Origin of the sequence: Limnobacter sp. 130 (assembly GCF_902506325.1) — a bacterium.
Classification (GTDB): Bacteria; Pseudomonadota; Gammaproteobacteria; order Burkholderiales; family Burkholderiaceae_B; genus Limnobacter.
In genome coordinates this window covers 800488-858158 of the sequence record NZ_LR732328.1, presented here as the reverse complement: position 1 = coordinate 858158, position 57671 = coordinate 800488, and the positions used below count along the sequence as shown (strand labels likewise).

Annotated in this window: 49 protein-coding genes (1 of these 49 running past the window's edge); 19 read left to right on the top strand and 30 right to left on the bottom strand. The window is 49.5% G+C overall.

What is annotated here, in order from left to right:
* Positions 1-100 precede the first annotated feature (100 nt).
* The 8 genes from FRIGORI9N_RS04105 to FRIGORI9N_RS04070 all read left to right on the top strand — a co-directional run bounded on the left by FRIGORI9N_RS04105 (position 101) and on the right by FRIGORI9N_RS04070 (position 10585).
* Positions 101-1669: a class I SAM-dependent DNA methyltransferase gene (locus tag FRIGORI9N_RS04105; RefSeq protein ID WP_159568602.1), complete on the top strand. Its 1569-nt coding sequence runs from the start codon at positions 101-103 to the stop codon at positions 1667-1669.
* A complete protein-coding gene (locus tag FRIGORI9N_RS04100; RefSeq protein WP_159568601.1) occupies positions 1666-2925 on the top strand; it encodes a restriction endonuclease subunit S in 1260 nt (419 codons plus the stop codon). Before FRIGORI9N_RS04105 ends, FRIGORI9N_RS04100 begins: the two co-directional genes overlap by 4 nt.
* Positions 2922-6122: a type I restriction endonuclease subunit R gene (locus tag FRIGORI9N_RS04095; RefSeq protein WP_159568600.1), complete on the top strand. Its 3201-nt coding sequence runs from the start codon at positions 2922-2924 to the stop codon at positions 6120-6122. The genes FRIGORI9N_RS04100 and FRIGORI9N_RS04095 overlap by 4 nt, the downstream gene beginning before the upstream one ends.
* 793 nt (positions 6123-6915) lie before the next feature.
* Positions 6916-7311: a group I intron-associated PD-(D/E)XK endonuclease gene (locus FRIGORI9N_RS04090; protein ID WP_146106720.1), complete on the top strand. Its 396-nt coding sequence runs from the start codon at positions 6916-6918 to the stop codon at positions 7309-7311.
* A gap of 435 nt (positions 7312-7746) precedes the next feature.
* Positions 7747-7974: a hypothetical protein gene (locus FRIGORI9N_RS04085; RefSeq protein WP_008248771.1), complete on the top strand. Its 228-nt coding sequence runs from the start codon at positions 7747-7749 to the stop codon at positions 7972-7974.
* A complete protein-coding gene (locus FRIGORI9N_RS04080; protein ID WP_159568599.1) occupies positions 7967-9232 on the top strand; it encodes a tyrosine-type recombinase/integrase in 1266 nt (421 codons plus the stop codon). The genes FRIGORI9N_RS04085 and FRIGORI9N_RS04080 overlap by 8 nt, the downstream gene beginning before the upstream one ends.
* A complete protein-coding gene (locus FRIGORI9N_RS04075; RefSeq protein ID WP_159568598.1) occupies positions 9225-10055 on the top strand; it encodes a hypothetical protein in 831 nt (276 codons plus the stop codon). The genes FRIGORI9N_RS04080 and FRIGORI9N_RS04075 overlap by 8 nt, the downstream gene beginning before the upstream one ends.
* 188 nt (positions 10056-10243) lie before the next feature.
* On the top strand, positions 10244-10585 hold the full coding sequence (locus FRIGORI9N_RS04070; RefSeq protein ID WP_159568597.1) for a hypothetical protein: 342 nt from the start codon (positions 10244-10246) through the stop codon (positions 10583-10585).
* 6 nt (positions 10586-10591) lie between these two features.
* Here FRIGORI9N_RS04070 and FRIGORI9N_RS04065 read toward each other — a convergent pair whose 3' ends face one another.
* Genes FRIGORI9N_RS04065 through FRIGORI9N_RS04055 form a run of 3 tightly spaced genes read right to left on the bottom strand, consistent with a single transcriptional unit; the run spans position 10592 to position 16040 of the window.
* The gene (locus tag FRIGORI9N_RS04065; protein ID WP_159568596.1) at positions 10592-11389 is read right to left on the bottom strand and encodes a hypothetical protein; all 798 of its coding nucleotides are present in this window, start codon (positions 11387-11389) and stop codon (positions 10592-10594) included.
* Positions 11386-14085, bottom strand: a complete 2700-nt coding sequence (locus tag FRIGORI9N_RS04060; RefSeq protein WP_159568595.1) for a site-specific integrase — start codon at positions 14083-14085, stop codon at positions 11386-11388. Before FRIGORI9N_RS04060 ends, FRIGORI9N_RS04065 begins: the two co-directional genes overlap by 4 nt.
* A gap of 8 nt (positions 14086-14093) precedes the next feature.
* Complete coding sequence (locus FRIGORI9N_RS04055) at positions 14094-16040, bottom strand: hypothetical protein (protein ID WP_159568594.1); 1947 nt, start codon at positions 16038-16040, stop codon at positions 14094-14096.
* Positions 16041-16300: 260 nt separating this feature from the next.
* Between FRIGORI9N_RS04055 and FRIGORI9N_RS04050 the strand changes: the two genes are divergently transcribed.
* Complete coding sequence (locus FRIGORI9N_RS04050; protein WP_159568593.1) at positions 16301-16579, top strand: hypothetical protein; 279 nt, start codon at positions 16301-16303, stop codon at positions 16577-16579.
* Positions 16580-17713: 1134 nt separating this feature from the next.
* Here the strand turns inward: FRIGORI9N_RS04050 and FRIGORI9N_RS04040 are convergent.
* The 10 genes from FRIGORI9N_RS04040 to FRIGORI9N_RS03995 form a co-directional block, all read right to left on the bottom strand.
* The gene (locus FRIGORI9N_RS04040) at positions 17714-18148 is read right to left on the bottom strand and encodes a group 1 truncated hemoglobin (RefSeq protein WP_371717147.1); all 435 of its coding nucleotides are present in this window, start codon (positions 18146-18148) and stop codon (positions 17714-17716) included.
* A 14-nt stretch (positions 18149-18162) separates the two neighbouring features.
* Entirely contained in the window at positions 18163-19080 is a 918-nt protein-coding gene (locus FRIGORI9N_RS04035) for a DUF3034 family protein (RefSeq protein ID WP_236550797.1), read from the bottom strand.
* A gap of 60 nt (positions 19081-19140) precedes the next feature.
* Entirely contained in the window at positions 19141-19704 is a 564-nt protein-coding gene (locus FRIGORI9N_RS04030; protein ID WP_236550796.1) for a phosphoribosyl-AMP cyclohydrolase, read from the bottom strand.
* 134 nt (positions 19705-19838) lie between these two features.
* On the bottom strand, positions 19839-20564 hold the full coding sequence (locus tag FRIGORI9N_RS04025) for a response regulator transcription factor (protein WP_159568588.1): 726 nt from the start codon (positions 20562-20564) through the stop codon (positions 19839-19841).
* Positions 20561-22192 (bottom strand): HAMP domain-containing sensor histidine kinase, encoded by a 1632-nt coding sequence (locus FRIGORI9N_RS04020; protein ID WP_159568587.1) that lies wholly within the window; start codon positions 22190-22192, stop codon positions 20561-20563. Before FRIGORI9N_RS04020 ends, FRIGORI9N_RS04025 begins: the two co-directional genes overlap by 4 nt.
* Before the next feature lie 88 nt (positions 22193-22280).
* Positions 22281-23390 (bottom strand): OprO/OprP family phosphate-selective porin, encoded by a 1110-nt coding sequence (locus FRIGORI9N_RS04015; protein WP_236550795.1) that lies wholly within the window; start codon positions 23388-23390, stop codon positions 22281-22283.
* 224 nt (positions 23391-23614) lie between these two features.
* A complete protein-coding gene (locus tag FRIGORI9N_RS04010) occupies positions 23615-23926 on the bottom strand; it encodes a hypothetical protein (protein WP_008248853.1) in 312 nt (103 codons plus the stop codon).
* Positions 23927-24139: 213 nt separating this feature from the next.
* Positions 24140-24505, bottom strand: a complete 366-nt coding sequence (locus tag FRIGORI9N_RS04005; RefSeq protein WP_008248855.1) for a hypothetical protein — start codon at positions 24503-24505, stop codon at positions 24140-24142.
* A gap of 267 nt (positions 24506-24772) precedes the next feature.
* Positions 24773-25750 carry a TerC family protein gene (locus FRIGORI9N_RS04000; protein ID WP_159568586.1) on the bottom strand — a complete coding sequence of 326 codons (978 nt, stop codon included), beginning with the start codon at positions 25748-25750 and terminating at the stop codon, positions 24773-24775.
* A gap of 610 nt (positions 25751-26360) precedes the next feature.
* A protein-coding gene (locus FRIGORI9N_RS03995) for an IS3 family transposase (RefSeq protein WP_371717158.1) occupies positions 26361-27508 on the bottom strand; the annotation gives its coding sequence in 2 pieces (ribosomal slippage) (positions 26361-27253 and positions 27253-27508; 1149 coding nt in all).
* 759 nt (positions 27509-28267) lie between these two features.
* Between FRIGORI9N_RS03995 and FRIGORI9N_RS03990 the strand changes: the two genes are divergently transcribed.
* Complete coding sequence (locus tag FRIGORI9N_RS03990) at positions 28268-29233, top strand: DUF6236 family protein (protein WP_159568585.1); 966 nt, start codon at positions 28268-28270, stop codon at positions 29231-29233.
* Positions 29234-29316: 83 nt separating this feature from the next.
* Here FRIGORI9N_RS03990 and FRIGORI9N_RS03985 read toward each other — a convergent pair whose 3' ends face one another.
* The 12 genes from FRIGORI9N_RS03985 to FRIGORI9N_RS03930 all read right to left on the bottom strand — a co-directional run bounded on the left by FRIGORI9N_RS03985 (position 29317) and on the right by FRIGORI9N_RS03930 (position 42364).
* Complete coding sequence (locus FRIGORI9N_RS03985; protein ID WP_159568584.1) at positions 29317-30120, bottom strand: site-specific integrase; 804 nt, start codon at positions 30118-30120, stop codon at positions 29317-29319.
* Between the two features lie 1027 nt (positions 30121-31147).
* Positions 31148-31945, bottom strand: coding sequence for a hypothetical protein (locus tag FRIGORI9N_RS03980; RefSeq protein WP_159568583.1), 798 nt, complete (start codon positions 31943-31945; stop codon positions 31148-31150).
* A gap of 130 nt (positions 31946-32075) precedes the next feature.
* Positions 32076-33671, bottom strand: coding sequence for an AAA family ATPase (locus FRIGORI9N_RS03975; RefSeq protein ID WP_159568582.1), 1596 nt, complete (start codon positions 33669-33671; stop codon positions 32076-32078).
* A gap of 789 nt (positions 33672-34460) precedes the next feature.
* Positions 34461-34853, bottom strand: coding sequence for a Na+/H+ antiporter subunit G (locus FRIGORI9N_RS03970; RefSeq protein WP_159568581.1), 393 nt, complete (start codon positions 34851-34853; stop codon positions 34461-34463).
* The gene (locus tag FRIGORI9N_RS03965) at positions 34850-35128 is read right to left on the bottom strand and encodes a K+/H+ antiporter subunit F (protein ID WP_159568580.1); all 279 of its coding nucleotides are present in this window, start codon (positions 35126-35128) and stop codon (positions 34850-34852) included. The genes FRIGORI9N_RS03970 and FRIGORI9N_RS03965 overlap by 4 nt, the downstream gene beginning before the upstream one ends.
* Positions 35125-35616 (bottom strand): Na+/H+ antiporter subunit E, encoded by a 492-nt coding sequence (locus tag FRIGORI9N_RS03960; RefSeq protein ID WP_159568579.1) that lies wholly within the window; start codon positions 35614-35616, stop codon positions 35125-35127. Before FRIGORI9N_RS03960 ends, FRIGORI9N_RS03965 begins: the two co-directional genes overlap by 4 nt.
* A complete protein-coding gene (locus tag FRIGORI9N_RS03955; protein WP_159568578.1) occupies positions 35613-37310 on the bottom strand; it encodes a monovalent cation/H+ antiporter subunit D in 1698 nt (565 codons plus the stop codon). The genes FRIGORI9N_RS03960 and FRIGORI9N_RS03955 overlap by 4 nt, the downstream gene beginning before the upstream one ends.
* A complete protein-coding gene (locus FRIGORI9N_RS03950) occupies positions 37307-37651 on the bottom strand; it encodes a Na+/H+ antiporter subunit C (RefSeq protein WP_159568577.1) in 345 nt (114 codons plus the stop codon). The genes FRIGORI9N_RS03955 and FRIGORI9N_RS03950 overlap by 4 nt, the downstream gene beginning before the upstream one ends.
* A complete protein-coding gene (locus tag FRIGORI9N_RS03945) occupies positions 37651-40590 on the bottom strand; it encodes a monovalent cation/H+ antiporter subunit A (RefSeq protein WP_159568576.1) in 2940 nt (979 codons plus the stop codon). Before FRIGORI9N_RS03945 ends, FRIGORI9N_RS03950 begins: the two co-directional genes overlap by 1 nt.
* Positions 40591-40760: 170 nt before the next feature.
* Positions 40761-40985: a DUF411 domain-containing protein gene (locus tag FRIGORI9N_RS15550; RefSeq protein ID WP_201301403.1), complete on the bottom strand. Its 225-nt coding sequence runs from the start codon at positions 40983-40985 to the stop codon at positions 40761-40763.
* A 553-nt stretch (positions 40986-41538) separates the two neighbouring features.
* Positions 41539-41799, bottom strand: a complete 261-nt coding sequence (locus tag FRIGORI9N_RS03935) for a DUF1778 domain-containing protein (RefSeq protein ID WP_256366098.1) — start codon at positions 41797-41799, stop codon at positions 41539-41541.
* Positions 41800-42160: 361 nt separating this feature from the next.
* Positions 42161-42364 (bottom strand): MbcA/ParS/Xre antitoxin family protein, encoded by a 204-nt coding sequence (locus FRIGORI9N_RS03930; RefSeq protein ID WP_159568574.1) that lies wholly within the window; start codon positions 42362-42364, stop codon positions 42161-42163.
* A gap of 815 nt (positions 42365-43179) precedes the next feature.
* Between FRIGORI9N_RS03930 and FRIGORI9N_RS03925 the strand changes: the two genes are divergently transcribed.
* Positions 43180-43788 carry a 2-hydroxychromene-2-carboxylate isomerase gene (locus FRIGORI9N_RS03925; RefSeq protein ID WP_159568573.1) on the top strand — a complete coding sequence of 203 codons (609 nt, stop codon included), beginning with the start codon at positions 43180-43182 and terminating at the stop codon, positions 43786-43788.
* A 213-nt stretch (positions 43789-44001) separates the two neighbouring features.
* Here the strand turns inward: FRIGORI9N_RS03925 and FRIGORI9N_RS03920 are convergent, their stop codons facing one another.
* Positions 44002-44508, bottom strand: coding sequence for a thioredoxin fold domain-containing protein (locus FRIGORI9N_RS03920; RefSeq protein WP_159568572.1), 507 nt, complete (start codon positions 44506-44508; stop codon positions 44002-44004).
* A gap of 47 nt (positions 44509-44555) precedes the next feature.
* Positions 44556-45092, bottom strand: a complete 537-nt coding sequence (locus FRIGORI9N_RS03915; RefSeq protein WP_159568571.1) for a hypothetical protein — start codon at positions 45090-45092, stop codon at positions 44556-44558.
* 44 nt (positions 45093-45136) lie between these two features.
* Here FRIGORI9N_RS03915 and senA point away from each other — a divergent pair, with 44 nt between their 5' ends.
* Together senA and FRIGORI9N_RS03905 are read left to right on the top strand one after the other, a co-directional pair.
* Positions 45137-46432: a selenoneine synthase SenA gene (gene senA / locus FRIGORI9N_RS03910; protein WP_159568570.1), complete on the top strand. Its 1296-nt coding sequence runs from the start codon at positions 45137-45139 to the stop codon at positions 46430-46432.
* 6 nt (positions 46433-46438) lie between these two features.
* Positions 46439-47188 (top strand): putative 4-mercaptohistidine N1-methyltransferase, encoded by a 750-nt coding sequence (locus FRIGORI9N_RS03905; protein ID WP_159568569.1) that lies wholly within the window; start codon positions 46439-46441, stop codon positions 47186-47188.
* A gap of 10 nt (positions 47189-47198) precedes the next feature.
* On the opposite strand, the gene FRIGORI9N_RS03900 is transcribed toward FRIGORI9N_RS03905, so the two are convergent.
* The 3 genes from FRIGORI9N_RS03900 to FRIGORI9N_RS03890 all read right to left on the bottom strand — a co-directional run bounded on the left by FRIGORI9N_RS03900 (position 47199) and on the right by FRIGORI9N_RS03890 (position 51262).
* Complete coding sequence (locus FRIGORI9N_RS03900) at positions 47199-49313, bottom strand: molybdopterin oxidoreductase family protein (RefSeq protein ID WP_201301402.1); 2115 nt, start codon at positions 49311-49313, stop codon at positions 47199-47201.
* A gap of 10 nt (positions 49314-49323) precedes the next feature.
* The gene (locus FRIGORI9N_RS03895) at positions 49324-50667 is read right to left on the bottom strand and encodes a DUF4105 domain-containing protein (RefSeq protein WP_159568568.1); all 1344 of its coding nucleotides are present in this window, start codon (positions 50665-50667) and stop codon (positions 49324-49326) included.
* Between the two features lie 205 nt (positions 50668-50872).
* The gene (locus tag FRIGORI9N_RS03890; RefSeq protein ID WP_159568567.1) at positions 50873-51262 is read right to left on the bottom strand and encodes a PEGA domain-containing protein; all 390 of its coding nucleotides are present in this window, start codon (positions 51260-51262) and stop codon (positions 50873-50875) included.
* Positions 51263-51452: 190 nt separating this feature from the next.
* On the opposite strand from FRIGORI9N_RS03890, the gene FRIGORI9N_RS03885 reads away from it, so the two are divergent.
* The 6 genes from FRIGORI9N_RS03885 to FRIGORI9N_RS03860 form a co-directional block, all read left to right on the top strand.
* Entirely contained in the window at positions 51453-52454 is a 1002-nt protein-coding gene (locus FRIGORI9N_RS03885; RefSeq protein WP_236550794.1) for an NAD(P)-dependent alcohol dehydrogenase, read from the top strand.
* A 375-nt stretch (positions 52455-52829) separates the two neighbouring features.
* Positions 52830-53306 (top strand): hypothetical protein, encoded by a 477-nt coding sequence (locus tag FRIGORI9N_RS03880; RefSeq protein ID WP_159568565.1) that lies wholly within the window; start codon positions 52830-52832, stop codon positions 53304-53306.
* Positions 53307-53453: 147 nt separating this feature from the next.
* Positions 53454-54161: a TcpQ domain-containing protein gene (locus FRIGORI9N_RS03875; RefSeq protein ID WP_159568564.1), complete on the top strand. Its 708-nt coding sequence runs from the start codon at positions 53454-53456 to the stop codon at positions 54159-54161.
* A 3-nt stretch (positions 54162-54164) separates the two neighbouring features.
* Positions 54165-55928: a type II secretion system protein GspD gene (locus FRIGORI9N_RS03870; protein ID WP_159568563.1), complete on the top strand. Its 1764-nt coding sequence runs from the start codon at positions 54165-54167 to the stop codon at positions 55926-55928.
* Positions 55929-55944: 16 nt separating this feature from the next.
* On the top strand, positions 55945-57234 hold the full coding sequence (gene pilO2 / locus FRIGORI9N_RS03865) for a type 4b pilus protein PilO2 (protein ID WP_159568562.1): 1290 nt from the start codon (positions 55945-55947) through the stop codon (positions 57232-57234).
* A protein-coding gene (locus FRIGORI9N_RS03860; protein WP_159568561.1) for a hypothetical protein crosses the window boundary here: on the top strand, positions 57224-57671 show its 5' portion. It continues 128 nt past the right edge of the window; 448 of the gene's 576 nt are visible here — the first part of the coding sequence; it begins with the start codon at positions 57224-57226; its stop codon lies beyond the right edge, outside the window. Before pilO2 ends, FRIGORI9N_RS03860 begins: the two co-directional genes overlap by 11 nt.

The window sequence follows — 57671 nt, the reverse complement described above, 5'->3', positions numbered from 1 at the left end:
CAAAGGGTGACATCTGCCGCTTCAGATTTGGTGCTTCATGGCATTCCAGGAAAAGTGAAATCGAGAAGTAGATTAAAAAAACAGGAAGCAGGAAACGCTCATGAACAACGAACAAATCAAGCAGCTGGAAACAGAACTTTGGGGCGCAGCAGATGATTTGCGTGCCAATTCCAAGCTAACCGCAGCAGAATACAAAGACCCTGTGCTGGGTTTAATCCTGCTGCGCTACGCGCAAAATCGCTACGATGAAGCCAAGATCGCGATTGAGGCATCCATGCCCGATGGACCGCGTGGCAAACGCGCTGCCACCCAAGCCGATTTTCTTGCTGCCGGTGCGATGATGCTGCCGGAGAAATCGCAGTATGGTTATCTCGCCAATCTGCCAGAGGGCGAAGACATCAACGAGGCCGTCAACGAGGCCATGCGATTGATCGAGGCGAATTACCCCGATCTCGCCGGTATCCTGCCAAAAAACTATCAAGAGCTGGATGCAGATTTGCTGCGCGAGCTGATCCGCGTGTTCAACAAGGATTCGGTGAAGAAGCTGAAAGGTGATGTGTTCGGGCGGATATATGAATTCTTCCTGATGAAATTTTCCATGAGCGGCGCAGGTGCACAGGAAGGCGGCGAGTTCTTCACCCCGCCATCACTCGTGCAGCTGATCGTCAATTTCATTGAGCCAGACCACGGCATCATCCATGACCCGGCTTGCGGTTCTGGCGGCATGTTCGTCCAGACCGGCCATTTCGTGCAAGACCATAGCAAACGCGCCGTGAACGAAGCCATCAAAGTCTATGGTACCGAGCTAAAGTCCAACAACACCCGCCTCGCCAAGATGAACCTTGCAATTCACGGCATCGAAGGAAAAATCATCGAGAGCAACAGTTTCTATTCCGACCCGCACGACCTCGCTGGCAAATGCGATTTCGTGATGGCTAACCCACCTTTCAACGTCAACAAGGTGGATAAAAACAAAGACTTCGTGAAGACCGACAAGCGCCTGTTTAGCGATGTGGGGCTGCCGAAAGCCGATAACGGCAACTATCTGTGGATTCAGTATTTCTACCATTACCTGAATGAAAAAGGCCGCGCTGGGTTCGTTATGGCATCCTCTGCCACCGATGCAGGCGCGAGTGAAAAGCTAATCCGCCAGCGGCTGATAGAAACAGGTGCGGTAGATTGTATTGTGGCCGTAGGCAATAACTTCTTCTACACCCGCTCGCTGCCATGTCACCTGTGGTTCCTTGATCGTGGCAAGCGGCCAGAGAACAAACGCAAAATTCTGATGATTGATGCACGGAACACCTTCCACCAGATCAATACCACGTTGCGTGATTTTTCGCCGGAGCAGATGGAAGGCCTGACTGCCATTGTTAAGGCCTATCGTGGCGAGGATGTCAGCAAAACATTTACAAGCAACCCGTGGCTCACAGAGCATTTCTCTAGCGGCAGCTATGCGGATGTCGAAGGCTTGTGCAAAATTGTGGATGTGACCGAGGTCGAGGAAAACGACTGGAGCCTCACGCCGGGGCGTTATGTTGGCTATTCCATCGAACTGGATGAAGGCTTCGATTACACCGCACGCCTTGGCGAAATTCACAGCGAGCTTGCCACGCTGAACAACGAGGCCTCCGCCCTGATGCAGCAAATCCTCAAGGGGGCTGCATGAGTTGGGAAACAAAGAAGCTAAACGAAGTTGCGAATGTTTTTAGCGGGTACGCTTTCAAAAGCTCTGACATGGATAAGCAAGCAGGCATCCCACTCATAAAAATCAAAAATATTCATGACAAAAAAGTCGATAAAAATTGTGAAACCTTCTTAAATCCATCTGCATACAAGAAGAATTATCAGAAATTTTTTCTTCAAAAAGATGATTTTCTTGTTGCAATGACAGGACAAGGAAGCGTTGGGCGCATTGGGAAAATGCGATCTTTTACGGAAGGTTTTCTGGTAAATCAACGCGTTGGGATTGTCAGGGTAAACAAAGCGATTGCTGATCCTGAGTTCATATATCAAAGCCTCGCAACAGATGACACAGAGGGCATGTACTTTAACCTTGCCATGGGCGCTGGTCAGCCAAACCTAAGCCCCAAAGATATTGGATCGGCTAATGTTCCTTTTCCACCACTACCCATCCAGCAGAAGATCGCGGGAATTTTGGCTGCTTATGATGATTTGATCGAGAATAACCTGAAGCGGATTAAGCTGCTCGAAGAAAAGGCACAGATTACCTATGAAGAGTGGTTTGTGCGCCTGCGTTTCCCCGGTCATGAATCCACCACCATCGATCCCGAAACCAGCCTGCCGGAGGGGTGGGAAACAAAAGCTATTTCCTCGATATGCGATGTGAATAAAAATTCTATCACCGCTCGTAATCCGCCAGAAGAAATTCGCTATATCGACATTTCTTCAGCCGAAACAGGCTACTACACAACCCCTCAAGAAATGTCTTTCGCAGAAGCTCCAAGCCGCGCAAGAAGGCGCGTAGCATTTGGGGATACTATTTTTTCCACCGTGCGGCCAAACCGTCGAATTTTCAGTTTAGTGCTGGAGAATGATCCGCTGCTTGTGGCTTCCACGGGCTTTGCGGTGCTGACACCACATCGGGCGCAGAACTTCCCATTCATTTACATCACCATTGCACAACAGAGCTTTACTGATGCAGCTGTGGCTGTGGCTGGTGGTGCCGCATACCCTGCTGTGAATCAGACAGATTTTGAACGCATTAAAATTACCGTGCCGACGCAAGAACTAATGAACAAGTTTTCAGATGCGTTCGTGCCGAACTTTAGAATTAAAGGTCAGTTGCAGAGAGAGAATGTATTGCTACGCGAAGCACGCGATATTCTGCTGCCGCGCCTGATGACCGGCGTGATCGAAGTGGAAAGCTATGACCCCGCCCAACTGCTGAAGGAAGCTGCATGAGTTACGAATACTCCGAAGATGGGCTGGTAGAAGCCGCAACGCAGGAAGTGCTGGAGGCTTTGGGCTGGAAAGTTGTTACTGCGTGGAAGAAAGAAAGTTTCGGCGATGATGGACTGCTGGGGCGTACCAATAAATCGGAAGTGATTCTGAAGCGCCATCTCCGTGCTGCGCTTACGAAGCTGAACCCCAACCTTCCGGAATTGGCCTATACCCACGCTATCGACCAGATCACCGAAAAAGCAGCCGATAAAACCCTTGGGCAAATCAACAAGGAAAAGCATGCGCTGCTTACCAAGGGCGTGCAGGTGTCTTTCCGCAATGCCAGGGGCGAAATGGAATCCAAGCGCCTGCGCGTGTTTGATTATGAAAAGCCATTGGAAAATGAATTCCTCGCCGTGCGCCAGTTTGAGGTGGTGGGCGAACTCTACAACCGCCGCCCGGATGTGGTGGGGTTTGTAAATGGCATTCCGTTGGTGTTCTTTGAACTGAAAGCCCACCACACCGACCTTGCCGCTGCCTACAACGATAACCTGCGCGATTACAAAGACACCATCCCGACCATTTTCCACTGCAACGGCTTTATTATCCTGAGCAATGGCACGGATGCGAAGCTGGGAACTGTTACCAGCCCGTATAAGTTCTTCCTCGACTGGAAGCGCATCGAGGAAGAGGAAGAAGGCGTGGTGAGCTTAGACACCATGCTGCGCGGCACCTGCGACCGCGTACGGCTGCTGGATTTGTTCGAGAACTTCCTGCTATTCGATGGTGAAGGCGGCGATGTGGTCAAGATTATGGCCAAAAACCACCAGTTCATCGGCGTGAATAAGGTCGTGGCGCAGGCTCGCAATATCGAAGAACTGAAGGGAAAGCTGGGTGTGTTCTGGCACACCCAAGGTTCGGGTAAGTCCTACTCGATGGTGTTTCTGTGCCAGAAAATCCACCGTAAGTTCGGCGGTTCCTACACGTTCCTGATCGTGGTTGACCGCACCGAACTGGAAAATCAGCTCTATGACACCTTCACCGGCTGCGGTGCAGTGACGGAGGAAAATATCCGCGCTAAAGGCCGTGATGATCTGCGCCGGTTACTGTCAGAAAACCACCGCTATGTGTTCACGCTGATTCATAAGTTCTCCATCGACCCTAAACTGGAAAGTGAATATCCGCTGATTACCGACCGCAGCAATATCATCGTTATTTCGGATGAAGCGCACCGCACCCAAGGCGGAAAATTCGCGCAGAACATGCGCTTCAACGGCATCCCCAATGCCTCGTATCTTGGCTTTACCGGCACGCCGATCATTAAGGAAGAACTGGAACTCACCAAGAATATCTTCGGTGAATATGTTTCCGTGTACGATTTCAAACGGGCGATTGAGGATGGAGCCACGCTGCCGCTGCGCTACCTGAACCGTGGCGAAAAGCTGGGCATTGAAAACCCGAACCTGGATGAGCGCATGGCGGAAATAATCGAGAGTGAAGACCTCGACGACGACCAACGCGCCAAGCTGCAACGCGAGTTTGCGCGGGATTATCCTATCCTGACGTCGGAAGCGCGGCTAGATGCGATTGCCAAGGATTTGGTGTGGCATTTCAACGAGCGTGGCTATCAGGGCAAGGCAATGTTTGTTGCGCTAGATAAGCCAACAGCTGTGCGGATGTATAACCTGGTGATGAAGCATTGGCCGGACTATGTAGCCGAACTGCAAAAGCGCATTACGCAGTGCCAAGACCAGCAGGAGGAATTGAAGTTCCGCCACCACCTAAAGCGTGTGGAAGAAACCGAAGTTTGCGTGGTGGTTAGCAGCGAGCAGAACGAAGTAGCCAAGTTCCGCGCTATTGGTCTGGAGATTGAGCCGCACCGCAAGAAAATGGTTGAGCGCGATCTAGAAATAGAATTCAAGGATGATGAAAATCCGTTCCGTCTCGCCTTTGTATGTGCCATGTGGATCACAGGTTTCGATGCGCCATGCGTTTCCACTGTGTATCTTGATAAGCCAATCAAAGGCCACACGCTAATGCAGACCATCGCCCGTGCAAACAGGGTGTATGACGACGAAAAAGAGAATGGCCTGATTGTTGATTACGGCAATGTGTACCGCAAACTAGAAGAAGCCTATGCCGTTTATGGTGAGGGCGAGAATAAAGGTGGAAAGAATACCGGCGGTGAAGATAGCGAAGCCCCGATAAGCCCTGCGGAGCGCCTAGAGGGGCTTGCGGTAGAACTGGCAGCTACTATTGGAGCTGTAAAACAATGTTTGCTGAATTTAGAGTTTGAACTGGACGGGCTGGTCAATGCTAAAAGCCCAATGGAAAAGCTAGGGCTTATCCAAAAAGCCATGAACTGCGTCTGTTTAAATGAAAAAACACGCACTGAGTTTGAATTCTCAGCACGAGACGTGTTCCGCAAATACAAAGCCCTTTACCCCGAAGAGCAGATTAAGCCCTTCGTCAAAGAACATAATGCGATTGAAGCAATCTATGCGCAGCTAAATCAGAAGGTCAAAGGAGCTGACATCACCGCTGTCATCCGCCGCCTCCAACAGGAAGTGGATATGAGTATTACGGTGGCAGGCTCATCCGGCAGCGATGATGATTTCGTGGATTTGAGCAAGCTCGACTTCGACAAACTGCGTCAGGCTTTCCAGAAATCGGACAATAAGAATCTGGTGGTGTTCGACCTCCAGGAAGCTATCGAGCTCAAGCTGGAAAGCATGGTGCAGCAGAATCCTCTGCGGCTAGAATTTTACGAAAAATACAAAGCAATCATTGATGATTACAACAATGGGAAAGACCTGCAGGCGGTGCAGAAGGCCTTCGATGAACTTCAGGGCTTTATGCAGGAGCTTTCCGAAGAAGAATCCCGCGCCCTTGCTGAAGGATTAGATCAGGAAACACTGGCCATCTTTGACCTGCTTCGTAAGCCTGAGCTCTCCAAAAAAGAGGAAGAAGAGGTCAAGCAAGTTGCGATCAAAACGCTTTCTACGCTTAAAGAAGAGAAGCTGAGAGTCGAACGCTGGCGAGAGAGTACGCAAGTTGCAGCGCAGGTAAAAACCATCATTTTTGATAATTTACAATGGCTTCCACAGAAGGCCTATGCCGATCGAGAGGTTAATGAACGCTCAGACCGAGTTTATCAGCATATCTACAGCACCTATCCTGGCTATAGCTCACCCCGGGCACAGGAGAGCAGAATATGAGCCTACTAGGGTCATATCCTGGTGGGTTTTATTACACTGGCATGCAGGCAAACTGGCGCAGTTAACTCGATCGAACATTGGATTCATAATTTCAATCAATTACAGCAGCGCTATTGACTATTTGCTCGAACCTCTCGGCGATGGCGAGCACTGCTTCAAGCTCCGCAACCTCCCCGAAAACCATTCCCGACCTAGCCGTATTGTCCTTGGTGATTGCATCCTGCATCGCGGGTCTGGGCGCCAGCGTGAACGTGCCGGAGATCGCAGTAGTGAGCGCTAAATCCGAACTATCAAACAACAGCCGCGTATTATGGGCGTAATTTACCGCTAACGCGTAGTCGGTTTGTTAATCGTATACCGACCCGGCCTGCATTAGCTGATGTACGCCGTAGCAATGGCGCGAAACACGTTGCCCGCCATGACGCGATTTATCTCGACGGTTGTGACCTTGCTCAAGGTCAGATTTAGGTCGGACAGTTCATATTCCACGTAGGACGGCACCGTAGAAGAGACATACAAATCCCCTTGCAAGCGATACTTGAGAGGCTGAATTGAGTTACTTGCGTGACATACCCCCTCTTGCTGGGGGTTTCGTTGGGATGGTTTGTCCAGTAATATTTGGGTTAATTGCGGTTTTTTCAAACCTGATCCCAAGCCTTTGTTGAAGTGATTCTTGTTGGAACACTTCGTAGACGAAAGTCATGGTTGGCGTGTGTACTTTTAAGGCGCATTGCAATTGCTTTTTGGTGGACCTTTTTTGGGTCTGAATCATGCAATTTCAGTGAGCTTTTAAATGCCTAAACTCCACATCTTGCCCCCTGAAGGCACTCTGCAGTATCAGCGTAATGTTTCCTTTGAAGATCAAGTCGGTTCTTGGCTGTTGAAAAGCGGTTGGCAGGTCTTTTATCCAAAATCGGATCATGGTCACAAGACTGATTTGGTGGTTTCGAACGGCCCTAACTTTTACCGCATTCAAGTCAAAACATTGGTGAAGCCTGATTGCAACCAGGTGGTGCAAAACAAATGGCAAGGATCTTTAGTGGACTATGTCATTTACTTTGTTCATGACAAGGGTTTTGGGTATGTGGTGCGGGCTTTTGAGAACTCACAGATGGTTTTGAGTCGAACCAGTCATGTTCGGTTTAATGCGAGTGACGTTGACTTCTGCCGGGCGTTTCAGAAGATCTGATGGGACTGGGCTCTTGTTGAGCGTAGTTGGGTTGTCTGAGGGTTTAAGGAATGTTGAGCTACCCGGATGGGCTGGGCTTTCGCACCACGCGAATAGCCTTAGCCCTTTACGCCGGTCTCGCTCCATTCGGGCGTCAATCCCTTGTCCCGAGTGCAAGGGGACAACACCCAGCGGTAATGTCCAATGTCCTGCTTTGCAGGGTTTGTAATGAATGACTTTGGACGGCGCAATCCAACGCTGAAATAGCCCCGTCCCCCCCTTTGTCAAAAGTTGTGTGTTCGTTTAGAACTCAGGAGTTTCTTTTTCTATCAACACGTTAGAAACCTGCAAAAAGTTAAAAATTTCTTCGATTTTGGCACTTGCGCGAATGAAGACTTTTGCTAACTTGAATTTACCCCGCTGATCTTTTGCGGGATTTTTCAAGAGAGGAAAAGTATGAGTACAGAGTATCTAACCACCGCCGAACTCGCCGGGCGGCTCAAATACGACGAGCGAACCATCCGTGAAAAACTCATGGATTCTGTGTTGCTGGAAGGCGTGCATTATCTGCGTCCGTTTGGGCGTCGCAAGATTCTTTTCATCTGGCAAGCCATTGAAGAGGATTTGAGCAAGGGCACAAAATTCTCCGTGCCCATGGCCAACGGAGGTGTTCTCCATGGCTAGTATTCGCACCCGGAAGCAGACCGGAAAACTGTACTTGGACTTTTACTTTGATGGTGCGCGTTACAGGGAGCAAACCGCCCTGCCCGACACACCAGAGAACCGCACCAAGCTCGGTAAGCTTGCAGACAAACTTGAGCGTGAAATTGCCAGAGGTAAATTTAACTACGCCGAGTTCTTTGGTAAACCCGCCAAGGAGCCCCGTGTAAAGGCCTCTGATGCGTATCCGCGAGCTTGTAGTCATCAGCCTGGCACTGGCGTGCAAGCGGCCCGTCAGGCGAACGCAGCTGCGGCGCAGACGCCCACCTTCGTGGAGTTCTTGGAAATTTGGCGAAATGAAAACTTCGTGCAGTTTCGAAAGAGCTACCAAAGAACCGTGGATGACATCTTCAAGGCTCACCTGGTGCCCAAGTTTGGGAATACGAGGGTCGGAGACATTCGACGGGAAGACCTTTTAACCTTTCGCTCAGTCCTCGCCAAAGCACCGGGGCGTAAAGGTTTAACGATGTCTCCCAAGCGCGTGAACGCGATCATGGCTCTGATGAGTCAGATCATGAGTGAAGCCTCCGACCGGTATCACTTTACCAATCCCTACCAAAACATCAAGTCACTTCGCTTGCGCAAACCCGATGTGGAGCCTTTTACTCTGCAAGAGGTGAACTTGATTCTGAACACGGTTCGTGAAGACATGCGCAATTACTACATTGTGCGTTTTTTCACGGGCATGCGGACGGGCGAAATTGATGGGCTGAAATGGAAGTACGTTGATTTAGAACGTCGCCAAATTCTGATCCGCTCCACCATTGTGGCGGGTATTGAGGAAGAAGACGGCAAGACCTACGACTCCATTCGGGACATTGAAATCTCAGAAGTCGTGTGCCAAGCCTTGAAACGCCAACGGCTTGTGACGTTCCGTAAGAGTGAGTACGTCTTTTGCAACAGCGTGGGTCAACCTTTGGACCACAACAACGTGACCAAGCGGGTTTGGTATCCCCTACTTCGCCACCTTGGGCTTGCACGCAGACGTCCGTACGTGACCCGCCACACTGCGGCCACCCTGTGGCTGGCTGCAGGAGAAAACCCCCTTTGGATTGCCAGACAGCTGGGGCACAGCTCAACTGAAATGCTCTACAAAGTCTACGGTCGGTTCGTTCCCAACCTGACACGCCTTGATGGCTCGGCTTTTGATCGACTGCTGGCCACTAACACCAACATTGGTGAACTGGGCAACGCTTTGCAACTGGAGGCGAAAAATGGGTAAGTCCAGCTTTTTTGGTGAAACAACCACCGCAGTGCAAGGGATTGTCACGGGATCATGGGTAAGTGAGTTTGAACACGATGGCCAAGTTAGCTATTGCTTGCAAACTGAAATCTACGATTCTTGGCACGTTCATTATTTTCATGTGTACACCTTGGTACCCGCAAAAAGGATAGAAGTGGGACGATTTGTTCTGATTCACCCTTTGGGCAAGAAACGGCACGTTGGTCAAGTGTGCGACACCGAGGCGATTTTCAATGAAACCCACTTCGGTATCGAACACAATCCTTTCGATTTCTTACCGGCGAGGACCAAGGAGCAGCAAAAGGCAAAGGGAGTGTTGGTCTGGTCCTACTCCCATATTCCAGCAGAGTTGAAAGAGGTCGTCACACGGGTCATTCATTTAAGACCGGATCTTTTTGTATCCTCTCTCGCGAATGCGGGCTTGCTTCAGTTAATCAGCGAAACCAGTGAAAAACACTCGAAACGGGTGCCTTCTCGGGTGGGGTCAGAAGATGACGAGATTTCAGTGGAATGGCGGTTAATCCACTGCGCACCAATCGCGGCCTTTTTGCATACGTTTTGCAAAGCCAACCGAAACTTTTGCACTGGGTGGCCTGAAGGTGTTCGAGTTTCATTTTCGGGGTTTTTAGAATTTAGCAACCTTAGGCCTGACGACGAGAGATTGTTAAAGGGCGCGCAAGAGCTGTTGTTGTCGATTGGTCAAATCCTCGAGGCGCATGGTTTTCAGAAGGTTCCAGACTTCATTCGGACCAATGAAAAGTACTTTCTCATGGCCGCCCTTGACCGACGCAGTGAATACTGATCACAAAAGCGCTAGCAGTGCTAGATGTTCCACACGGGAAACACATTTCCTGTGTGGATTTTTTTTTCTGGAAGCGGAATTGGAGATAAGTTAGAAAACCTCTGATTGTGGGGCTCGGTAATTTTCTGATGGACGATGGAAAGCAGATCGCATAATATAAATACTGTTTTTATATACAGTTTTTAATTATGCTCTTTAACCTCACTCTGCTTCGCGAACGCGGCAAACGCTTGGAATCACCCCCGGTAATTCATGATGATGGGGTGATTAAAAGCAACCACGACGGCAAATTCATGTCTTTGAGCGTGAATTCTTACTACGGCGGGGTGAGTCGAGCACCAGGCCTTTATGAAGCAAAATTGATGAAATTCAATGCTGATGAAATCGTGTTTCTCGGCTTCGAGACGGTCGAGGGCCGAGCCTATGTGCAGGAATGGAAGTTAACACCATCGAAGGTGTCCTCAACATGGCATGTCGTGAGAAATGAGGAGGTGCAGACGCATCACACCCAGCGATTGATGGATGCGTAGACTGTTTCATTCATCAATTAGCTGCTCGATTGCTGCACTGTCCACCTTTAGCTTTCCATTGCGTTCTTTGAGGGTAACCCTACAAACAAATTGAGCAGGCTGCCCACTGCGCAGCAGCTTTTCGAATCGATCGAGGTAATTATTATCATCGTCGAAAAGGTATGTTGGCCGAAACGTCAACTTAAATCCACGTTGATTCACTCTTACTGGATTCGTTTTGTTCCAGCGCACCGACTCAAGGACAACACATTGACGACCTTTGAATCTTACTGTCGCCCGAAAACTAAGCCGATGTTCTGTATCAGGACCTTTTTGCCCATTAAGATTCACGCCGTGGTTGTTTGCCAAGGAATTCTTCGTATAGCGTGAATCAAGCAAGGCGCGTAGGATGGAAAGCGCTTGATACTCTTGAGGCGATAAGGATTTAAGCGGCTTGAGTTGCTGGGCCTGCAGCAGCGTTTCAAGCATCATTGGAAGCCTTGCGAATTCTTCAAGACAGCTTTTTAAAATTGCCTCGAATTTTACGGCGCGATCGGCGTCGAATGGCAACTGAAGTTGCCGCGAGGAAATGAGGACAGGTTGGTAAAAGACCTCCTCCCGATGCGTACTAGGATTTAATCGATATTCCAAGGCACCAGAAATTGTAAGCTCGGGTATCAGCGCAAAAACAGGTGACAGCACAGCACGGACTTTTCGATGAATTTCCTCAAAATCACGACCATGTAATTCCTGAATAAACTTGCTTACCTTCAATGGCCAAAGCCAATCCAGCGGAATCGCAATTTTTTCAATCGAGCGCTTCATAACTTCCCCCTCTGGTGAATATCCCAAACAACTACCTGACAAAAAAGAGCCGCCTGCACGCAAACACCAATTGCCGCCCTGTTACCGGGTCTTGCTTCTCTTGCAGTTGAACCCCTAGCCAGCGCTTTGTTTTCGCTGTTGAACGTTTTTGACGTTGATCGCAAATCTGGTTTGAAGACATGTAGTCTCACCTGCTTTCTTGCACTGCCTTTGCAGTAACTAATTCGTGGCGCGCGGAGATAGATGTATTTGAATAGATTGATTAGCTGTTCACTGTCACTTTGATTGGCAAGTACTCCCACCTCAAAACTACATTGGTCGGGTTCTACCCCTGAAGCCTTCAGAAAAGCGATGAGCTTCTTGAAACGTGGATCATTTGGCGGAACAACAAGGTTTCGTGACGTAAATATTTCACGCAGATAAAAATAGTCTTCTTGCCTGTTGAAAGCACTAGAAGCCAGCGCAAGTAACATAGCTTCAGTCGTGCGACGAAAACCATGACTGAACGCTTTTTGCAACTGCGAGAAGAAACGCAGAACATCTGGTTCAAATACATCCACCGATTCAAATCGACCGTACTGCCCAAGGACCCAATAAATCTGATTCCAAGTTTTGTTATCAATCCCGAACTGCTGCATGAGTCGTGCCGGAGCAATCCCATCGACGTGTGTAAGGGCACACGCAATCTTAAAAACATCCACAGGTTTCAAATCCGCTGCAGTTTTGCTCGCTGGCCAGATTTCGTCAAAACTTGGAAATTGAATTAAGGATTGATCAAAAGGCGGTGAAATTTCTTTCGCGTTGTTCCCGTAAATCAGCCTCGCATGAGATTGACCGGTGGATAGGCCTCGGGAATTTCCGCGTCGAACTGTTGATTTATAAGTGTTGATGCTTGCGGCACTCAACCATACCCGGAAGTCCCACGATGGCAGGTATTCGCGCGGGATCGATCCCCATAGAATGCGCGCAGCAATGGCGATTAAATGATCCACGCAATGTGTGTACGTTGACCAGGATGTGCAATAACTCAAATGACCTAGATCTGCCGCGATCGCAAAAACTGGATTGGAATGTCGTAGATATCGTGAATGACCGCTAAAAAGTTGCCAAAACTCAGAGGTCGCTTTTGAGTGCGAGAGCCAATGAAAACGCGCCGCTGGTTCATGAGTTACTTGCTTGAGGATTCCGTTTAGGGTGGAGAGGAACGTTGATCTGCGATACACATCTTCAGTTTCATAATTTCCCCATAAAGATGCTTTGGACTCTGCTCGATCAATACTGATTCGATACGTCAAGAACTGCTCAAGTAGCCGTGCTCGATCTAAGGGAATACGTACGGTGCGCTGGCCAGCTTCGGATTTACTGTGTCGGATATTCACCAACAATGATTGCTCGAGCTCGGATATCTGAAAATCCCGAATCTCGAGTCGCAATAATTCACCGATACGCAGTCTCACCAATGTCGCCAAAACAAAGGCTACAGAACAATTCACGGAAAGGGTTCGATCAGGAATAGTTCGAGCTTGCTGAATTGCTTTAAGAATCTCGCTTGGCCATATGACTTCAGCCTCAATCATCCCCTTGTAGCCTTTCATGTAGGCAATGTCCGTTTCGATCAGGTAAACATCCGCCAAATATCGTTTGAATACATCCATCCCAGCATTAAGCTGTGGAGCTGATGAGCCAGCTACGTCCGAAATAGTTGGAAGCTCAGACTCTTTTAAGTATTGAGTTACAAAGTCAAAGACAGACAACTGTGGATTCACACCCTCCAACAAATGACGAAAAACAAGTCGCGCGTACTGTTCGATAGTGCTCGGTTTGAGTATTGACTTGTGCCTTGAACCATAAACGATCAAATAACGAACCCAGTCGAGATACATATAGCCAACGGTATCCGGATCCACAAGTCGAATAACATCGGTATCGATTTGAATCAGAATTGAGTTCTTAGACGCAAAACCCCTTGTAACGTCCCTAAGCCGATCTTGCATCTGGTGGGCAAACCACCAATCAGAATTCTCGACCTGACGGCTTCGTTCTCCTAAAGCTGGGTAATCATTGATTTCATCTACATCGGCTTGAAATGTATGTTCAAGACCGTTAGCCCTTTTAAACACTCGTTCTTCTAACGATTCGTATTCCAAGAACCCGGCAACTGACGCGAACACCACGGGGGGTAAGTACTGCTTTGTTACAAGCGCAAACCCACCTACAAAACTTTCAGTGCGCTCCTCACCCCAGAACCATTTATCAATCTGGGTCAGTGTTTTCTCGACACCAAGTTCATTAACGCCAAGATCATCGTAGTACTTGGTGATCAGACGACTTGTGGCAGCACTTATTAAAACGTTCATCACTGATCCGTCTTCGAGCACCACAGACACGTGGCCTTCAACAGCGAATTTATCCACGGAATTTGCCGCGATCGTATGGACCACTGCTTCAAGTAGATCAAGCCGCAGAACCAGGTCATTGACGACTAGGCTTACTAGTAATCGCTCAGGAACATTTAGGACCTGAAGTTCCTTTGTCTGAAGGCGTTTCCATCTATCAATAAACATTTTCCCAACGAATGCCTTATGGGGTCTGATGCTAACAATCAGGTCGCGTAGGACATTTGTAGATGCGTAGAAATAGTCATCAACTAAGGTCGTCCTACGATCCCCCTTACTGAATTTAATCAAGCGACTCATCGCAAGCCTCAACCTCGAAGACCCGACAATGGGAGTATGTTTAGCTGCCTTAATAAGTCTTCGGTGCCACGAACTACACCTGCTGCGGATTGTTCGGGGGAAAGGTCAACTCCCATGTTATTGCTGGATTGAAAGATCGATCCGTGTCGCGAAAGTCGATTGATCTCCACCCTTTTTAGGTTGCAAAGATGAGACTGAACCAAGTGGCGACCGAAATTCGGTGGCAAATCAAAGCCACATTGCTTAAGCGCATCAGAAATATGTGTTGATCCCAACTGGCTGAGACCATTTCGGGTTATACGAAACAACAGCGGCTCAGAAGAGCCTACCTCTAGAATTTTTGTAATGTTGTTAGGTATCTTCTCAGAGCATTCCTGTTCTCGAGCTTTCCCGCGAAGTTGCACAAGATGTTCGATATAAAGATCCAGCTGGGTTTTTACAATTTCACCAAACGGGACCTCGACGAATTCGGTCACCTGATGGCTGTCTTTGTCATTAAAGACCACGAAATCGGTCCCAATTGAGCAACGCTTGAGTGGATAACTTTGCGCGGGACGCAGCGCCAATGCTATTGAAAAAATAAATGCAGTCGCAATCGCGAATGCGTTGTGAAACGTCGCAAGCTCAAACCACTTTGCTTTCTTGGTGGGTCTTAGCGCTTCGACTTGTGTTGTTAAGGCAACCCAGGCTTGGGCTACGTTCACTTTTTTAACTTGGGCAAGCGAACCAAATCCTCGGGTGGAGTCGACCTCAATGGATACCGTTGGTATCCCAAACGACGCGAATACCGACGAGAACAATGTTGCCGCATCCCTCTGTTTTACTTTTCTGTAATAAGCAGGTCCACGCGACAACAAGCGTGGATCGCTAAATGCAAAAGCAGCCAGCACATCATCACCACACCTATGTGCAGCTTCAATGGACAATCGATTGCGCAGATCAGTAATTTCTGGGTGCTCGCGGATAATTTCACTTTCCGAAACCCCAATCAATTCACCAAGATTCTTTGCGTCAGGATTCTGTGCTAAAGCAAGTTCAAGTGGATTTTTCAGCACTTGAGCAATCGGCTTTGCCAAGTACCATTCGTCAGCTTTTTGGTTTGAGTCAGCATTCACGCGCGCATTGGGCATGAATAACGATCGATTCGTATAGATGATTGACTCTCGAACCGATAGCCAGTGAAAAGCACCGGGCTCGGGCCAACACGGTAAAGCCACCGTGAGACTGGGTGGGCAATTGATATGCAGCGACATAAGCTCACAAATAGATGGACCATCGCCCTGCCTGGCACGTTCCTGAACTTGCGCGCTGACTTCAATTAATGTCTCTTGCGAAAAGCGCGCGTGGGTGAGTAGCACTCTTCTTTTTTGCAGGTCGTGCTCGTCATGCATACGCATTTGATAAGCCTGCAAGCGATCGAGCGGTGATCGCACCGAACCTTCAACTAAAAGTTCCAATATCTTTGCAGATTGGGACGTGGCTCTTTTTAAGGCATTTTCAACCTGGAAATCACCACTAAACGAAAGATCTTCGAGGGGGTCTCGTTTTATATATTTGCTTAGAATCTGAATCAGCGTTTTAGGGTGATAGTCCCCAAGGTACATCGCTGTTAACACCAGCGCGAGATCTAACTTCTGAGAATCATTTACCCGGCCATACGCCATTAAGCATGACAACGGCCCTTGCCCTGGAACAAGTTTGACTCCTAATTCCTTCGACGGAAGGCACTCCAGACGATGCTTGATTCTAGCGAGAACAAAGCTCGCCTCAACCAGCTTTGGAAAATCTAAGCGTTTGCTCGCCACTAGCTCGAAAGCATCAATCAGGTTGTGGACTGCACGGTCAAGATCTGCCGCGCAATGTGCCAAACCAAACACTTTGATGAACCTCGAGAGGTCATGATCAGCGATGATTTGTTCGATCGATTCGTCTGTGAAGACTTTTGAATTTTCCATTTGCATTCCCCATTGCCCGAAGGTCGTTATAGGGAATGTTTTCACAGATTTTAAAATCGTGTTTTGGTTGAAAGTGCCTTTTTTTGGCACTTTCAGCGATCAATTAGTTTTGGTGATGCGTCACATGGAAATTTCTAACATGGAAGATATCCGAGATCAGCAAGGCGATTCAACAAATAACTGCTACATCATCTGTTAGCTGAGCTAGTAACTTTGCAGTTATCCCGACTGTTATTTCGGCTGCTACTTTAGCTGTGACCTTGCCTGTTGCCTTAGCTATTACCTTGGCGGATACCTCGCCAGATACATCGGTTGATACCCTGCCTGATACCTTGCCTGATACCTTGCCTGATACCTTGCCTGATACCTTGCCTGATACCTTGCCTGATACCTTGCCTGATACCTTGCCTGATACCTTGCCTGATACCTTGCCTGATACCTTGCCTGATACCTTGCCTGATACCTTGCCCGATACCTTGCCTGATACCTTGCCTGACACCTCGCCTGATACCTTACCTGATACCTTGACTAATACCTAGTCTAATACTTCGGCTTGCATTGGATTAGTCTGTCTTTAATTTACAAACTAGAGCCTCATTTTGAATCGGCTTCAAAGACTTCCGGGCTGAAGGCGGGTAGTCCACTAAGACGTTCTTCGTATGAATACATGGACTACCTCCTAAAGTAGTCCAAGATTTTGTCCGCATCCCCATGTCCAAGAACAGCTGGGCGATTCAACATAATCGATTGAACGAAGGCGCGTTTCTCAAAGACATTGCTGCTGAGCTTGGTGTGTCAGCCAAGACCGTCAGCCGTGCTGTGAAACGTAAGCCCCCAGCAAACCCATCTTGACTTGGATTTAGACATTCCGTTTCGGATTGCTTAAACTGCGGGCATGTTTATTCCTGTCCAAGTCGACCATGCAATGCTTTATTAAAAGTGCACCGCTGAGATTCAGAAGGTTTTGAAACTGTCCAAGGCATCTCTGGTCGAGGCTGAACCCAACTGGCGCATGGTCGCCTTGCAGTTTTTTCCTGTTCTGAAAAAAAGTTGTACTGCCCTAAGGCGTACTTCGTGTGAATACATGGACTACCTCCTAAAGTAGTCCAGTATTTTGTCCGCATCCCCTCGACGAAGCTCAGTGGGTCAAAATACAACCGGCGTTGACAAGTACTTTGGCGGTATACCGGCACAAGTGTTGGTGGACAACCAGGAAGCGGCCGTGATTGAACATCCGCGTGAAGGGGAAGGTCGCTCCTGACAGGCCTTTGAATTGGTAGTCAATTGAATCAAACCATCCTCAAGCCCATGGTCTTTTCGCAAACGGGTCAATGCCGATTTGTCGCTCAGACGATGGGTTGGAATCACGGTTAAAAAAGAGCTTGATGCAAAAAACTCACCGAGATAGGAATAAGTATCGGTGTTCCTCTTTTCGTGTTTCACAACTGCAATCCAATTATGCGAGCAATGATTTTCAACAAATCATCGAAATTGAAAACAATAGTTACTGGGTGAGCATTTAGATACTCACCCAGCAACCACCCTCGAATCACCGCTATGAACTTCCACAAGATTTGTTTTCGTTACTCGACTTAGATGTATCAACTTCCTTGAGCAATCGAGCCGATACGGCGTACGCAAAGTTTCTGTCCACCACGGTCTGCTGGCGAAGTTTACCTGACGGTAATCACATCCCTGTGCATGGGCGCCAACATGCTCAACACCTCAAGCTGCACATCAAATGGCACGCTGTACGCGTTCATACTGGTTTGTAGCACCTCCACCAGTGCATTGAAATGCGCTTTGGTAATGACCATGCCTTCATGTGCGGTTTTCATGTCGGCACCCACATACTTGCATGGGCCACCCGTGGCTTCACACACCTGGTCGGTCAACTGCGAAGCCAAGCGATCGGCGTTGGTGGCAGCAAACTGATCGCCAATGCGCGGGTCTGCTTTCAGGCGAACCACAAAGTCGTCCATCACCATGCGGATACTTTCCTTGCCACCCAGTTGTTCATAAAGTGACTTCTCGGAACTGGCGTGGGCAGCCATGGGCAAACACATTGCAAAGGCAATCGCTGCGGCAAAAGATCGAATCGATTTCATCATCATGGTCTCCTTCAGAATGCCAGTTGGGCGGACAGGTAAAAGCCGGTTTGGCTACGGCCATCGGTGGTGGCGGGCACAATTCGACCCAGGTCCACATAGGCTGCAGTCAAAGAAAGGTTCTTGGTCGGTGCCCAAGCCACAAACAGGTCCATCCAATCGTCTGCGCGCAGACCATTGTTCAGTCCTGCATTGCGGCCAGCCGCTTCCAGGTTGTTGGGCATCACTCGATATTCCGCACCAATGGCCAGGTTGTGGCTCAGCAGTTTCGCCACGGAAATTTCCGGCATCAGTTCATAACTGTCATCAGTGTTTGAACCGAAACCCAACAAGCCATTCTGGTTGGCCTTGGTAGCACGCAATGTACCGTTAAGCAACACGCCTTGTTTCAAAAACAGCTTGGTCGCAGTCACATAAAAGTCGGTACCACTGTCATCGGCCCCCAATGAAGTGAGCGTTGGCTCCAAGGCGGCTGCATCAAGGGTTTTGTGTTGCAGGCCGACTGCAACTTGCGGGTACCAAGTGTCGCTGTCCAGCACACCATCACCGAACACCCGCAACTTCACGCCGACGATTTGTTGTTTCAAATCCAGGCCTGCACCGGTAAGGGCTGTTCCCGTGATACCCGTGTCAAGCACCTGCTCACCCAGAGAAAACTCCACCCGCTCGTTCCAGCCCACTGTGGCGCCGTAAGTGGTGAGCGAATAATCCTGTGTTTCAACCTGGGTCAGGTTTGCTGCAAAACCGAGTTCATTTTCTGTGGCCTGCGTGCCAATGAATGCCCACGGCGTAATACCGCCACCGCCCGCACCTTCCACGGTACTTACACCGCCGGTTAACACCAGCTTGCCCGTGCTTGCCCAAACCGGGGCACAAAAAACTGCAGTGCTCAGCACCGCTGCCTTAATCCATTTTGATTGTTGTTCGTTCATCACAAATGCCTCCATGAGAACAGGATAAATGGCCGACGTTGGAGTCGGCCACCTGGATAGTTAGTTGGTGTATGGCAGGGAAGAGTGATGCAGCACAATCTTCACGTTACCGGCGCTGTCTTTCACATAGCCCCAGGTTTTGTCGACTGTGGTCACCTTGCCATTCTTGTCAGTGAAGCTGACATTGCCCATGGTCAAGGCTGTGTTGCCATTCAAGTGAATGACAGAATTTTTGGATTCAACACTTCTCCAGCCCTTCAATGCAAAACCGGAATCATTGGGGAATTTTTTGTTGCCGCCCACGTAATAAGACAAAGCGCCTTCTTCAGTGCTGCGGATGTTTTGGGGGATAGCGGCCAATGTGGGCTTGAACAGCACAGGTCCCATGTCGTAAGCATATGTTTTGTCCAATGCTGCTTTTGTGGTTTTCTTGGCCTTGTCCAAGCCACCTGCCTCAAAGTCTTTGGAAATTTGTACAACAGCCTCGCCCCATACCTTCTGGGCTTTCAGTACCTCTGCCTCGGTAATGTTGCTACTCACCACAGCCGTATTTGCGAAAGCGGCACCGCTGAATACCAAGCCGGCAGATACCAAGGTGGCGCGAACTAAACTGGAATTTTTCATCTTATGCTCCTTCAGATTGAGATTCGAAAAACAAACATTGCTTTTCATGAACATCATTCTGGAAGATCAAGATGAACCGGAACTTTGCAGCCCAATGAATCAAACTGGCACCAAACATTAACGCCAGATGAACACTACTGTGAATCGCTGGTCTGTATCGACTCTAGGCGATAACCAAGCCCGCGCTGAGTGTGGATCAACGGTGGCAGACCGTCAAAATCAATCTTTGCGCGCAGGCGGCGAATATAAACATCCACCACATTGGTCAGCGGGTCCTCGTTCACCCCCCACACGTTTGAAAGAATTCGCTCACGGCTAAACAGGCGGCCTGGGGCGCTCATCAGCAACTCGACCAAAGCAAGCTCTTTCGCAGTCAACTGAATTTCACGACCCGCACGCGACAAACGCATTTTTTCAAGATCAAGATTCAGGTCGGCAACTTCTAAGTTTTTTCTCGCCTGCTTTGGCGCTGTATTACCCACCCGGCGACCCAGGGCCTCCAGGCGTGCAAGAATTTCATCGAATGCAAATGGCTTACCCAGGTAATCGTCGGCACCCATGCGCAGGCCCGCCACCCTGTCTTCGACTGAATTCAATGCAGTCAACATCAACACAGGCAAAGCGAAACCCTCTGCCCGCAGGGTTTGGCAGACATCAAGCCCTGAACCATCAGGCAGCATCACATCCAGAATTACCACTGCACTTTCAAAATTTTCACGCACTTCCTTTTGCAAGGCCTTGGCCATTGACAGACCCGTGTTGGCATTGTGAGCCACCTGGGGTCGATAACCCTCCGCCTTCAATCCACGTTCCAGAAAACTGGACACGCGTGCGTCATCCTCAACAATCAACACTTTCATACTGCATCCTCAATGACTGAATCGAATGCCGGCAAATTAATGGTGACCCGGCATCCTTTATTTTCTTCGCTGCTTATCTCGATGGTGCCGTGGTGTGCCCGCACAATTGCTGCGGCAAGTGGCAAGCCCAAACCGCTGCCGTCGGGCCTGATCAGCTTCGCCATGGTGCCACGGTAGTGGCGCTCAAATACTCGACTCAACTCATTCTCAGGAATACCTGGGCCATTGTCTTCAATCGTTACCTCACATCGGCGCATGTTCTCAGCGTCCTCCACTGATGCGGTACTGATCCGTATAACCGCCTTGGCGCCGCTGTATTGAATCGCATTGTCCAAAACAATATTTAACACCTGCTTCAAACGCTGCGCATCACCCAGAACCAAGCTATCACTCTGAATTTGCGCTTCCACAGCACAGCCCTTTTGGCTGATTTGTGGCCGGAAATAGGCAATTGATTCGTGGCATAAAGTTGAAATATCCACTGCCCGTCGGTCCAATACAAGCGCATCTATATCGCTTCGCGCCAAGGTCAGCATGTCGTCCACAATGTAGTTGAGTTGTTGCGTGTATTGAACAATCCGCTCGAGAGTTTCCTTACACTCGGCATTGCTATTTCCGCCATGGCGCAAACTGATTTCGGCCTCACCGCGAATTGCAGTGGTGGGTGTTTTTAATTCGTGGCTAATGTCCGCAAACATCTGCCGACGGCGAAGCTCAATTTTTTCCAGTCGGTGCAAGGCCTCCTGTAATTCGTTGGTTCGCTCGCTCACCTGCAGCTCTAGCTGCTCCCGCGCCTGTTGGTCATTGGCTCGCAAACGTGCTATTTCCCGCGCCATGTCATTCATACTGCAGCCCACCTGCGAGAACTCATCCCGACCAAAGGCTGGTATGCGATAACTTAAATTCCCCGCTTGCAAGGCTTCAGCGCCCTTGATCAAACGCTCAACTGGTTTACTCAAAGACCTCACAAAATAAAACGCAAGCAACACCATAAACAGGGCAAGCCCGATGGTGGCAATCACAACCACATTGGTCATGAAGTTCAGCGATACATCCGCCGCCGCCCTGTCTCGTGCGGTGATCAGGCGTTCACGGGCAATGCTCTGGGTTAAGGCAACCCGCAAATCCTGACCATCCGACACATCAAAAATCTGATCGAGTTTCTGGCGTTTCTGTTGTGGAGTTACCGCCTCGAATTTCCATTCAGAAGCGGTCATCACCGATCCCAATTGGTCCACACCTTTTCGTAATATCACCAGACTTTGCCGGCGCTCCTCGTGCTCGGGCATTAACTCCTGATCGCCCCGAGTCAAACCCTTCGAGGTTTCTGCAAGTCGATCCAGGGTATCGAGCGCACGGATCATGTTGTAGTAATACACTTGGCTTTGCTGGGGGTCAGACTCCAGCCCCGTCATTTCACTGGTCAGCTGGGTTCGTAGCAACTGCTTGTTTGAAAGCAGGTCCATATAGCCCACCAACAATTCGTTGGCGACTCGGCCTTTTTGAACATTCTGGCTGGCTGTAACCATGACAAAGTAGCCGATTACCCCTTGGGCAACCGCCACCAGTGCCAAAGCCACAAAGGCCAGCAGAATACGGGTTTTGAACATCACCATTCCCTTGGGCATCAAATCAACATCCAAATGCTAGGGATTATCGGTGATAAACACCAGATTTTTTGGATTGTTAATCTGGCGTTCATCTTTTCGAAATCACTTAGTAAGTGAACTGAAGGCGCATGCGCAGCTCATTGCCGCTGTCGCTATTAGTGTTGCTTTCAGCATCCATATAGCTTACGCCGACCTTGACCGAGTCATTCATGTAGTAGTTCAAGCCCAGAGAGGTTTGCTGCGCATCAATAAAGCCCAAGCCAACGTCATTGAAACGACCATCGCCCTCTTCAAAGCGGGTAGTCACTTCCCAAGTGCCGCCCGGTACGGCTTTGACCCGCTTGAAAACGCCATCGCTGTAGGGGCGAGTTCCACCGCCGTTCAGGATGTACCCAAGCTGCGCGTAATAACCGTTGAAGTTCTGTGGGCCTACATCGGAATCGAAATACTCGGCCTGTGCATGGAATGGACCAAAGGCTCCAGCCATTTCCACGTTCATCGTGTCGGTTTCATCCACTGGGTCGGTGGCACCCACAGTTTGATAGCCAGCGCCAAAGTGCAGCACGCTGCTTTTGGTCATGATCGGTGCGAACGTAACACGCCCTGCCAGGGCCTGTTCCTGAAAATCATTGGTGCCGTTACCATCCGCCTCGAACAAACCCACACCATAAGTGAATCGCTTGTCCATGCCACGTCCGCTGAGCTTCACACCGGAGGATCGCTCAAGCGCATAGCGTTCGATCATGGCAGAGCGCTCAAGCAAAGAAATGTCATTTGAACTGGTCAAAACATCCATACCAAAAGGCACACGCTGCTTGCCAATGGTCAAATTGGCCATGTCGCCAAATCCTTTGTACCTAAGGTACAAATCCTCAACACTACCGCCACTTGTTCCAGATTCGGCGATATTGAATTCCGCTTTCATTTCAAAATCATTCACATGAGCGCGCAGTGCGATTCGCGCACGGCGGGCATCAAAATCTTCCAGTGTTTCGTTGCCATTGGCGGCCGTGTCGGTCTCATCTTGCGTGTAATCGTAGTGCAGTCGCCCACCAATCTGGAAACCTGCGCTTTTGTCTTCAGTCTCAAGTTTCAATCCACCTTTGGTGGAAAGAATAATGTCCTGGCCATCTGTGCGCACCTGGCCAGCTTGTGCGTTCGTCGAAATTGCGCCAAGCATTAACAAAGCCAATACGGAACAAGAACTGGTTTTCATGGGGTACTCCTTGGATTTTATGTGGAGCCCCATTGTTGTCGGTCAAGATGAACAGTCACTGAACGTTGAATGAAGTCCTTCATCAACTGAAATGAACACAAAATGAACGAATTTTGACGAGAAATGTGTGTGTAATATAAATCATTTTTACGAAAAAAAAGGCCTGATTTTCAGGCCTTTGTTCTGGGCTATCGACAACCCACTTTGAACAAATCAGTTTGTGATTACTTGATCTTTTCCCAGGGATTCAGGCTGGTTCCATCACCGAACTCCACATACCTGTAACCCTCCATTTTACGTATTACAGCAGCACGGGTTAGCGTGGAACTTGGCTTGTAGCTGGGTGCCACTGTGCCATCCAAGGAGTTCGCAATATTGCTGCTGTCGGTTTTGGAAAGCACTTCAGCGCGAGTCAAGGTCGATGGCGAAGAGTCCATACGAACATGGTTGGTACCGTCTCCCATAAACAGGTCGCTGGCGGCCAGGGCATTGCCGCTAAATCCAAGTACAAGTGAAAGGGCGATAATCTTTTTCATGGTTTTCTCCTACAAGATTTTTAAGAAATACTGCATCTCTTTGCAATACATGTAGTTTGCAGTTCATGCCTTAACCTAGAGTCAGAAGTTTTATGAACAAATCAATGCCGAATTATGAACATTTGATGAATAAAAAAAGGCCCGATTGCTCGGGCCTGAAATCGGACTTTTTACAGCCCAGGGGGTGAGATGAAGAAAGCGAAAACCGACAGATCAGTTGGTTTTGGATGTTGGCATATTGCTGTCATCCTGCGCCAGGTTGCTGTTGTCGTCTCGCGTCTTCACCCAAGGAGTCGGGTTGGTCGCGTCACCAAAATCTGCGTACTCAAAACCTTCCATCTTGCGAATTACATCCGAGCGGCTCAACATCGGGTTGGGGGCGAAGTTGGGCGAAACAGATGCATCAAGCGCGTTGGCCACATTGGCACTGTCAGTTTTGGAAACCACTTCAGCGCGGGTCAGGCTGGACTGCTTGGATTCCTTCACAACGTGATAAGTGCCGTCGCCATAAAACAAATCGCTGGCCATTGCGGCGCTGCTGAAGCCAAGGGCAAGTGAAAGTGCAACAATCTTTTTCATGGTATTTCTCCTGTGGGGTTTCTCGGTCAAGTGCAGCAACGTGTCTGCATGGAAATCAGTTTGACCGCCACGCCTTAACCTAAACTGTGTTGTTTCATGAATAACCAGGAGCGTTTTTATGAACAAAGGATGAACAGCTCAATTTGCTACATCTGAAGTTTGTGGGCACGCCGTAGATTATGGCGGCAATCTGTCTTAACCAATAACAGACAGATTGCCCCTTGAACACCTAAATCAACTTTTCGAAGGGGCCCGCAAGAAGTTCTATTAATCGGCAGCGGTGGAACTTCCTCGAGTCTTCCACAGGGAGAACAAGACCCCCCCAGCGATTAGTCCAAGAGTGACACTCAAGGAAAACTCAGGTGGGACTTTACCAACGATATTTACCAAAAATATCTTTCCGCCAATAAAGACCAACACTAGCGCCAAGGCGTACTTCAGATACCTAAATCGATGAATCAGAGCAGCCAGTGCAAAATAGAGTGCACGTAACCCAAGAATGGCAAAGATATTACTTGTGTAGACAATAAAGGGGTCTGTGGTGATAGCAAAGATCGCAGGCACTGAATCTACTGCAAAAATCAGATCAACGAATTCAATTAACAGTAAAGCCAGGAATAAAGGGGTGTAGACGCGCTGCAACTTTCCGGTACTCTCGCTTCTTTCATGCACCCAAAATGCGTTGCCTTTAAGTTCTTTGGTCAAAGGAAGACGTTTACGTAAAAACTTCAGCAGGGGATTGTTTTCTAGATCTGGCGTGGACTCCCCTGCAAACAGCATTTTGATACCCGTGAGCACCAAGAATACACCAAACAAATACAGCACCCAACTAAACTCAGTAACTAAGGCCGCCCCCAAAGCGATCATAATTGCTCTCAAAACAATCACACCTAAAATTCCCCAAAAAAGGACTCGATGCTGATAGACCCTCGGTATACTGAAATAGGTGAAGATCATCGCAATTACGAAAACATTGTCCATAGACAACGACTTCTCAATGGCGAAACCGGTAAAGTAAGCCATCCCACTTTCACTGCCCAGATACCACCAAACCCAGGCCCCGAAAAGACAAGCCATGCCAATGTAGCCAGCAGATAAAAACAGACTTTCTTTAACTTCGATTTCACGACTATCTTTGTGCAAAACGCCAAGATCAAAGGCCAACAAAGCAATCACTATTGAGACAAAAACCAACCATATCCAGGTTGGAGTTCCCATGAAAGGGGTGAGCAGAATTTCGTACATCGGAAAGCCTTCCAAATTTGATCGATTGATTATTTATTGCCCAACGAAAGATATTTTCGTCAAACACTTGAGAGTATTTTTTTCACACAACTAGGAAGTGTGGTCACACATATATCTATCACTCAGAAAACGACTCCAGACTGCGAAGTGTCAACTCAAATATTGTGGAGCAGGCAAAGCACCTAACATCCCTGACCACGAAGCTTTGTTAGTTTCTCATTTCAAAGTGAAGAATGAACATGGTTAAAGATGAAAAAGCTCGGAAGAAAAAATGAATACAGGATGAACAATTGTGTGTGTGAATCATAAAATTTGATACGAAAGAAGCTTAAAGCTGAAAAATACCCTGCCGTCACCAAAAACCAAGCTAGGCCAGTATGTGAGTGCCGGGTGCACAGCAGAACCCAAACCACTTATTCTTGGTACAGTTTGGTCAAAAATTAACCCCAAGGCAGTCGAAGTGCCCAGGGGTCGAAGCCGTTGAGAGTGATAGATCAACGGCGTGTCTGAATTGGGGAGGAGAGCTCAATTTCAGCCTTTGATTATCTCAAAATCAAGTTACAGGCATGTTACTCTGGACTACCCCGTCTTTCATTGACAAACCGGAGCCTCATTTTGAGGCTGCTTCAAAGACCTCTGGGCTGACCCCACCGAGATGGGAATGCCTTCGGGTTCGGTTGTAAAACGCTTCAATGTAATCGAAGATATCTTCCTTAGCCAAATCACGCGTTTTGTAGATGCGTTTTTTGATTCGTTCTTTTTTCAGACTGCTAAAAAAAGACTCGGCAACAGCGTTGTCCCAGCAGTTTCCACGCCGACTCATGCTGGGCTCTAGTTGGTGGGTTTTACAGAATCGCAACCAATCATCACTGCTGTACTGCGAGCCTTGATCTGAGTGTACAAGTACCTTTTTCTTGGGGCGCCTGCGCCACAAAGCCATCAGCAAAGCATCCAGAACAATTTCTCGATTCAAGGATGGTTTCATTGACCAGCCAACCACTTTGCGCGAATACAGATCCACCACCACAGCAAGATAAAGCCAACCCTGCCAAGTTCGAATATAAGTAATGTCAGTGACCCAGGCTGTGTCCGGGTCACTGACCGTGAACTCGCGCTCCAATTGATTCGGGGCAATGATGGAAGGCCTGCCAGCAATCGGACGAGGTGCCTTATATCCCCGCAAAGCCTTGATCTGGTTGACTCGCATGATTTTAGCCACACGATGTTTGCCACAAAGCTCACCGGCCTCTCGCATGTCCTGAAACACGCGACGTGCTCCATACACACCACGACTGGCCGAGTAAGAAGCCCGAATCAATTCCAACAATCGGTGATCTTCAATCGCACGGTCAGAAACAGGTTTGTGCAGCCATGCATAAAATCCAGCCCTGGCAATGCGCAGCACTCTGCACATCGTGGCCACAAGAAACTCTTGTTGGTGCTCATTAATGAACTGGTACTTTACTCGGGCTGGCTTGCAAAGTACCTTGCGGCCTTTTTTAAAATATCTCGCTCCTCTTCGGTGCGCCGAAGTTGGGAACGCAATTTTAAAATTTCACTTTTGGCTTCAAGCAATTCATTTCTTTGCTGCTCGGTCTCTGTGGGCTTTACCGCGTTGACCCATTTGTACAGGCTATGCGATGAAACGCCCAGTCGCTCCGATACTTCAGCGATGGTGTAGCCACGGTCAATGACCTGTTTGACGGCTTCGTCTTTAAATTCTGGGGTGTAACCGTTTGAAGTGACGTTTCGGACAATTATGACTCCATGAGCTGGGTGTGCACTTGCTTCAATTTATCTGATTCGAATTAAAAAGACAGCCCCCAAAACGTGGCCTGAAAAGACCAAGCAAATTTAGGAAGACGGCCAACCAAGAATCACCTAAATGCATTTGTGATGATGCAGTCGATTTTCAGTGCCTGAAGGTCAGTTCAATCTCTCAGAAATTACCAAAGCGGAGAAATTGAGTGCGTGTGCCCAGGGGTGCAGTTCAGGACTATAGAGATAAAGCGATCTAAAGGGGCACCCCTGAGAATTACTGGAAAGCCAGCACTGGCCTAGTGAACGCCCCGATTTATCCCACTACTTATCGAGTTTCGCCGCTTGTGATCGCTAAAAGAGAAAATACTCATAACCGGTCGTAGGTTCAAATCCTGCCCCCGCAACCAAATACTCAAGAAGGTCAATCACTTAGCGGTGGTTGACCTTTTTGTTTTGTGACAAAGAATACCGGTTTTGGGCTAGTGACCTGTCACCAAATGTGAAATGTCTGCGCAAATAAGTGCCAAAAAATTTTCGGGTGTGTTCGACAAGTTGTCAGTGTAAAACCAATTGGGGCAAAGAAGAACAACATGAAATTAAACTTTTTCGATAGCTCCCAAAAGTTATTCGATCTTCACTGAATCACTATAAGTTTTGACTTCTTTGCTCAACACAACAATCTCTGGACAAATGTTGATATTTTATCGGTGAACTGTTCCCATTCCTTTTGACCATTGCGGCTGGAAATGGTGAAGGTTGATCAGCATCGACCCACTCATTAAATCGGAGGTTGGCATGGGAGAGGCAAAACGAAGAAAGTTAGATGACCCTATCTCGTATGGACGCATTCCAAAAAACGGACGTGGGTTAGTCATATGCCCACCTACCCAAATAGACATAGCAAGTAACACAATAAGCATGTCGGGCGGCCTAGACCCTCAAGAATTAAGAGTTGGGCTGCTGTTCTGGGATAAGCTCGCCTGGCCAAGTAACAACCTTATACATGTTGGTGGGAACACCCCGGATATCGATTTTTTGACCTCAGCAGGAATACTTACCCGACCACGAATAAATATACTTGGAGGTCAGGGAGCATCGATAATCTTGAAAACTCAAGTTGAAGCATTTAACCAACTTGAAAAAGCGCAGCCGGGAACGTGGGCAATTTCGCAGGGACACAACTCGTTATTAGTTAATGGTGGCGGTATTGATGGATATAGAAGCACTCTCGTAGAACTAGTGAAGGCAATACCTGTCCCATACAAAAATGTGCCACTTGCCGAGGTGCTGGAACTCAAGTTGCGAAGACACGCTGAGTTAATAGCATTACGAGTAGAACTCGATAGTTTTTACAGCGCAATAAGCAATTCGAGCGATCCTGATTTCGAGCTTCATAGATATATTTCACGCATTGACACCGCTTGCTCAGAATTACTCAAGGCCACCAAAGAGTGGCAATTTCCCATGAAAATTTCTGACATTAAAGCCTCTTTCGAAATCAATGGGACTAATGCCATTCTGTCTTCATCCACCTTGGCGATGCTAAGTAATTTTGCAACGCAGCAAACCATGTTGACTGCTGTGGGCGGCATTGTGGGCGCGGCTTTAAGCTGCGTAAAAATCACAGGTGACTTCGTTTGGACAGGGCTTCACAATAGAAAAAGCATAAGTCCATACCGGTATATACACCATGTTCACAATGATCTGCCTTGGAGTGATTGACGCGGATGTTTATGGAGTAATGACTAAACTGTGATAACGGCGTTCGAGATATTTCACTGAACGCCTAAAAATAAAAAGTAAACCTAGTCTAACTTTCTCAGTAGATCATCCCTTCGCAAATGTGTGTAACGCTCAACAATTGTTGTTGTGAGCTGTCCGGTGATTTCCTTCACCTCGAACACAGTAAGCCCGCGCTCAATCAGCCTTGAAACTGCTTCGTGGCGCAGATCATGCAGACGAAAATCCAGGATACGGGCTCGTTTTACAGCCGTGCCAAATGCCCCTGTGATTGCATCAATCTGCACAGGAAAAACACGTTCGCTGAATGACAACCCTTTCAAGAATTCAAGCTGCTCAAGGGCCTTCTTCGACAAGGGCACAAAACGGCGTTTGCCATTCTTGGTCGCATCCAGGCGAGCCCAACGCTTATCGAAATCAACATCGACCCATTTCAAGTTACCAAGTTCGCCACGGCGCATGGCTGTCTCGACGGCAAGAACGACATAGGGGCGCAACCAGTAGCTGGGGTGTTCATCACACGAAGCCAGCAGAGCCTGGAACTCATCTTGAGAAAGTCGGCGCGAACGCGCATTTTGAATACTGGGCATTCTTATCCCCTCGGTAGGGTCAAGAATTGTGCGGAAACCCCATTCGAATTTTGCGGTCTTGAACACCGCCTTGATGACCTCCATGTATCGCTTCACTGTGGCCGGTGCGTATCCACTACCAACCAGAGCATCACGGAAATCTGCAATGTGCATTCCTTCAATTTCTTCCAGCTTGCGATTGACCAAGGTGGGGTAATAGCGAATGGTCAGATCAATCCGGTTGCGTTCGCTGACATGGCCTTTCTTGGTTGGTGTGACTACCTCCCTATAACGAAGCATCGCTGCTTTCAAAGTGGAGACTTCAAGTAGGCGTTGTCTATTTGGCTGAACCCGTTTCAGCTCTGCTTCCATCTGCAAACCCCATTTAAGGGCTTCATGGTAAGAGTCAAAGGTTGAAGAAATTCCCTGATGTCCCGCAACACGGACGCGTGACAAAAAGCGGTTGTTTTTTTGAACGATAGTAGGCATGCGTTTTCCTTAAAAGTTGACAATCGATCACCTTTGAAGAAAAGTTTTTGCAACACCCTTTTGCGTTTACTCACTGCGGCCTTGGCTACTGACTTCGCTCTTATCCGCTCATAACCCGAAGGTCGTAGGTTCAAATCCTGCCCCCGCAACCAAATTTTCATCATTAAAACCAATCATTTAGCGGTGGTTGGTTTTTTTGTTTTCTGGGCCACCCACAGCGTGTGCCCAAAATGTGCCTAACTGGTGCCCAATCCCGATTTAGCCCGCCTTCCCTTTCATGACCTTCGGTCAAACCCAATAACGGTCAACAGGGCACATCTGTAAAAATTTCCTGAATTTTCCGGTTCACATTTCTGTGCCCAATGACCGTTTGGGAAATTAACCTGAAGGTCATGGATTTTCGAGTTTGGGAGGTGAGTTTTTGTGCGAGATTTTCGGAAATTCGTGACCTTCAGGATGGAATTTGACTGTTACTAGGATGTGCCTAAGTTGTGCCTAGTGTGTGCCTATGGGTTCCCTGAGATCGTTGCCTTGATTGGGATCGCGGCTAGATGACATAGCGTGTTGTTATGCTCAGTTGCGCGGAAATTTGGATTTTCTGGGCACAGAGAGATGATTTTTGACCAACGCTTGGTTCATGGACGCGGATTACCTGGCTGACCTTCGGGGAGCGGTGTTTGAGCACTGAAACTTGAGGTGCAGGTGAAATGACCAGTAATTGGCCGGAGCGGACGGTGAGACCTTTGACTCATAACATCTTCAAAGTGGTCAGAAACCGACGTTGGATAACACCGCTGTTCAGCAACTTCATCCGTTGGAACGCTATGTTAGGGCATTCTCAGTAATGAGTTTTGAATGCATGCGGAACTGTAAACCTTTCCATGTATGGCTTCGACCGAACGTAATTCATGAGATCCCAATAGCAGCCGCACGCATAACTTGAATGGATCTCTGGGGGGACGCGAAAGCTATAACCAGCTGGATTCTCATCCGTGCGGTGGCAGCTACTCACATACTCAGGTAGAAGGTACGTGTATATTCCCCATCGTATGTTATTGAGAAACTCGCATATGTGACTAGAGAGATAAATGAGGATGTCGCCATGAAACCGCTCGTAAAAGTCAGGAAGCAACAGAAGCGCGTCATCAAGGGAAACAGACTTGCCCGAATCTGCGAGTATTGACTGAAGCCTTTTCGCAACGCCGATCGCCCGTAGATAGTTATGTTTAGAAACGTCTCCCGACATCCTCGCGGCATCTGCCCATGAAAATTTGAGCGTCAGCCGCGAACTGATCGAAGACATCCAAATATCGATTTCCTTTTGCGTGTTAAGCCAGGCGCGAAAGTCCTCAACAGTACGTTTGAGCTCTTGCTCGCTTCCGACGCTGGAGAACTGAGGGTTCTCACAAATATTCGACAAGCCTTGCAAAAAGCTGACTTGTGGTATTGGACCATTGCTGTCCGTTTTGGATAAGAAGTCCGAGAGAAGGATATAGAAGAGCTTTTCCGCATTGGCGTCCTTGAAGACAACGATCTTATCGTCTTCCCAGGTCTGGATTTCAACAGTCGAGAAATTAACCATTTCTCCAATATGGTCGTAAACGGCCTTAAGCAGAATGACCTCGGTTTCAATCATTGATTCGGCTCGCTCACGGGGGCCTAACGCCTGCGTCCAGCGACGATCGAGGCGATGCCTTTTTTTGCGGAAGCAAAAATGGGCATTAGATCAAATGTCCGGTGCAACAATTTGTGGTGTGGGAGCACTCTCACTGTGGGAGCCTGTCTATAATCTGAGCTTTCAACTCGCTGAACCCCCTAGACCCAGCTTTAACATGGAACGCCATGGTGTCTCGAAGGAACTCGTCCGTATTGTTGCCGCACCGCGTAAGACCAAGAAGCCTTTTCAATCCCACGAAAATGTCTCCCGCCGCCGACTTCATATCGTCTACTGGATTTCCACGGGCCATACTGGCAGCCAAGGAATCTGTGCGAATCTGCAATGCTGCTACTTCCTGTGCGGACTCGTTAAGTTCAACAACAAGGCTTTTGATTGCCTCTTCCGAGAAGAGATAACTTTCCAGGTTACGTTGTTCAATGACTAATGTGCCAGACTGTCGTAGACTCTTAACTTCAAGATCGCTGCGGTCATCTCGATCAATCAAATGGTGGACTTGAGTATTCGGTAAAACAGTGCGAAGCATATCCGCGATCCGCTGAGCCGTTTGGGCGACCTCATTTGAGCCACCACCAGAAATGAATATCGTATTTGCATTCGTGCCCTTAAAGATTCGGTTGTAGATTTCCGCATCAAAGTCACGACGCCTTGATCCGACACGCGAACCCTCGCATACGACGATGTTTTGCGGCGCCATTAATGGAGATAGATCATCCAGAGCTATCGACAACATCTTTTCCCATGCAGTACGACCAAGATCGCTTGGTTCGATCTCACGGGGTTGATCCGGATCAACGCTATCGAAGTCGATAACACAAACCGTTCCGGGGTTTGAATTTGCCAGCTCTAAGGCCGCCCGAGTAACGCCCAAAGAATGCGTCGTAACCCACAGCTGAGAATCAGATGGAAGAACAGCGTATAGCTCCTTCAACAGAGCACCTTGAACTCGCGTATGTAGGTGCGTCTCAATTTCATCGACGCAATAAACGGCAGCAGGAAAATATTTTTTCTTGATGTGGATATCGAGCAACAGATCAAAGGCCGCCTTCTCACCACCAGATAGGTTCTTGTAGTGGTAATACTTTGCAACACCTTTCTCGAAATAGAAGGCTCCATCCCCCAAAGGGTCCGAAATGTTGTTCAAAACAAGATCGCCAAAGACTGTCTGCATGGAACGGCGAATGTGACCAACTAGCTCTTCACGTAATTCTTGAACCGTCTTTGAATCATTGTTTGAGTCGAACACGCCAGACATTGTGTCGTAAATAAGTCGTTGATAATTTACGCCTACCGTTTGGTCGTTATCGATGATGCGGGAGAGACGAACTTGATCTGATGGGGCAGCTTCTCGGCTGAAGCTAGATATGTTGAAATCTGGGTCGTTTCGATAAGCGGTACGAACGTACAACGACCCCTTTTGCGGCCTTTCGTTTCCATGCGTTTCAATTAGAACGCTTTGATTCCAATCAAACTGCTGCGCCGCATCCTTCCTGAAGTATTTCTCATCACTGTAGGCACCAAATCCTGCATTCTGACGATACCACTGAAGCATTGCATCGAAGAGAGATGACTTTCCACAGCCATTCGGCCCTACAACCACCACCAGCTTCGCAGATGGTGGAATGTTTCTGATTTTAAGGTCAGAAAAGCGTTTGAAGTTCTTCAGCTGAATTGTCGAAATCTTCACCTTCACCCTCTCCCGATATGATGCAGTGCTCTTGCCGCCCAACTTGATTTATCGAACAATCACGGCAACGTCCATTTATGCACAAATCACAAATGGTTTTTTGATTAACTATTTCTGATATTTCAAAAGCATCGCATGAACAGGATGAAAAATAAACCTTGGTTATTCGCCACCAAATGTCGAGTCAAGGACTTGATTCGGAAGGTCTGCGTCATCATCGACTGCCGCCGAAGTTTCGAAGCCAACTTTCGCAAATACTCATATTTTTCAACCGTCAGGCTCAGTGTCCGCTCCAGCCGAAATTCGGCCTGAATCGCCCTGAGTTAACTAGACACTCGTTGGCCTCGTTAAAAATTGGTTTTCAAAATCTACAGGCGACATCCCGTTGGTGAATGAGTGCCTGCGTTTTCGATTGTTAGCAACGATGGTCTGAATCATCCCGACTTTTGTGATCACAGTGGAGTCTGCATAGAGCCCAATACCGGACGCTTAGTCTGTAAAGGCATAAGTTCTGCATCGGCCGATTGTCGGCCAAAACGGACATCAGGACTTATGGCTGAAATGTCTGAGTTATTGGCGAAAGCAGACTTAGAAACTTAGGCAGTAGCCGATCATGACTCTGACTTTCGGAATCGAGTTCCAAGCTCATTATATGGTGGCGAATAACTAGGGTTTATTTTTCATCCCGTTCATGCAATGCTTAGTAATTATTCGGAAAAGTATAGTTAAAGAAGTAACTCGCGATTTCCGGGTAAGTGGATAGCAACATGCACCAAGGCTGAATCAGCTTCAATCGAGGTGGGCTGGTTTCTTCTTAGGCAAAGGCGATGCCATTTCGCTCAAGGGTGGGGGCACTTGAGTCTCAGGTTCTTTAGCCATCCGGTTTCTGAACAGATCCGTTCGGGCCAGGAAAATGGTGGTCACCGGTACCGTAATAGACAGGAAAATAATGATCAGCCAAGGGTGCAAAGTCAGCGACAAGTCCACCGCCGAAAAATAAACAATACTGGCGAAGGTCACCAACCAAGCTGAAAAACTGTAAGCTAGCGCGGTGGGGTGCATACGCTGAAAAAAACTTTTGAAACGCAACACACCAACTGCAGCAGACAGGGTGAATATGCCAGAGATCATCAGCAACACACCCACGATGATTTCTACCCACAGGGGTGCCGCAACAATCATTCGATCACCTCTCCGCGCAAAAGGAACTTAGCCATGGCAGCCGATCCGACAAAGCCAAACAGAGCAATCAACAAGGCCGCCTCAAAATACATTTCACTCTGATAACGAATGGCCAACACCATCAGCATCAACATGCCAATGGTGTACATAAGATCAAGAGCCAACACCCGATCTTGCGCACGCGGCCCAATCAACATGCGGTACAGGGTCAGGCCCATGGCCAGTGCATAACAGGTCAAGGTAGCGACGATCGCCACAAACAAAAATGTACTCATTGAAAAATCTCCATGAGGGGTTTCTCATAGCGGTTCTTGATGGTTTCAATCTCTTCTTCGGCATTTTTCATGTCGAACACATGCACCAGCAGCGCGCTGCGATCGACCGCCAATTCAGACCAAATGGTGCCAGGAATCACACACATAATAGCCGCGAGAACAGCCAAACCGTTGGGGTCTTTCAACTGCAAAGGTACGATGATGAAGTCACCTTTGGGTACATTGCTGCCAGTAGCCAGGGTGCCACGGAGAATTCGCCAATTCCAGACCACCACATCCAGACCAACGCGCCAGAACAGCACGAAGGCCAGCATTGGTTTTTTGAAAAAAACCGGCACAGGTCTCAGGGGCTGAACCAACAAGGGAATGGCTACACCCAATATAGTTGCAAATATCCAGTGACCCAAGCCATAAGTTCTGTTCAATATCAACCAAAGGGCGATCAAACCGAGAGTCAACAATGGATCGGGTAGGAATTTTCGGATCATGGCACCTCCTGCTCCAGGCGATACGCGTTGGTTGGCGCCCAAGTGGGCTTGGCTGACAGCACGGCCTGCATATAACCCTGCGGCGCGTGCAGTGCCGCAGAAGTTTGCTTGGCAAACTTCATCACCACTTCAGCACGCACGGTCAACAACACGGAGAAAACGATCAACAGGGCAATTGGCAAGTATTCAATGGTGCGCAACAGCGGCGCAGGGCGTTCGCTGGTCATCCAGAAAAAACGAGTCCCGATTCGGGTCAGCGCAACCAAAGCAAACAATCCCGAGACGAACAACATCACCATTAAGGTCCACATGCCAGGTGTGGTAGTGAAATCGGTATCGGCAATCGGCAACAAAGCCGACACCACCGCAAACTTGCCCAGAAAGCCCGATAAGGGCGGCAAACCTGCAACCAGCAAGGTACATACGATGAATGTAAGACCCAACAGGGCAATTGACCCGGGTGTTGGCTTGCCGATTAGCACCTCTTCATTGTCGTCGAGGTTCACATCAGGCCCGATTCTTGACTCCGCATAGCCGAACGGCAGGCTGACGTCCTGTTCTTCATCCTGCCTGCGCTGGGCTGCCTCCATGTCACGAACCCGATCCATCAACTCGGTCAACAGGAAAAGCGCAGCCACCGCAAAGGTAGACCCAAGCAGGTAGTACAAGGCGCTGGCTGTTACCTCCGGAATACCAAGCCCAACTACACAAATCAGAATGCCAGAAGACACCGTGATTGAAAATGCAGCCGCCCTTGCAGGGCTGGTGGCAGTCAATACGCCCAGTGAACCGCAGACCATCGTCAACAGGCCACCCCACACCAACCAGTCACTGCCAAAACCGGCAGAACCTCCCGCTTGCCCGGAAAACAGCAAAGTGCTTAAACGCAGCAACACGTACACACCAACTTTGGTCAACAGTGCGAAGACAGCTGCTGCCGGCGCGCTTGCGGACGAATAAGCGGGCACTAGCCAAAAATTAAGCGGCCACATAGCTGCTTTGGCCAAAAAGGCCACGCCCAAAACAGCACAACCCGCGTGGAACAATGGGCGATCTGTATCAGATATCAACGGAATCTTGGCTGCCAGATCAGCCATGTTCAAGGTGCCTGTGATGCCATAGATCATCGCAGCACCCACAAGAAACAGGGATGAGGCAGTCAGATTTATGGCGATGTAATGCAAGCCTGCACGCACTCGCTGTCGGCCTGAACCATGCAGCAACAATCCATACGATGCCGCTAGCATTACCTCGAAAAACACGAACAGATTAAACAGGTCGCCGGTCAAAAATGCACCATTAATACCCATCAACTGAACCAGAAACAACGGGTGAAAATGCGAGCCGGCCTTGTGCCACCTGGCCATTGAAAACACATACGCTGCAAAGCCAACCAAGGCCGTCAGCGTCAACATCATGGCCGAGAGTTGATCCAAAACCAACACAATGCCAAATGGTACATCCCAATTCGACGGCAGATAAATGCCTACCGAACCCGCTACCTCGCTTTGCTTCACCCACACCAGTAGTAACAGCGCAACGCAAAGGTTCACCAAGCCAGCAAACAGCCCGAGGCTGATTTTCAGTCGATAACGGCGCTCACCCAGCAACAACATGGCACACGCCATCACCAAAGGAAACAGGATCGGCGCGATGATCAAGTGTGGCATCAGGCTTTCAACAAGACGCATCATTCAGCGTCTCCTTTGCCATCCACATGGTCGTTACCAAAAAACCCCCTTTGTGCCAGCAATACGACGAGGAACAACGCTGTCATCGCGAAACCAATCACAATCGCTGTCAACACCAAGGCTTGGGGCATGGGGTCGGTGTAGTTCATTAAATTCGCAGCCAGCTCAGGGATCAGAATCGGCTCACTGTCTACGGCCAAGCGCCCCATGCTAAAGATGAACAAATTCACGCCATAACCCAGCAAACAGAATCCGATGATCACCTGATAAGTACGCGGGCGCAGCACCAGCCAAACGCCGCACGCAGTCAGAATGCCAATTGCAATTGAAAGCACCAGCTCCATCAATTGTCCCCTTTGTCGTCGTGAACTACAGCGCGGCGGTGACCCCGCATAGACTGATGCCCCAAGGCCGTCAAGATCAAAAGTGTTGAGCCAACCACCAAGGTGAAGACGCCAATGTCGTAAAACAGTGCACTGGCCACGTGCAATTCACCGATGAGTGGCAAGTACAAATGCGCAGTGTGCGTGGTCAAAAACGGATAACCAAGGAACAAAGCCCCGAGGCCGGTTGCAGTAGCAATCAACAAGCCACTGGCGATCCACAGGGGCGGTCGCAAGGGCAAATGGGTTTCTACCCAACGCGTGCCGGAAATGATGTACTGCAAAATGAATGCGGTGGACAACACAAGGCCCGCCACAAATCCACCACCAGGTTCGTTGTGCCCTCGCATGAACAGGTACACAGCAATCACCGCTGCAATCGGCAACACCGCTCGAACCAGTACCGCGGGCACCAAGAGATAGCCTTTCGCCGTGTCGATGTCTTGATCACTTGAAATCAAATCGGTGGCAATATCGACGGGAATGGCGCGCTGCTGCAAGGGAATATCCACACTCTCTGCTGCTGGCCTGAAACGGCGAAGCAAAGCGTACACAGTCAGTGCCACCACACCCAGCACGGTGATTTCGGCCAAGGTATCAAAACCACGGAAATCCACCAACATCACGTTCACGACATTGGTTCCGCCACCCTCAGGCAAAGCCCTTTCTAGAAAGAACGGCGAAATGCTTTGTGGAAAACTTCGGCTCATCGCGGCATAAGACAACAATGCCAACCCCAACCCGGCGGTGGAAGCCACCAGCAAATCGCGTGCACGTCGCGCTTTGGCATTGGCTTTTACCCAGAACGGTTGCCTGTCCTCAATTTCTTCGCGGCGATTGGGCAACCAGCGAAGGCCAAGCAGAATCAGCACGGTGGTTACCGCTTCAACAGACAACTGGGTCAAAGCGAGGTCAGGGGCAGAGAACCATGCGAAGGTCACCACAGTGGTTAAGCCAGCCACACTCATCAAAGCGAGCGCCGTCAATCGATGATATTTTGCCTGCCATGCAGCGGCGATTGCGGCAGCGCACCCAACCACCCACAACAATGCAAACATGGGCGAGAAGGTCAGCTTTTGGCGGCTTGCCGCGTCCAGCCATTCCGCGATTGCCAAACCAAATAAAGGTGTACCCGCGGCCACTACGGTCACAAGCATCACAAGAAACAATTGCGGCTGCAAACGCCGCGTACTAACAAAGCGCATACCCTCACGCGCACCCACAACAAACAGGGCCAGCAAACTACGGAACAGCTTTTTACCGCTGACGATACCAATCACAGGCGCAGACTTTGGAGTACCCGTGTTCATGCCGCGACGCATTAGCCAGTACAGGCCAATACCGCCAAACAAAGCGACAAAACTCATGGCCAATGGCAGGTTGAAGCCGTGCCAAAGCGCCAAGCTGAATTCGGGCAGATTTCCTGCGACCACCGGATTTGCGGCCGTAACCAGAATCGCCTGAATAACCAATTGGGGCAACACACCCACCGCCAAGCAAATCAATACCAGCAATTCAACAGGCACGCGCATCCAGTGGGGGGGTTCATGCGCAGGCTTGGGCAGCATGGTGCAATGGTCTGGACCAAAGAACACATCGACAGTGAAACGCAATGAGTACACCACACTGAAAATACCCGCCAGCGTGGCGATGAATGGCAAGGCGGTCGAGAACCACGGCACGGTGCTAACGAACACGGCTTCGGTGAAGAACATTTCTTTGGAAATGAACCCGTTCAACAAAGGCACACCCGCCATGGCTGCAGCGGCCACCATGGTCAGCGTGGCAGTGATCGGCATCGCGTGGCGCAAACCGCTCAGCCTGCGTATGTCGCGGGTCCCGGTTTCGTGATCAATAATGCCCACCGCCATGAACAGCGAAGCCTTGAAGGTAGCGTGATTGATGATGTGAAACACGGCCGCAACGGCTGCAAGGCGGCTGTTCATACCCAGCAATGTGGTGATCAGCCCCAAATGAGAAATTGTTGAGTAAGCCAACAAGCCTTTCAAATCAGTCTGGAAAATTGCAGCAAAACCACCAATGAGCAAAGTGGCCAAACCTGTGCAAGTCACCATCCAGAACCATTCGTCAGTGCCCGCCAGTACCGGCCAGAATCGCGCAAGCAAGAACACGCCCGCCTTGACCATGGTGGCCGAGTGCAAATAAGCCGACACCGGGGTGGGCGCTGCCATGGCGTGGGGCAACCAGAAATGGAACGGAAACTGCGCGCTTTTTGTAAACGCACCCAACAACACCAGCACTATCATGGGCATGTACAAGGCATGCGCCTGAATCTGATCTTTGGCAGCCAAGACCACATCTAAGTCGTAACTGCCTACGATGTGACCCAATATCAACATGCCTGCGAACAGGCATAAACCGCCTGCACCCGTCACTGTCAACGCCATACGGGCACCGCGCCGCGCGTCTTTACGGTGGTACCAATACCCAATCAACAGGAACGAAAACACACTGGTGAGTTCCCAAAACACTGCCAGCTGAATGAGGTTACCAGAGAGCACGACACCACTCATTGCCCCCATGAAGGCCAACAGGAAGGAAAAGAATCGCGGGACCGGGTCAGATGGCGACATGTAATACCGGGCGTACAGCACCACCAAGGCGCCAATGCCTAGTACCAGCATGGAGAACATCCACGCAAAGCCGTCCATGCGGACTACGAAACTCAAACCCAGCGAAGGAATCCAAAAATATTCTTCCCGCACCACCCCACCAGCCGCGACTACTGGATACAGACTGGCCACTTGAACAGCACACAACAGCGCTATCGCGCCAGCAAGCGTGGATTCCGTATTGCGCGCGTTAGCAGGCAAAAAAGCTGCTAGCAGACTTCCCGCGAGAGGAAGCAAGATAAGACTCAGCAGGGGTAAGGTGCTCATCAATACATTAAACGGATCAAGTTAACGAATAATTTGGACTCTGCTTTGCCACTCAAAGCCAGATCAACATTTGCTGGATAGAAACGAAAACCTCAGTGAATGGGGTCGTGCTTGGTGTACGAACTCACCTCACCGTTTTTTCCAATTAACGGCAAATTGTACTCGACGCCCTAGTGCGGATAGTCTCGATGTTCCATACCGGACGAACCAACTGGCATGGCGGGCACCGAAAGACCAACAGCATCGGGCTTCTCAGCTAGCATTTTCTTGATATCGTCCGCCAGCGTGTGACCCTCTACAGCATAACCACCGACTTTTGCACTGTGACAACTGCCGTACTGCTGTGGTATCCCCAATGCGGCGCGTAACGAATCGGTGTTTTGAATATCACTCACCTTCAGTGGGAAACCATTGTCCTCAAAATGCTATATCTATTCAGCTTAACATCCACAGGTTGATGTTTTCCACACCTCGACGAGTTAATTGTCCAAGGCCAACGCCTCGGGTTTTTCACTGCAGGTGGCCACCAACCCTGTCGAAGCCAGCATCAAGGCGCGAATTCATTTTTTTATTTTGAACATTTGCATTCAATCAGCCCACTTTAAATTCTGTATCAATCAAGCCAGGAAGCACCAGCCACAGCGCATCGAAGTTTTTTAGAAACCCAAACCACTCTTGAGTTCCCGTAAAAATCAAATCTCCTTCCTGCAAGGTGAACTCGTGGCCGAGGTAACGCACTATAAAAGGGATTGGAAATGAATCGCTCCGCTTTCCCTAGGCACTTTTTATCCTCACTGGACTACCCCGGCTTTGGTCGACAAGCCTGAACCTCATTTTGAGACTATTCAGTGTAAGTTAGGTGGGCTTAGTTCGACTACGGACCGCAAGTGCTCGATTAACATGCATCGCTTATGCCATGGCGGATCAAAGCTCAAACTCTTCCAGCCCTTAGGACCAGACGGGCTTTGTCGACATTATCTTCTTCAGGCCTTCGGACGGAGCAAATGGGGCCTCAATTAAGTCCGAAAACGCAACGAACGCAGTACTCCCTAGCTTGAAAAACACCTGATCAAGCAGTACCTCTTGCGCTTTTTCTACGCTCGCGCTGAGAATAAAGTCGGAGCGGGTTTTGCCCTGGACCTTTGCTGCTTCGTCAATCAAATCGCACACCTCGGAACTTGCCCTAATCTTTATTAATCTGTCTTTCATAATGGAACCTACTGTGTCGCTACGGAATGCAAAGAGGCTATCGTTCTGTGTGCTTAGCGTCAATACTGGGCCGAAGACTGATGAGTCACAATAAAACCCAAGTCCTCGGGAAGAGTCGATTTGTGATTCTTGAGCACCTTCTTAAACTTCGGCACCCTACCTTTGATGGATTGAGACCAAAGTTCATTTAGGTGAGCGGGCTCAAATTATGAACTTCACATGTCATGTGGGTTATTTATGACGTCTAGGAGCTTTTATGACATGTCGGCATCGGGTCAAAGTTTGCTAGCCCGTCAACTGGGTAAACATAGGAAAAAATTTTACAATCCACATGAATACCAGTGGACCATTTCACCGTTGGCTACTGATAACTGCCGTAGCGGATGGCTGCTAACAAATCCGCCACGATCTCTTGACCAACGACCGTATCGAAGTAATCGGCTGGACGTAGCCAACCAAGAGCATTGTTTGAACTGAAAGCCCAATCCCCAAGCCATCTAGCTGCATCAAACCCAACAGGATCACCGTACTCTTCCACTAAGTTCTGCACCTGACCAATCAACAAGTGAACTCCGATGATCTGGTTAGAAAGGCTCTTTTTCTGGCTGGGCGACCCCCTGGACTTCACGGAATAGACCAACGATAGGGGGCACACTTAAACTTTGAGCTAAATCAGCAAGGCTGTCCCGATGGCTTGGGCCGTGTCATAAAAGTACCCACATGGCACTCCTGCTCTGATCAAGCCCACTTGTTCGAACAGAGTGGATTTATAAACAGACCTGAGATAACTGGAAAAGCAAACAGTTTGAAATGATGATTCGGGCAACTGTGACTCCGTGAGCGGGGTGAGCACATACTTCAATTTATCTGATTTGGATGAAAAAGACAGCCCCCAAAACGTGGCCTGAAAAGACCGAGTAAACATAGGCAGACGGCCAATCAAGAATCACAGAAATGCATTTGTCATGATGCCGTCGATTTTCAGTGCCTGAAGGTCAATTTCATCCCAAAGGAATTACCAGGGCATGGAAACTGAGTGCGTGTGCCCAGGGGTGCACCTCAACACGATAGATCTAAAGCGATCTAAAGTGGCACCCCCACGGATGACTAGAAAGTCACAGCTGGCGTAGTAAACAACCCAATTTAGCCCGCTACTTATCAAGTTTCACCGCCTGTGATCGCTAAAAGAGAAAATACTCATAACCGTCGTAGGTTCAAATCCTGCCCCCGCAACCAAATACTCAGAAAGGTCGATCACTTAACGGTGGTCGGCCTTTTTGTTTTGTGACAAAAAATGTCGGTTTTTTTAGATTGACACGGCATGTAATTAAATTTGAAATCACTGCACCCTCTTACCAAATATTTCCGGGAGTGCAGTCCTTGAACAAGCAAATTGATCTGTACTTTGACTTCTCTAGTCCATACTCATACCTGGCTGTCGCAAGGATCCATAGTCTCGTATCAAGCAATAACATCAAGGTTCACCTAATTCCTGTGGTGCTTGGCGCAATTTTTAACAGGCTAGGTTGGCAATCCAGCCCCTTTCTGGCTCAACCCAGAAAACTTGCCTACATGTGGCAAGACGTGAAACGCCAAGCCAACAAATATTCAATTGAATTCCAGCAACCAACCCAGTTCCCGATCGGAAGTATCTTGTCAGCGCGGATTGCCACAGCGTTTTCGGATGCCCCATGGCTTCATTTGTTCTGCCTAAATGTATTCAAAACCTACTTCGTATTCAACAAAGATATTTCCATTCAGGAAACTATCGAGGGAATTCTCGTGCAAATGGACCTCGACCCTCAGGAAATACTTTCACTTGCAAGTAGCCAAGAAACCAAAGACCGACTGAAACAGATCACTGAGCAGGCCGATCGACTTCAGATTTTTGGTGCTCCAACTTTGATTGTTCGTGATCAACTTTTTTGGGGGGATGATCGACTGGAAGACGCAATCTCATTTTGCTTGAGCGCGGAAAAAGCGGATTAAAGTCCAAGCACCCCAAAGATTTGCTGAACCACACACCTTGATTGCTCCAGTGCAGCTCAATCCAGTGCAGGAATGGCGGTTTGGCGGGGAGGATAGAAATGTGATTGTAAGGCTTGAACCCAAACTAATCACTTCGACCAATGATTCGGCGATTGAAGCTGTGGCAATGGGTTTGGGTTTGACGCGCGTGTTGTCTTAACCCGGATTGTGGGGTTATTGAACAGCCCCCTCAAACCCCAAAAGCTCCATAAAAACTCCGGGCTTTTTGTAACCCATAATCTTCTTGCTTACCTCGGGTTTGGGCCCCAGCACCAGCACAGCCGGGGTGGCAAACACACCCAGCTTTCTGGCCAACTGTTTTTCAGAATAGACCGTGCCGTCAATCCAGTTCACTGGCAAGTCGCCACGAACATTAATCGCCACCACATCAAACTTGCTTTCGATCAATTCCCGGTTTGCACCTTGCGTAAAGTTTTCCTGAAGCAGATAAGCACAATAAGGGCAGTCGTCAAGATGAAAGAAAATCAACAGCTTTTTGCCCCGTGACTGTGCATCTTGAATATCAACAGGAATTTCAAGAAAAGTTTGTTTGAACCAATTGGGCAACTCGTAATGCATGGGCTTGGGTTCGATTTCGCGAGCCAAGGTTTGCGACGAGAACACCAAACAAAATGCAACCAACAAAACGCGGCAAATGGGGTGGCTTGCAATCAATTTCATAAGTGAAGTGAGTAGGCAATCAGTTCAATCAAACTCAAAACAATTGTTTAGAAAATCCCGTCAATCGCATCCACCACAATGGCTGTACCCACCGCAATTAACAGCAGGTCTGTGCCCAATTGAACATATTTGTGGTTCAAGGGTGGCACAGGCAAGCGAATACGCAATTCATTGGGAATGTCGTAATAGCGAACACCGCTGCCCAAGGCGCGGCCTTTTTGCCACTGTTTGGCTTGCCCTGGGGGCTGGCAACCATTGCCTTTCTTGGCCAGCCCGGGTGGGCACTTGCCTTTGGCGACCTGGCCACCGTAGTAATCCCGCACAATGCGGGTTTCAGTGCGGCCAAAGTTAAACGACACCGACACACCACCGTCTCGGCCAGAATCTCGGCCTTCAGCACGCTGGCCTTTCTCGTTGCCACCGCCATTGCGGTTTTCCTTTTGCCCGCGTTGTTCATTTTGTTCTTTGTTCTTGCCTTGGTTGCCGTTTCCTTTCTCAGGCTTTTCGGCATAGGCACTGCCGCTGGCGATCAAGAGTGCGGTGGATGCAACAGTCAAGGTGCGCAATATCGATTTAATGGGCATGGGTAACCTATAATTATGTGTAACCCATTAGTAGTACCACCACGATGAATAACAAGCAATCCTTACTCGCTTCTTTACAACAAAGCCGCGAGCGCGTGCTCGAATTACTCAATAGCTTGAATGCAGACCAGGTCAAGGTGCCTTATTTGCCGGGAATCAACCCGCCCATTTGGGAAGTTGGGCACGCTGCTTTTTTCTTCGAACGGTTCATTCTGCAAAACCTGGACAAGCTACCCGCGTACAACCCCGCCTTGGACGATATTTGGGATTCCTTCGAGCTGGGGCACGAAGACCGCTGGCAGGAAGGACTTTTTCCGGATAAACCCGACACCCTGCGCTACTTTGACGACACCTTCGACAAGGTAAGGCAGCGAATTGAAAGCAAGCCGCTGACAGACCGTGATTTGTATCTGTACAAGTACGCCATTTTTCACCTGAACATGCACATTGAGTCGATGGTGTGGGCGCGCCAAAGCCTGGGCTATGCGCCGCCCCCCAATTCCACCAGTGAAACGGGCGAATTGGCCGCGCAGGCAGTTGTTACGCAAGACATTGAAATTCCCGCAGGCCGCTACCGCATTGGTATGCCGCCCGATTCTGAACATTTCGCAACAGAAGACTTCTGTTTCGACAATGAAAAGCCCGGCTTTGTGATTGACATGAAAGCATTCAGAATCTCGAAAAACCTGCTGAGCAATGCCGAGTACCTTGCCTTTATTCAGGCTGGTGGATACGAGAACGACCAATACTGGAGCATGGCGGGCCTGAAGTGGCGCAACAGCAGCGGTGCCAGGCACCCCTTGTTCTGGAAACATGAAAACGGTGTTTGGTTTGAACGCTGCTTCGACCAATGGTTGCCTGTTCAGGGCGAGCTACCGGTTAAACACATCAGTTATTGGGAAGCGCAAGCCTATTGCAAGTTCGCCGGGCGACGCCTGCCCACTGAGTTTGAATGGGAAGTTGCGGCGTTGGGTAACCGTGAACAGGGTACGTTCAACAAGTTTCCATGGGGCAACACCATGGAAGCACACTGGGTCGACATGGACAGCACCAACCTGGCCAGGCTGCCAGTAAACGCCCTGCCCAAGGGTGACAGCCCGTTTGGATGCCGACAAATGATTGGCACCGTGTGGGAGTGGACCGACAGCCTGTTTTTCCCATACGACGGATTCACCATGGACATGTACCCCTTCATGTCGACTTTGCAATTCGGCGACCACAAAGTGGTGCGCGGTGGCTCGTGTGCTACTTCGTCCATACTCATTCGCGGCACTTACCGCCAAGCCTATACACCCGACCGCAACGATGTGTTTGTCGGCTTTAGAACCTGCGCCCAATAAGGCTATATGTACAACCCTTACGAAACCGACGAGTTATTAAACCAGTACCTGGCTTTTCACTACGGCATTGATTATTTTGATGTTCCCAACTATCCGGTGCGCTGTGCGCAACTGTGCCTGGAATTCATGGGGAATCGGCCTCGCCGCAAAGCGCTCGACCTGGGTTGCGCCGTTGGCCGAAGCACTTTCGAGCTGGCCTTGGGGTTCGATGCCGCCGTTGGTGTCGATCTTTCCGCCCGTTTTATTCATGCCGCACAACAACTGCAACAAGGCAACACGCTGAATTACTTTCTGCACGATGAAGGCGATTTGGGCAGGGCCATGCAAGTGTCGCTTGGCGATTTTGATTATGGTGGTTGTGACCAACGCGTGGCGTTCTCGCAAGGCGACGCCTGCAAACTGGGGACAGAACACACCGGCTACGACCTGATATTTGCGGGCAACCTGATTGACCGGGTAAACAACCCCACCGAATTTTTAAACGACATGCCCCACCGCATAGTGCCCGGCGGCCTGTTGGTGATCAGCTCACCCTACACGCTGCTGACTGAGTACACACCGAAAGAAAACTGGCTCGGCGGAATTGAAGAAAACGGAAACCCCAAAACCATGTTGCAGGGTATGCAAGTCGTGCTTGCACCCCATTTCACACAGGTTCGGGAACCAATGAATGTTCCGTTTGTGATTCGCGAAACTGCCCGCAAATACCAGCACAGCCTTGCAGAAATGACCGTGTGGGAAAGAAGGCCTGGCTAATCTCCAATGGCTAAGGCACTGGAATCAGGGTGACCGGTACACCGTTCACCGCTGCATTGCCACTGGGCTCGTCCAGCCATTGTTCGTCAGTTAAATCGTTGCAACTCACGCCTGCATGCGCAGCAGCCACCTGCAAGCGAATCCCCGATTTGTCGTGTCCCCAGCCGTGGGGAATACTGACCACGCTGGGCATTACATCTTCTGAAATTTCCACGGACAATGTAATTTCGCCCACGCGGCTGCACACCCGCACGCTGTGGCCTTCCTGCAAATTCAAGCGTGCTGCATCGGCTGGATTTACCATGGCGGTGCAACGGTTTTTGCCTTTCACCAAGCGTTCTGAATTGTGCATCCAGGAATTGTTGCTGCGAATGTGGCGTCGTCCAATCAGCATCATTTCTGTGCCTGCGCGCTTGCTGGCATCCAGCAAATCATCCACATAATTTGCTGCAGCCTGAAGTACCTCGGCGGGTGCCAATTGAATCTTCTTGTCCGCAGTTTGCAAGCGGTCCGGGAAACTGGGGCGAAGTGGCCCCAGGTCAATTCCTTCAGGTTGCTGCCTCAATTGTTCGAAACTCAGTTTGTGCTCACTGGCCATGCCATAAGGCCCCATTTGCAAACCCATGTCGAGGATCATTTGCGGCGGCATGGAAGGCCGGGCTGGTTTTCCAAGTTTGGCGCTGTAGCAGGCAGCCAGCTTATCCATCAATTCCCAGTCATCCAGACTGCCTTCAGGTTTGGGCAAAGTGGCCGCGCTGTACTTGGCCTGATTGCGCACGCCAAAAATATTGAAGATCAAATCATAGTGATCATGTTCCAGGGGTGAAGTCGTGGGCAAAATAACATCGGCATGACGATTGGTTTCATTGATGTACAAATCCACTGACACCATGAAATCAAGCCCGGTTATGGCCTTGTCAAGCTGCTGACCATTGGGCGTGGACAACACTGGGTTGCCTGCAATGGTCACCATCGCTTTGATTTGCCCTTCCCCTTCTGTTTGAATTTCCTCGGCCATGATGGCGCTGGGAAACTCGCCCAAGGCCTCAGGCTTTTGACTGACCCGGCTGTGCCAGCGGCCATAACTGCCTGGCTTGCTGTTGGGTGCAGCGATCAAGTCAAGCGCGGGGTTGGCCACCAGGCTTCCACCCACCCGGTCTGTGTTGCCTGTTACAAAATTCAGCAACTGAATTCCCCACTGCGCCAAGGTGCCATGGCGCTGCGTGCATGCACCCATGCGTCCATAAGCAACTGCCTTGCCCGCATTGGCAAAATCACGGGCAATTTGGCGAATGGTTTCAGCATCAATGCCGCATTCAGCTTGCGCCACTTCCGGTGTTACCTTTGAAATGGCACCCAAGGCGGCATACAAGCCTTCACTGTGGTGGGCCAAACGATCCATGCGGGTCAGGCCTTCGCCAACAATTGTGTTGATCAGTGCAAACACAAAGGCAGCGTCGCTGGCCGGTTTTATGAAATGGTGGCTGTCAGCGATCTGCGCGGTTTCAGTTTTTCTGGGGTCGATCAACACCAGTTTTCCACCCCGCGCCTGCAAGGCTTTAATTCGCTTTGCCACATCGGGCACGGTCATCAGGCTGCCATTGGAGGCAATCGGATTGGCGCCCAACATGAGGAAATAGTTGGTGTGGTCAATGTCGGGAATGGTGATGAGCAACTGGTGCCCGAACATCCAGTAACCCAACAACTGCATGGGCAATTGGTCGACCGAAGTTGCAGAGAAACGATTGCGGGTTTTCAGCAAACCCAGAAAATTGGCGCTGTGGGTCATCAGGCCCCAGTTGTGTACGTTGGGGTTGCCTTGATAAACCCCCACAGCGTTCGCACCATATTTTTGTTGCACCTGGAACAAGCCTTCACAGGCCAGCTCGATTGCATCTTCCCAGGTGGTTTCTACCCATTGGCCATCGACCTTCTTCACCGGCTTGGTCAATCGATCCGGATCTTCCTGAATGTCTTTCAATGCCACAGCCTTGGGGCAAATGTGTCCGCGGCTGAACGGGTCTTGTTCATCGCCCTTGATGGAAACAACCTGATTGTTTTCGACTTCAATTTTCAGGCCACAAATGGCCTCGCACAAATGGCATGCACGGCGATAGGTTTGCAAAATTGTCTCCCTAGAAAATCAGACGGTAACCCAACACCCCCTTATCGACATCGTTCCATTGAACGGATAAACCAGTGGCTTGGTGTGTAACCGAGAAATTTATTTGTGTTTTATCTAGTGGATTATGTCTCGGATTGGAGTCCAATTGTAGGTGAGTTCGAAAAGCAGATGAAACATGCAGTAGCGATGCCGTCAGCCCAAGCGTGCCGCCATATTGGGTATCCACCTGAGCGAGTGGGGCCACCCCCAGCCATACAGGCAGGTCGAAAACGCGACCAAAACCACCGCCAAGGCCAATTTGAGCATTGGCTTGGGGACCTTGATCCAGCCGGACACCACTTGACAGCACTTTAGACTTGCCCCAGCCATTTGCGGGAAAAGTGCGATTATTGAACAGCACAACGCCAAAAATGCAGTCTGTATCTGCATGGGTTACACATCGTGCCCTGACCTCAGCAACTTCTAGTTGACTGGGCTTGGGCAATGGGTCCGTCAACCAGGCGTTTTCTGAATTAAACGCCATGTAGGAAACATCCAATACACCCGACGAAGCCGCCATGTAAAGATTACTGCGCCGTTCAGATACACGTGGCGCAAGCACTCCAGAACTGGGCTCAGACCTTGTCATCAACACCCTTGCAGCTTGATTCAGATCGGACTTCACACTTGAATCGACCAATGCTTTGTAAGCAGAGAAATATTCGAGCCCTTCCTGTTTATTCAGTTGCCAATCGGGTACCGATTCAAACTCAGCCAACAAACGATCCGCCGATCTAATGACAAACTCGCCTTCACGATCTCCGTAATTCAGGTAGACATCAAGGGGTTGTCGAATACGCCAGCCCTTGCTTAACACCTCATCGGACTGGACGAGAAGCAACTCAATGTAAAAGGCGCAATTGATATTCAGAAAATCATATTCAAAACGATGACCAAGTGCATCGTTTACTTTCGTCTTCAAATCTGGAATGGCAATTTCTTTTCTTAAAGGACGAACGTAGACATCCCGACCCTCTTGATCATAAAGCCGGAGTTTGTCAGCGTAGGTAGAAAATTTGTACTGGCCAGGCACCGTGCTAAGCACAGTTTTAACCATTGCGTAGTCGATGTCTTTCAGGTTCCCGTAAAACTCCACAACGGGATCGTCGGGCTCGGGCCGCATTTCGTGGTGAAACACGATAAAAACATGACCAAAAACACTTTCGGGATCATTCAGATTGGCTGCAGAAAAGACAATGCTGGCCTTGGGATAGTTTTTGATGTCACTGGCCCAAGCAGGGCTTACAAACGTCACAAGTAACAGAACCAGCTGAAGTTGTAACCGCCATGAACGGGCTAATAAGAAAGCAAGCATGCAAGATCGAAAAGTGTTGCTGGCGAGTATTCGTCGATGAGTGCCCTTTTGAGCGCGAGCCAGTCGTCAAAGGTCTGTTCGGAACTTCGGGTCTTTTTGTAGAGAGACCTTAAATAAGGTCCATGACCGACAGACCACTCCCGGGCTAACCTTGAAAAATGCATCAAGATCCATGAATTAACGCCCGGGATACAATCGCTCGTGATTACTTTCCCGATTTGGTCAAGTCAATGTTGAAATTGCCGTCGCCCAGTTTGTACATGGCACCAGAACTGTAATCAGTCGTAGAACCAAATGGACCGCCAGTCAAAATATTCACCCAAAAAGTAGGCTCAATGGTGGTTTCAACCGCAACAGTTTTCTCGTCGTAACCGTCTGCACGCAATGTAATCACGTTACCTTCGCCATTTTTGGGCTTGCTGACTTTTCCGATAAATGGTGTTTTTCCAACCTCTGCACCATTGATAAGAACCGTGGCGCCACGTACATTGGAGTTCACGGAAATTTGCTGCTCTTTGCCGGACATAATTGATGCACAGCCTGTAACACCCAGCACTGCAACGCCGAGAACGGCACGGGCAATAAATTTATTCATGTTATTTTTACCTTTTTAGAATTGGTTTTTATTTTCCTGAACAGGAAGTTTTTTCCATTCAAAAATGCCCGCAATGCTTTCAGTAAAAAAACCGGGGCAGGAATGGTTTGGGGATACTATTTGTATCCAAAATCAAAGTAAATAAAAAACAGGCACCCCCCCTTTTTTTGGTCCCTTAATGGAATTAATCATGATCAATGCACACGCAGCTTTCGAGGCCAAAGGCCCGTTGAAACCCTTTCAATACGACCCTGGCGAATTAAGCGCATTCGACATTGAGATCGATGTGGACCACTGCGGTATTTGTCACAGTGATATCAGCATGCTGGACAACGACTGGGGCCGAGCCAAATACCCCATGGTGGCGGGCCACGAAATTATCGGTCGCGTGAGCAAGGTGGGTAGTCATGTAAGCCACTTGGCCATTGGCGATGTGGTGGGTCTGGGTTGGCACGCAGGTTATTGCGAAAGCTGCAAAATGTGTATGGGCGGCGACCACAACCTGTGCAGCACAGCCAAAGGCACCATTGTTGGCCGGCATGGCGGCTTTGCCGACAAAGTGCGCGCACAAGCGATCAGTGCTGTCAAAATTCCTGCGAGTGTCAACCCTGCCACGGCTGGCCCGCTGTTGTGCGGTGGCATTACGGTGTACAACCCCTTGGTGCAATTCAATATTTCGCCGCAAAGCAAAGTGGCTGTAATTGGCGTGGGTGGTTTGGGCCACATGGCCGTGATGTTTTTAAAGGCTTGGGGGTGCGAGGTCACTGCTTTTAGCAGCAATCCATCCAAAACCGACGAGCTATTGGGTATGGGCGCACACCATGTGTTGAACAGCAAAGATCCCGACGCACTCAAAAAAGCCGCAGGATCTTTCGACCTGATCTTGTCGACGGTGAATGTGAAGCTTGACTGGAACGCTTACATTTCCACCCTGGCCCCCAAGGGGCGGCTGCACTTTCTGGGTGCTGTGCTGGAACCACTGGACATTGGCGTGTTTGGATTGATGGGCCAACAGCGAACCATTTCTTCGTCGCCAGTGGGCAGCCCACGGGTGATCGCCGACATGTTGAAGTTTGCGGGTCTTCACAAAATCGAGCCGATTGTTGAATCGTACTCATTTGATCAAATTAATGAGGCCTTGGACAAAGTACGCCATGGAAGCCCCCGCTTTAGAGTGGTGCTGTCCCGTTAATCCCCCTCTTTTTACCCCCCCACCCCCACCCTTTGATGTGATTGTCTCAAGACCACATTGAGGGGACCCTAGGTGGGAGGGTTCTGAATACATCAAAAAACGGCCAAAGACCGAAAATAGCTCAGAGAGGACTGCAGGAATTTGCAACGAATTTATCACCTGAATGAAATATAGAGGGAAATTAAACCCTTTATAAATCAGGAACCTTGGGGAATCACCTCAAGTTGATACTCAGAATTTGTCGCATTTTCTGTAGGTACTGTTACATGAAATGACAAAAAATGTGATTTTTTTCAAACATTTGTTCAGTCAACACTTGTTCGCAAAATAAATTCGGGCAAGTATTCATTAACTCAACGAGTGAATAAGAAAAATATGGTCGCACACACAAAGCCATTCGAGAGAACAGCAGCAATGCTCACGGGCCTTTCTGCCCGCAACCCGGTCGCCACCGGCATGGCATATTTCAGGGCGCATCATCCAGTAGATCCCGACGACTGTGAATACAGTGAACTGGCAGCACACATTGAAGACACGGGTCTGCTGAATTTGAGCCTGCCCTTTATTCTCCAAGGCTTGGCCGAAACTGAAGGTAGCACCTGGCACTATTTCCGTGGCCTGATGAAAGCATATTCCGAACTGCGCCCCAAGGTTAAAACCATCGAATCCACGCCTCGCCTGATTGGCGAACTATTGAAAGTTTGCATTCATGAATATGACGCGATCAATCATGAAGCTTTCGATGAGGCACAAGCCTGCAGCCTGGCCGTGCTTGAAACAGCGGCCTACCTTCTGGTCCACTACAGCCCACATGAAGGCAAGCAATGGTTGGAAGCAATCTATCAAGATTGATTTGAGCCAGCCAACAAGCCCCTGACGCAGTTGAATAATTTGGGGATTGCTGCATGTGAAAATATTTCGTATATTGATGCATATTCGAATTAATAAAAAATGCAAACCTGCTGAAACACCGATCCAAACGAGAAAGGTAAAACGAATATGGAATTTGCTCTTGGTCTTGCCATCGTACTGATGGCATGGAACACAACCGGAGAAACAAGTGGGGAGACAAGCGCCACTGTAGCAATGGCGGCACCCACTTACTCAGCGGTGCTCGATAAACGTGAGGAGAACCTCCCGTATTTCGCCGATGAGCTGCTGTCACGCAATGTTGAACTGGCCAGGCACAATGCTCCCGACCCCATGCCGCAAGCCAGGCACATCGCTGTAGTGGCGCAACCTGCTCTTGAACCCAAATCACCAAGTGCACTCTCCAGCAAAACCAGCAACATTCAGCTGGCCATGCAAACGCCTTCCTCCGACGTGTTCATTGTTGACCTGCCACCGAAAGTGATTCGGGAAGCCGAACAGCTGGCTGCTCTGCCTGTAAAGCAGGAAAGTGCAAGGCTGGTGGTGACACCACGCGCCATTCAATGGGAATTGCGTGTTGAAGATGGTCGACTGGACAAAGCCATTCGCCGCTGGGCGAAAGAGGCAGGTTACACATTTCGTTGGGATGCCGATCGCTACGTGATGATTGCAGCGGGCACGACCTTCTCTGGCACTTTTGAGTATGCAGTAGAGCAAGTACTTGAAACACCAGGAATCAAGAACAGTGAATACCCACTGGAGGCTTGTGTGTACAACAACGAGCCACCACTGCTACGCATTACCCGCCTGGGCGACCAAAAAGAAGAGTGCCGATAAAACATGAAGACACCACTGAACAGAACATTGGTTAGTACGGCAATTGCGGCACTGCTGTGCCTTGCAACAGCAGCGTGTACTGGCCCACAGATCCGTGCAGAAGTACAAGCGGACAACGACAATGGAGTCCGAAAAGTTGATCAGGTCAACAGCACCTTGCCAACCAACGGTTCATTTCGTGGCAGCAGTCAGTATGCCGAGGAACAGGCCAGGCAACAGCAAAACGCCAAGGTTCTGAAGCGTGCCAGCAAAAGCTGGATTGGCAGCACGTTTGTGCATGTGAATGACGATGACAAACTGCCAGCAGTTTTCCACGAAACCTACAAAATGAATTTCGCGGACAAAGGTCGCCCTGTGGATTTGAACATGGTGGCTGCGCGCTTGACTCAAATGGTCGGCATTCCCGTACGGATTCAACAAGATGTTTTCAGTGCGCCCGTAAGCGCAGAGCCACGCAGGGGTGCACGCCAGTTGCCACCGGTCAATGCACCGGCTGAAGCGGCAACGCCCCCCTCCACCCCGACAGTGACGGACAGCGTTGCGCTGGCTCCGCAAACCACAGTGGCGGCCGTGTTCATGAATTGGGACGGCACACTGATTGATTTCCTCAACAACACCGCCGACAAGTTGGGCTTGTCCTGGGAATACCGGGACAACTCGATTGTCATCATGCGTTACACCACCGCCATGTACGAGTTGGCATCATTTCCCAACGGCTATGAATACGCCATGAGCAGCGGCACGCAAGGTCGTGTTCGCGGGAACGAAGTACAAAGCAATTCAAATTTGAGCGTGTCCGAGAAAGGAAAAATCAACGGCCAGGCCAGTATTCTGGATGTGATCAATCGCATGGTGGCCTCGGTACCTGGGTCGGAAGTGATTGTGGCCGAAGGCACAGGCCGTGTGATGGTGAAAACAAGCCGTGACATGCAAACCCAGGTGCGAAATCTGATCCGCGCCGAGAATGCAAACATGCTGAAACAGGTGCATGTACAACTCGATATTTACTCGGTGATGTCCAAAAAAGATGATCAACAGGGTGTGAATTGGGATGTGTTTTTCAGAAGCCTGTCTCAGCGCTACGGTATTGGTGTGTTGTCACCCGATTCGCTGGTGGCCCCCGAAGCCGGTCTTATAGCACTGACCATTCCCGAGGCGTTGCAGGGTTTTATTCCTGGCCAAGGATTACCAAACAGCCCCACCAATCAGCGATTCGGCGCCAGTTCAGCCATTGTGCAAGCGCTAAACGAAATTGGCGACAATGTGCAGCATCGCCCTATTTCGCTGGTGGCGCTTAACAGGCAATGGGCGCGCAAGGCACGCCTGACTACCACGGGCTATTTGTCAGAAACCAAACCAGCCTCCTCGGGCGCATTGGGTGGCGGCACAGGTGTTCCTGGTTTGACGACCGATGAAATCACGACTGGTGACCAGTTTGCGGCCATGCCGTTTATTCTGGAGAACAACACCATCATGCTGAAAATGGGCATCAGCTTGTCCGACCTTACAAGCCTGCTGGAAATTACCACAGGCTCTGGCGAAACCTTGCAACGCGTTCAAACACCCAACACCAGCAGTATTTCCGACCAGTACACAATTGCACTTCGCCCCGGCGAAGTCATGGCCATTACCGGTTTGTCGCGCGATGTTTCCGGCTTTAAGGAACGCAAGCTGACTGAACAGGCGCCGCTGCTGGCTGGTGGTTCCCGCAACCTGTCGACCATGCGCGAGAACTTTATTGTTCTTGTACGCGCGGTGGTGCTGTAAATAGCGGGGCAACACCATGGCTGAGCAGTCTGCAGTAGTTCATCAGGTAGGCAAGAAAGCCTACATTGCTGGCCTGAACTGGCAGCCTTTGGCTCATTCCGGCTACAGCAAACGAATTGCCGATATTCGGGAATTTGCAGACCGCATCGACGCCACCAAGCATATTCTGCTCAAAGGCAATCAGAACGAATACCTGGGTCTGTACAACTTTGACCCTGACATTTCAGACGAAGAACGCACGAGCCAGGTGTACAGCCTGGCTGCCATGCTGGTCACACGAAATGAGCAAGAGCACGCCATCTATGCCATTCGCATAGAAGAAGGAATCAAGAAAGGCCAATTGGCACTGGTGGTGATTGAACAGGGCGCGCCGACGATGGACATCATCGGCAGCGATTCCGAGGTGCTCAGCACTGTCAACACCTACACCAATGGGTCGATTGAAAGCTCGGAATACCATGTGTACAGCAATGCCTCCGAGCTGTTTCCCAGTGCCCTGCCCCTTGAAATCGCAACCCAGCTGGGTAGCTTCAACAAGAAACACGCACTGACTGGCTTGCCAACAGACCTGATCAAGACATCGGGAATGCTTGCTGTTGTTTTGTTGCTGGCAGGGGGAGTGTATGGCGGCAATGAGTACCTGGAAGCCAGCGCACGCGAGGCACGCCTGAAACAGGCGCAGTCCAATATACAAACACCGCAGTATCTGAAAAAGCTGGCGACCGACCAACGCAATGTGGGCTTGGCCAATACCGATGTCGTCGAGATGCTGAACCTGTTGAGCGAGCAACCTTTTATGGCGCGCGGCTGGTTGCTGGAGAGTATTCAGTGCAACCTGGGCAAGTGCACCAGCCAATGGCAATCGCAAGGGGGTTACACGCAAGAGCTGGTGAGTTTTTTAAACAATCAGCAAAGCAGCCCAGACCCCAAAGACGTCAACAAGTTGAAATTCTCGTTCTCGTACGAGATGGCCCCCGAGGGAATTCAGCAATTACAAGACTTGCCAAAAAAACAGGAAGCCAGTGAGCTGCTTTACCTGGAACAACAAGCCTGGCAAAAAGCCGGCATTCAGTTCAAGGTGGATACGCAAGGCCAAACCTGGCCCACCGGCTTCAAGAGCATTCCACCGAACGTGTCGGTGAATCGCCACGCCACAGAGGTGACAGGCAGCCTGACATTAATGAAAGACTTTCTGGATCGTTACCAATCCGGAATTTACTGGAATCAGATTTCGATGAAAATTGAACCCAAAAACCTGGATGGTGCCGTGATGGTGACATTGAAGGGAGCACTTTATGCGTACTAATTATTTGACTCGGGCCCTTCTGGCCACAGCTGGTCTGCTGGTTTTAAGCGGAGTACATGCACAAGAAAACACACCGGTCAAAGTAGAAGCCAAAGCTGAAAACAAAACTGCGGTAACACCCGTTGAAAACATCAAACTCAATGGAGTTTCCGTACCACTGAATATAAAAACACTGGCTGAAATTCAAAGGCTGCAGGAAGAACAGGCCCTGCGTGAAGAGCTTCAAACCGCGTTGAAGGCAGGCGGTAGCGTAAGCACCAGTGTAAGCACCAAACCCCAACCCGCCCCGGTTGCGGCTGCATCGACCAGGCAAGAGCCTGCACCCGTGCGCACTGCAAGAAAACCGGCGAGTACATTTTCAGCCAATACGCTATTGGGCGTATACGGCACAGCAGGCGCGATGACAGCGGAAGTACAAACAGCCAGCCGAAGTGTAC

Coding starts and splice junctions, on each gene's coding strand:
- FRIGORI9N_RS04105 (WP_159568602.1), top strand. CDS start 101: ATGAACAACGAACAAATCAAGCAGCTGGAAACAGAACTTTGGGGCGCA.
- FRIGORI9N_RS04100 (WP_159568601.1), top strand. CDS start 1,666: ATGAGTTGGGAAACAAAGAAGCTAAACGAAGTTGCGAATGTTTTTAGC.
- FRIGORI9N_RS04095 (WP_159568600.1), top strand. CDS start 2,922: ATGAGTTACGAATACTCCGAAGATGGGCTGGTAGAAGCCGCAACGCAG.
- FRIGORI9N_RS04090 (WP_146106720.1), top strand. CDS start 6,916: ATGCCTAAACTCCACATCTTGCCCCCTGAAGGCACTCTGCAGTATCAG.
- FRIGORI9N_RS04085 (WP_008248771.1), top strand. CDS start 7,747: ATGAGTACAGAGTATCTAACCACCGCCGAACTCGCCGGGCGGCTCAAA.
- FRIGORI9N_RS04080 (WP_159568599.1), top strand. CDS start 7,967: ATGGCTAGTATTCGCACCCGGAAGCAGACCGGAAAACTGTACTTGGAC.
- FRIGORI9N_RS04075 (WP_159568598.1), top strand. CDS start 9,225: ATGGGTAAGTCCAGCTTTTTTGGTGAAACAACCACCGCAGTGCAAGGG.
- FRIGORI9N_RS04070 (WP_159568597.1), top strand. CDS start 10,244: ATGCTCTTTAACCTCACTCTGCTTCGCGAACGCGGCAAACGCTTGGAA.
- FRIGORI9N_RS04065 (WP_159568596.1), bottom strand. CDS start 11,389: ATGAAGCGCTCGATTGAAAAAATTGCGATTCCGCTGGATTGGCTTTGG.
- FRIGORI9N_RS04060 (WP_159568595.1), bottom strand. CDS start 14,085: ATGAGTCGCTTGATTAAATTCAGTAAGGGGGATCGTAGGACGACCTTA.
- FRIGORI9N_RS04055 (WP_159568594.1), bottom strand. CDS start 16,040: ATGGAAAATTCAAAAGTCTTCACAGACGAATCGATCGAACAAATCATC.
- FRIGORI9N_RS04040 (WP_371717147.1), bottom strand. CDS start 18,148: ATGAAATCGATTCGATCTTTTGCCGCAGCGATTGCCTTTGCAATGTGT.
- FRIGORI9N_RS04035 (WP_236550797.1), bottom strand. CDS start 19,080: ATGAACGAACAACAATCAAAATGGATTAAGGCAGCGGTGCTGAGCACT.
- FRIGORI9N_RS04030 (WP_236550796.1), bottom strand. CDS start 19,704: ATGAAAAATTCCAGTTTAGTTCGCGCCACCTTGGTATCTGCCGGCTTG.
- FRIGORI9N_RS04025 (WP_159568588.1), bottom strand. CDS start 20,564: ATGAAAGTGTTGATTGTTGAGGATGACGCACGCGTGTCCAGTTTTCTG.
- FRIGORI9N_RS04020 (WP_159568587.1), bottom strand. CDS start 22,192: ATGCCCAAGGGAATGGTGATGTTCAAAACCCGTATTCTGCTGGCCTTT.
- FRIGORI9N_RS04015 (WP_236550795.1), bottom strand. CDS start 23,390: ATGAAAACCAGTTCTTGTTCCGTATTGGCTTTGTTAATGCTTGGCGCA.
- FRIGORI9N_RS04010 (WP_008248853.1), bottom strand. CDS start 23,926: ATGAAAAAGATTATCGCCCTTTCACTTGTACTTGGATTTAGCGGCAAT.
- FRIGORI9N_RS04005 (WP_008248855.1), bottom strand. CDS start 24,505: ATGAAAAAGATTGTTGCACTTTCACTTGCCCTTGGCTTCAGCAGCGCC.
- FRIGORI9N_RS04000 (WP_159568586.1), bottom strand. CDS start 25,750: ATGTACGAAATTCTGCTCACCCCTTTCATGGGAACTCCAACCTGGATA.
- FRIGORI9N_RS03985 (WP_159568584.1), bottom strand. CDS start 30,120: ATGCTTCGTTATAGGGAGGTAGTCACACCAACCAAGAAAGGCCATGTC.
- FRIGORI9N_RS03980 (WP_159568583.1), bottom strand. CDS start 31,945: ATGATTGAAACCGAGGTCATTCTGCTTAAGGCCGTTTACGACCATATT.
- FRIGORI9N_RS03970 (WP_159568581.1), bottom strand. CDS start 34,853: ATGATTGTTGCGGCACCCCTGTGGGTAGAAATCATCGTGGGTGTGTTG.
- FRIGORI9N_RS03965 (WP_159568580.1), bottom strand. CDS start 35,128: ATGAGTACATTTTTGTTTGTGGCGATCGTCGCTACCTTGACCTGTTAT.
- FRIGORI9N_RS03960 (WP_159568579.1), bottom strand. CDS start 35,616: ATGATCCGAAAATTCCTACCCGATCCATTGTTGACTCTCGGTTTGATC.
- FRIGORI9N_RS03955 (WP_159568578.1), bottom strand. CDS start 37,310: ATGATGCGTCTTGTTGAAAGCCTGATGCCACACTTGATCATCGCGCCG.
- FRIGORI9N_RS03950 (WP_159568577.1), bottom strand. CDS start 37,651: ATGGAGCTGGTGCTTTCAATTGCAATTGGCATTCTGACTGCGTGCGGC.
- FRIGORI9N_RS03945 (WP_159568576.1), bottom strand. CDS start 40,590: ATGAGCACCTTACCCCTGCTGAGTCTTATCTTGCTTCCTCTCGCGGGA.
- FRIGORI9N_RS03935 (WP_256366098.1), bottom strand. CDS start 41,799: ATGAAAGACAGATTAATAAAGATTAGGGCAAGTTCCGAGGTGTGCGAT.
- FRIGORI9N_RS03920 (WP_159568572.1), bottom strand. CDS start 44,508: ATGAAATTGATTGCAAGCCACCCCATTTGCCGCGTTTTGTTGGTTGCA.
- FRIGORI9N_RS03915 (WP_159568571.1), bottom strand. CDS start 45,092: ATGCCCATTAAATCGATATTGCGCACCTTGACTGTTGCATCCACCGCA.
- senA (WP_159568570.1), top strand. CDS start 45,137: ATGAATAACAAGCAATCCTTACTCGCTTCTTTACAACAAAGCCGCGAG.
- FRIGORI9N_RS03905 (WP_159568569.1), top strand. CDS start 46,439: ATGTACAACCCTTACGAAACCGACGAGTTATTAAACCAGTACCTGGCT.
- FRIGORI9N_RS03895 (WP_159568568.1), bottom strand. CDS start 50,667: ATGCTTGCTTTCTTATTAGCCCGTTCATGGCGGTTACAACTTCAGCTG.
- FRIGORI9N_RS03890 (WP_159568567.1), bottom strand. CDS start 51,262: ATGAATAAATTTATTGCCCGTGCCGTTCTCGGCGTTGCAGTGCTGGGT.
- FRIGORI9N_RS03885 (WP_236550794.1), top strand. CDS start 51,453: ATGATCAATGCACACGCAGCTTTCGAGGCCAAAGGCCCGTTGAAACCC.
- FRIGORI9N_RS03880 (WP_159568565.1), top strand. CDS start 52,830: ATGGTCGCACACACAAAGCCATTCGAGAGAACAGCAGCAATGCTCACG.
- FRIGORI9N_RS03875 (WP_159568564.1), top strand. CDS start 53,454: ATGGAATTTGCTCTTGGTCTTGCCATCGTACTGATGGCATGGAACACA.
- FRIGORI9N_RS03870 (WP_159568563.1), top strand. CDS start 54,165: ATGAAGACACCACTGAACAGAACATTGGTTAGTACGGCAATTGCGGCA.
- pilO2 (WP_159568562.1), top strand. CDS start 55,945: ATGGCTGAGCAGTCTGCAGTAGTTCATCAGGTAGGCAAGAAAGCCTAC.